Here is a 57,671-nt window from a genome sequence, read left to right on the forward strand (position 1 = left end):
GAGCAGCGGCATGTCCGGATCGGACGTCTCGGCCAGCCGCACATGATAGGCGCGCAGGATGCGCACCGTGTCTTCCGAGCGTTCGATGTAGCGGCCGAGCCAGGTCAGGTTCTCCGCCGCGCGGCTGGGCAAGCTGCCCGGCCTGGTGCGGGTGAAGCTGTCGCCTTCTTGCGGCAGCAGCGTCTCGCGCTCCACCGGCTGGTCGCTGACCACCCAGACGTCAGCCGCCTGGCCGCCGCGCTGCATGGCGATCGCCGTCGGATCGAGCGACAGGCCGACGCGGGCAAAACCGCCCGGCATCACCGTCCAGCCCTCCGGCGTTCGGGCCAGATAGACGCGCAGGCTCGCCGGCCGTGGCTCCAGCCAGCCGCCGACATAGACCGGTGTCGTCGAAAGCGTCACTGCTTCCTGGCCGACGAAGGCGCCACCCTCGCGTTCGATGCGCGCCACCAGCTCCGCCCGTTCCCCGGCGGACAATGCCGAGCCGAGCTTCGTCTGGTCGTCATCTTCAAAGGCGAGTCTTGTCGACAGCGCCGGGCCGATCACCATGCGGTCGATATTGGCCAGCACATGCGCGCGTTCGCTCGCCTGGCCGCACCACCATGTCGCGACGCTCGGCAAAAGCAACTCCTCGCCCCGCAAGGCGCGCGAAATCTTGGGCAGGAAGGCGAGCAGCGCGCGTGTTTCCATCAGGCCGGACCCAAGCGCATTGACGGTCGCAACCGCGCCCTGGCGGATCGCCTCGACCAGGCCCGGCGTGCCGATCTGCGAATCCGAGCGCAGTTCGAGCGGATCGGCGAAGGCGGCGTCGAGCCGCCGCCACAAAACACTGATCGGCATCAAGCCGGAAACCGTGCGCACCATCAGCCTGCCGCCGGAGACGGTCAGATCCTCGCCTTCGAGCAGCATGATGCCGAGATAGCGGGCGATGTAGGCGTGTTCGTAATAGGTTTCGTTGAGCGGCCCCGGCGTCAGGATGGCGACACGGCCGTCGGTCTCCTTGGCCATGCCGATCAGCGCGTCGCGAAAGCGGCGGAAAAAGCCTGCAAGACGGTGCACATGCATCTCGCCATAGATGTCGGACAGCGCGCGCGTGGTGGCGACGCGGTTCTCCAGCGCAAAGCCGGCGCCCGACGGCGCCTGGGTGCGGTCGCCCAGCACCCACCACTGGCCGTCAGGCCCGCGGCCAAGTTCGAAAGCGCAGAAATGCAGGAAATGGCCGCCGGCCGGCCTGGTGCCGACGACAGGTCGCAAATATTCGGTGCTGGCCGCGATCAGCCCGGCCGGCAGGATGCCCTTTTCGACCAGCCGGTTCGGGCCGTAAATATCGGCAATGGTTTCCTCGAACAGCTCGGCGCGCTGCACGAGGCCGGCGCTGATCGCGGCCCACTCGTTGTCTTCGATCAGAACCGGAACATGCGCCAGCGGCCATTCGCGCTCGTTGGCGCCGGCCTTATCGTAGACGCGGTAGTAGACGCCGGCGTCGCGCAGATACTGATCGGCGCGGGCAAAACGCTGGCCGAGTTTTTCGGCACCCAGCTCGTCAAGCGCCTCGATGAAATGCTTCCAGACCGGACGGGGATTGCCAGACGCGTCGACCATCTCGTCGACGACGCCGTCGATCGGCTGGTAGTGCTCCAGCAGGCTGTGGATCTGCGGCTTGCCGCGTACCCTTTTGTGATTCCCCTTTGCCATGTCCGATCACAGTCTTGGTGGACGCCGAAGGTCAAGGGTCATCGGGAAATCTTCCGCCGGTTGTTCCTCGCGCAGCACATAGAAGGACGGCGTATGGCCGCGCGGTTCGAAGCGGGCGAGCCGCCGTGCCTCCGCCTCGTTGCCGTTGACCGGGAAGGTATCGTAATTGCGCCCGCCCGGATGGGCGACATGGTAGACGCAGCCGCCGATCGCGCGGCCCGACCAGCGGTCATAGATATCGAACACCAGCGGCGTGTTGACCGGCAGCGCCGGATGCAGGCCCGAAGCCGGCTGCCAGGCCTTGAAGCGGACGCCCGCCACCGCGACCTCTCTGTTGTCGGTCACCTTCATCGGCACGATGCGGCCGTTGCAGACCACCGCATGGCGCTCGGGGTTCAGCCCCTCCGTCTTGACCTGCAGTCGTTCGACCGAGGAATCGACGAAACGCACGGTACCGCCGATCGCGCCTTGCTCACCCATGACGTGCCAGGGTTCCAGTGCCTGCCGCAACTCCAGCTTGATGCCGGCGTGCTGGACCTCGCCGCAGAACGGAAAGCGGAATTCGAGTTGGGCGTCGAACCATTCGGGACGGAACTCGAAGCCGTTGAGCTTGAGATCGTCGAGCACATCGAGAAAATCCGCCCAGACATGATGCGGCAGCATGAAACGATCATGCAGCGAGGTGCCCCAGCGCACGAAGCGGCCGTCGAGCGGGTTCTTCCACGCGCGGGCAATGATTGCCCTGACAAGCAATTGCTGCGCTAGGCTCATGCGCGCATTGGGCGGCATCTCGAAACCGCGGAACTCGACCAGCCCGAGCCGGCCGGTTGGTCCATCAGGCGAGAACAGCTTGTCGATGCAGATTTCCGAACGGTGCGTATTGCCCGTGACGTCGGTCAGCAGGTTGCGGAACAGCCGGTCGACCAGCCACGGCAAGGGTGCCGCGCCCTGGTCCGGATGCGGCACCTGCGCCATCGCGATCTCGAGTTCGTAGAGCGAGTCGTGGCGCGCCTCGTCGAAGCGCGGCGCCTGGCTGGTCGGGCCAATGAACAGGCCGGAGAACAGGTAGGACAGCGACGGATGCCGCTGCCATTGCAGCACCAGGCTCTTCAACAAATCGGGCCGGCGCAGGAACGGGCTGTCATTGGGCGTCGCGCCGCCGACGACGACGTGATTGCCGCCGCCGGTGCCGGTGTGACGGCCGTCGATCATGAACTTGTCGGCGCCAAGCCGTGTCTGCCGCGCCTCCTCGTAGATCGCCGTCGTCGTCGCCACGCAATCCTGCCAGTTGGCGGCGGGATGGATGTTGACCTCGATGACGCCCGGATCGGGCGCGACGCGAATGACGTTGAGGCGCGGATCGTGCGGCGGGCCATAGCCTTCGATATGCACGGGCAGGCCGATCGCCTTGGCCGCATTCTCGGCGGCGGCGACCAGTTCAAGATAGTCTTCGAGCGCCTCGACCGGCGGCATGAACACGCAGAGCCGCCCGTCGCGCGGCTCGACCGAGAGTGCCGTGCGCACCGCGCCGCCGATCTCGGTGATTTCCTGCTCGACCCGGTCCTGCTGGCCGGTCGCCGCGGTGAACGACGCAGCCTGCTGGCGGCGTGCCATTTCATCGGCGCCTTCAAGCTCGGCTGGAGCCGCGACAGGCAGGATCGCCTCGCGCGCCGGCAGCGGCCCGCGCGGCAGCGACGGATCGACCGGCACGATATAGGGGAACTGCGCCGGCGGCACATAGGGAAGCGTACCGAGCGGCAAGCGATAGCCGACGGGTGAATCGCCCGGCACCAGGAACAGCCGGCCGCGCCGCGTCTTCCACTTTTCCGAGCGCCAGTGTGGTCCCGACGCCTGGCTGTTCCAGCGCTGCACCGGCAGCACGTAGCCGGACGGCTTGGTCAGCCCGCGTTCGAACACTTTCGCCATGCGGCTGCGCTCTTCCGGATCCTCCAGCTTGGAGTTGGACGGGTCGACATTGTCGGGCAGCTTGCCTTCCTTGAGCAGCCACTCGGCCGGATCCTCATAGGCTTCGCTGACCATGGTCTTGTCGATGCCAAGCTCGCCGGCAATCGCCGTCAGCAGGCTTTCGGCCTGTTTCGGCCCGACATCAGCCGCGCTCTTTTCGCGCGCGATCAGCGACGGGTCGCTCCACACCGGCTCGCCATCGGCACGCCAGTAGAGCGAGAAGGTCCAGCGCGGCAGGCTCTCGCCCGGATACCATTTGCCTTGGCCGTAATGCAGGAAGCCGCCGGGAGCAAAGCGCTCGCGCAGTTTCCGGATCAGCGCATCGGCCTTTTCGCGCTTGGTCGGGCCGACGGCGGCGGTGTTCCACTCGGCGGACTCGAAATCGTCGATCGAGACGAAGGTCGGTTCGCCGCCCATGGTCAGCCGCACGTCCCCTTCCGCAAGTGCGGCATCGACCTTGTTGCCGAGTGCGTCGAGCGCCTGCCAGCTTTCATCGGAGAACGGCTTGGTGATGCGCGGATGTTCGGCGATGCGGTCGACCCGCATCTCGAAGCCGAATTCGACATTGGCAAAGCTCGCCATGCCGGAAATCGGCGCGGCATTGCGGAAATGCGGCGTCGCGGCGAGCGGCACATGGCTTTCGCCGGTGAGCAGGCCCGAGGTCGGATCGAAGCCGATCCAGCCGGCGCCGGGAAGATAGACCTCGCACCAGGCATGCAGGTCGGTGAAGTCGACGGCGGTTCCCGGCGGTCCGTCGAGCGCGACGAGATCCGGCTTGAGTTGGATCAGATAGCCGGAGACGAAGCGCGCGGCGATGCCGAGATTGCGCAGGATCTGCACCAGCAGCCAGCTCGAATCCCGGCACGAGCCTTTCTTCGCGGCCAGCGTCTCTTCCGGCGAGAACACGCCGGTCTCCATGCGCACGATATAGGCGATCTCGCGCTGCAGCCGGGCATTGAGGTCGACGAGGAAGTTGACGGTGTTCTTGGCGCTGCGGTCGATGGTCCCGAGCAAGGCCGAAAGCAGCGGGCCGGCCGGCTCCGGCGTGCGGTAGATGGCGAGATCGTCGCGGATCTCTTCCGGGTACTCGAACGGAAACGCCTCGGCCGACGGCTCGACGAAGAAATCGAACGGATTGTAGACCGTCATGTCGGCGACGAGATCGACCTCGATCTTCAATTCCGTCACCGGCTCGGGGAAGACGAAACGGGCGAGGAAGTTGCCGTAGGGATCCTGCTGCAGATTGACGAAGTGGTTCGCCGGCTCGACCTTCAGCGAATGGCTCAGCACCTTGGTGCGGGAATGCGGCGCCGGCTGCAGCCTGATGATCTGCGGACCGAGAACCACGGGCCGGTCATATTTGTAGTGGGTCAGATGGTAGACAGCTGCCAGAATTGCCATGGAGCCCCGGAAGTCAGCGTTTCAAACGAATTTCGCTGAACCCTGACACATCTGCCGGCCATTCTCCAAGCACAGATGTTGCGGTGCACCTAATTTAAGCAGGTGTTGCCGGCTTAGAAAAACGCCTGAATGCCCGTCTGCGCCCTTCCCAGGATCAGTGCGTGCACGTCATGCGTGCCCTCATAGGTGTTGACGGTCTCCAGGTTCTGCGCGTGGCGCATGACGTGGTAGCCGATCTGGATGCCGTTGCCGCCATGCATGTCGCGGGCCTGGCGGGCGATGTCGAGCGCCTTGCCGCAATTGTTGCGCTTGACGATCGAGATCATTTCCGGCGCCATCTTGCCTTCATCGAGCAACCGCCCGACGCGCAGGCTAGCCTGCAGCCCGAGCGCGATCTCGGTCTGCATATCGGCGAGCTTCTTCTGGTACAGCTGCGTGCCAGCCAGCGGCTTGCCGAACTGCTTGCGATCGAGACCATACTGGCGGGCGCGGTGCCAGCAATCTTCGGCCGCACCCATCGAACCCCACGAGATGCCGTAGCGAGCCCGGTTGAGACAGCCGAACGGACCGCCAAGGCCCCTGGCGTTGGGCAGCAGCGCATCCTCGCCGACCTCGACGCCTTCCATCACGACTTCACCGGTGATCGACGCGCGCAGCGACAGCTTGCCGCCGATCTTCGGCGCCGACAGCCCCTTCATGCCTTTTTCCAGCACGAAACCACGGATCTCGTCCTTGCCGTTCTCGCCTTTCAACTTCGCCCAGACGACGAACACGTCGGCGACCGGCGAATTGGAAATCCACATCTTGGAGCCGGAGATCTTGTAGCCATTGGCGGTCTTCTCGGCGCGCGTTTTCATGCCGCCCGGGTCGGAGCCGGCATCCGGCTCGGTCAGGCCGAAACAGCCGATCCACTCGCCGCTGGCGAGCTTGGGCAAATATTTCTTGCGCTGTTCGTCCGAGCCATAGGCGTAGATCGGATACATCACCAGTGACGACTGCACCGACATCATCGAGCGATAGCCGGAATCGACGCGTTCGACTTCCCGCGCGACCAGCCCGTAGGTCACATAGTTGGCGCCGAGCCCGCCGAACTCTTCCGGAATGTTGATGCCGAGCAGGCCGGCATCGCCCATCTCGCGGAAGATCGCGGTGTCGAAGGTCTCGTTGAGATAGGCCTCCTCGATGCGCGGCGCGAGCTTGTCGGCGGCGAAGGCCGCGGCACCGTCGCGCACCATGCGCTCGTCTTCCGAAAGCTGGTCCTCGATCAGGAACGGGTCTTCCCAGACGAAGGCATTCTTGTCGGCGGCCATGGCTCTCTCCCAACTGCTGCAGGTCGCCCAAAAGTGTCAGCGGTTTTGGGATGACGACATGCACGAAGCAAAATCTTGGCTCGGCTTATCGACCTGCGGCCCGAAAAAATCAAACGAAATTGCTTCGCCGATCAATGAGCGTTAGTAATGGATCATGAGTGTCCAGCGCCGCCTTTTGCCCAACATCAGCGCCCTTGCCGCCTTCGAAGCCGTGGCCCGTCTCGGCAGTTTCACCGCCGCCGCCCAGGAACTGGATCTGACGCAAGGCGCGGTCAGCCGGCAGATCCGATTGCTGGAGGATCAGTTCGGCCGCCGGCTGTTCGAACGCGACAGCCGTAATGTCAGGCTGTCGACGGCGGGGGAAATCTACGCCGAAGCGGTGCGTTCAGCACTCGGCCAGTTGCGCGACGCGGCCCTTGGATTGATGAGCAATCGGCATAGTGGCATCCTGAACCTCGCCATCCTGCCGACCTTCGGCACGCGCTGGCTGATGCCGATGATCCCCGATTTCGTCGAAAACAATCCCGATATCACCATCAACTTCGTCACCCGTGTCGGCCGCTTCGATTTCGCCCGCGAACGGCTGGATGCCGCCATCCACTACGGCTTGCCGGACTGGCCCGAGGCCGACTCGACGCTCTTGGTGCGCGAAACGGTGGCGCCGGTCGCGTCGCCGGAATTCCTCGCCGGCCGCGCCATCGCAACGCCGGCCGACATCGGCCGTTTGCCGCTGCTGCACATGGCGACGCGCCCCGGCGCCTGGACCGAATGGTTCGAGCATCAGGGTCTGAGCGCGCCGACCGGACCAGGCATGCAGTTCGAACAGTTCGGCACCGCCGCCCAGGCCTGCATGGCGGGGCTCGGCGTCGCCTTGTTGCCGCTGATCCTGATCGCGGGCGAATTGCAGCGCGGCCAGTTGGTGCCGGCGCCCGGCCAGCCGATGCAAAGCCGCAGCGCTTACTACCTCGTCGTCCCGCACGACAAGCGCGGCCACCCGCCGGTCGCCAGCTTTCGCGACTGGCTGCTGAGGCATCTCGCCCGGCAGGACGCCATTCGCAAAGGCGTGGAAAGCGGCCCGGGCATTCCGGCCGAGCAGGTGTTTGCGCGGCTTGAAGCGAAATACAGCGGCGAAAAGCCGTGAACAATGGCGGTCGCAGGACAGTCGCCTCAGCTTTCGATTTCGCCCATTCCCTTCTCCGCCGTTGGCGCTGCCCCTCACCTGCCTGCCGGCATCCTCTCCCCGTATAGTGACGGGGAGAGGGGCGCTCCCATCGCCGGTTTCGCTAATCGCTAACGTCTCAAGATAGGCGCCGAGGTTGCGGCCAGCCCCCTTCTCCCGTCAATATACGGGGAGAAGCGCCCGGCAGGGCGATGAGGGGCGGCGCCGACTTCGGCCCTGTTTTCGGATCGGGATATCCAAAATGTGAGCGCGTACTTTGGGCTGCCGCAAAACAACTACTTCCGCTTCAGCGCATCGGCCAGTGCAGCGCCGAACGCACCTTGCTGGGCTGGCCGTTCCGGCTGGCGTTGTGGCGCTGGCGAGCGCGGCGCCGGCCTGCCGCCTGTGTCGCGCGGCCCGCTGCGCGATGCACCACCCTCGCCGCCATCCTTGCGCATCGAAAGTGCGATGCGCTTGCGCTTGATGTCGACATCTACGACGCGCACCTTGACCACATCACCCGCCTTGACCACCTCATGCGCGTCCTTGATGAAACGGTCGGCCAGTTGCGAGACATGCACCAGCCCGTCCTGGTGGACGCCGATATCGACGAAGGCGCCGAAGGCGGCGACATTGGTGACGGTGCCTTCCAGCAGCATGCCAGGCTTCAGATCCTTGATGTCGTCGACGCCGTCGGCGAAGGTCGCGGTCTTGAAGCCGGGGCGCGGATCGCGGCCCGGCTTTTCCAGCTCCGTCAGGATGTCGCGCACCGTCGGCAGGCCGAAACGCTCGTCGACGAAGACGCGCGGATCGAGCGCCTTCAGAACGGCACTGTCGCCCATCAGCGCGCGCACGTCGCGGCCGCAGGCGGCGACGATCTTCTTGGCCACGCCATAGGCTTCCGGATGCACCGACGAGGCATCGAGCGGCTCGCTGCCATTGGCGATGCGCAGGAAGCCGGCGCATTGCTCGAACGCGCGAGGGCCAAGGCGGGACACCTTCAGCAGGTCCTTGCGGCTGGCGAAGGGGCCGGTCGCATCGCGATGCGCGACGATGGCGTCGGCCAGCGACGCGCCAAGGCCCGAAACGCGCGCCAGCAGCGGCGCCGAGGCGGTGTTGAGATCGACGCCGACCGCGTTGACCGCGTCCTCGACCACCGCTTCCAGCGAGCGGCCGAGCCGGTACTGGTCGACATCGTGCTGGTACTGGCCGACGCCGATCGACTTGGGCTCGATCTTGACCAGCTCGGCCAACGGATCCTGCAGCCGCCGCGCGATCGACACCGCGCCGCGCAGCGACACGTCGAGGCCGGGAAATTCCGCCGCCGCCGTCGCTGAAGCCGAATAGACCGAGGCGCCCGCCTCGCTGACGATCACCTTGAGCGGCTTCGGCCCACCATCCGCAGGCATGTCAGACAGCATGTCCGCCACCAGCTTTTCGGTCTCGCGGCTGCCGGTGCCATTGCCGATCGAGATCAGCTCGACCTTGTGCAGGCGAATGAGTTTGGCGAGTTCCGCTTGCGTGCCGCGCACATCGTTCCTGGGTGGAAACGGATAGACCGTCGTCGTTGTCAGCAGCTTGCCTGTGTCATCGACCACCGCCACCTTGACGCCGGTGCGGATGCCGGGGTCGAGCCCCATCGTGGCGCGCGAACCGGCAGGGGCGGCCAGCAGCAAATCCTTCAGATTGCGGGCAAAGACATGGATCGCATCTTCCTCGGCGCGCTCGCGCAGATCCCGCATCAGGTCGAGCGTCAGATGCAGCGACAGTTTTATCCGCCAGGTCCAGCCCGCCACCTCCATCAGCCAGCGGTCGCCGGGCAGGCTGCCTCCGATGGCATAGGCGTTGGCGATCATCCGCTCGACCGGCTTCACCGGTGAGGTGTCATCGGCATCGACCTCGATGTCGAGCGACAGCACCTCCTCATTGCGGCCGCGCAGCATCGCCAGCGCGCGATGGCTCGGCACATTTGCCCAGCGCTCGACATGGTCGAAATAGTCGGAGAATTTCGCGCCGGCCTCCTGCTTGCCGTCGACCACCTTGGCGCGCATGAAGGCGCGCTCCTTCATGTAGGCGCGCAATTTGCCGACGAGGTCGGCATTCTCGGCGAACTGTTCCGACAGGATGTCGCGCGCGCCTTCGAGCGCCCCCTTGGCATCGGCCACTTCTTCGCTGACATAGGCCAGCGCCAGCTCGGTCGGCACCAGCGACCGGTCGGCCAGGATGGCCTCCGCCAGCGGCCCCAGCCCGCGCTCCCTGGCGATCTCGGCCTTGGTCCGGCGCTTCGGCTTGTAGGGCAGATAGATGTCTTCCAGCTCCGCCTTTGTGGTGGCGGCGATGATCTTGCCTTCAAGCTCGTCGGTCAGCTTGCCCTGCTCGCGAATGGAACCGAGGATGGTGTCGCGGCGCGCGTCGAGCTCGCGCAGATAGGCGAGACGCTCCGAAAGTAGCCGCAGCTGCGTATCGTCCAGCCCGCCGGTCACCTCCTTGCGGTAGCGCGCCACGAACGGCACCGTCGCCCCCTCGTCGAGCAGCTCTATCGCCGCCGCCGCCTGTTCGGGCCGCGCGGTGATCTCGGCCGCGATGATGGCTGCAATGCGCTTGATGTCGGATGCCATGTCGTTCCTGCTCTTTTCGAAAAGAGCGGCGACCATAGGCGCAGACGTTCAGTCCGCCAACCCGCCGCATTTTCATCAGCCCAGCGGGTCCACAGGAAAGCGCGTGCTCGTCTGACGGCTTAAGGGAAGCTCAGACCATCCGGCTCAGCGCCTCGAAAAAGGCGACGATCTCGATATCGAGCGGATCGTCGACCGGCTCCGGCTGCGACGACATCTTGGCGATCACCACTTCGGTCCTGGGATCGACATAGAGCCACTGGCCGTGGATGCCGATGCCGCAATAGGCGCCGTTTTCGGCACCGGTCTGGTACCATTTATTGCGATAGCGGCCCTTCGGGAACAGCGGCAGCATCGCGCCGCGCTGCCAGGCTTCCGCACTGCCGCCGGTGACGGTCGTGTCGCGCACCCAGGCTTCCGCCACGATGCGCCGGCCATTCGCCGTGCCGCCTTGCCGCATCATCTCGCCGATGCGCGCCAGGTCGCGCGGCGTCACCGAAATGCCGCCGGCGGTGCGCGCCGTTCCTTCCATGTCGACACCGATCGAGGCTTCGCTGACGGCGCCGAGCGGCAGCCACAATTTGTCGCGCATCAGGTCGCAGAAGCGCTGGCCGGAGGCGCGCTCGAGCAGGATGCCGAGCAGGTCGGAATTGGGCGAGCGGTAGCGGAAGGTCTGGCCATGCGGCTCGGCAAGGCGCTGCAAGGTCAGGATGAATTCGCGCAGGCTCTCGGTGCCGCCGCCCGGATTCCACAGCGTCGCCCGGCGATAGCGGGCAAAGGCGCTTTCCGGATCGAGATAGGCCTCCTCGAAATCGAGGCTGACGCTCATGTCGAGCACATGCCTGGCGCTGGCATCTCCATAGGCCGAGCCGGCGGCTTCCGGAATGTAGTGCGTCACCGGGGCTTTCGGGTCGAACATCCCCTCGCCTTCCAATATGCCGGCGACGATGGCGGTCAGCGACTTGCTGATCGAAAAGATGATATGGCGGGCGCCGAAATCCATATGCGGCGCGAACCAGTCGCCGATGACCTTGCCGCCTTTCATCACCGTCAGCGCGTCGGTGCTCGAGCGCGCGAGAAATTCGTCCACTGTCTCTGGCCCATCGGCAACCGAAACCTTTTCGCCGAGCAGCCCGCTGATATCCCGCGCCGGTGTCTCGACACCACCAGGCGCGGCCGCTACCGGCGCCGTCGGCACCAGTTCGCCGAGATTCTGGAACGACCAGCGGTTGAACGGGTTTTCGCGCCAGTTGGCGAGCAGCACCTCGTTGCGGCGGAAGCCGTATCGGGTCTCGAACGCGGTCTTGCCACTCATGGCGTTTCCTTCTGGATTTCTTTGGGTTTCTTGGAGGCTGTTTCGAAAGTCGCTCCGGGGAGTCATATGGCGGTGGTTTCGAGAACCGGAGCGGAGCGGACTTTCGGGTCCGTGAGTACCGGAAGCGCAGAAAACGCCACCAGATGGCCGCTGGAGTGAGTTTCCAAACAGCCTCTTAGTCGAGCGCGGCGGCGATGGCGCGCACGGCCTTCACCGTCGCCACCGAATAGGCGACATTGCTGAAATCCGGATAGGTCGAAAGCTTCACCACGACCGTACGGCTGTTCCAGTCGATGTGGATCATCTGTCCGAACACGCCCCGGCACATCAGCGCGCGCGAGCGCGGATCCTCGATCCAGAACTGGTTGCGGTAGCTGCCTTCGGGCAGGCTGGGATTGAAGTCCGGGCCGTGCCTGCCGTTGCGCGTCGCCTCGATCCAGTCGGCCGGCACCACGCCGCCGCCATTGTCGAGGATCAGCTGGCCGAAGCGGCCATAGTCGCGCAGCGTCGCGTTGAAGCCGCCGTCGGCGACCGCATAGCCGGCGCTGTCGACGGTGAAACAGGCGCTTTCATCAGTGCCGAGCTTTTGCCAGAGCTCTTCCGAAACCAGCTGCGGGAGACGCTTGCCGGTCACCCGCTCCATGATGAAGGCGAGCACATCGGTCTCAATCGAGCGATATTCGAAGGCCGCACCATGCGGGCGGATCGTTTCCTTCAAGCCCAAGATCAGCTCGAACATATGCGAGGGCCAGCGAAAGGCCGGATCGCTGCCCGGCGGCACCGGCTTCCAGCCTGTGGCGACATCGACCTGGCCGATGTCCGAATAGCGGTCGGTATACGCCTCGGAAAAGCGCACCCCGCTCGTCATGTCGAGCACGTGCTGGACGCTGGCGCCCGCCCAGCCGGTGACGCTGAGCTCCGGCAGGTAGTCCGTCACCGGCCTGGCCGGATCGATCAGGCCACGCCCGACCAGTATGCCGAACACCGAGCCGGTGACCGACTTCGCCATCGACTGCGACAGATGCAGCGACCGCTCGCCCATGCCGTTGAAGTAGCGCTCATAGGCGACCTTGCCGTCCTTGAGCACCAGGAAGCCGTCCGTATAGGTCTCGTCGAGCAATCCCGCGAGCGTCGTCGGCTGGCCGCCGCTGTCTTCGACCGGCAACCCGTCGAGATCGACCTCGGCGCGTTCGAGACGGTGACGATGGCCATTGCCGCGCCAGACTTCGGCGGTCGGCAGGAACTCTCTGACATGCTGGAACGCCCAGCGGTTCCATGGCGGCCGGTCCCAGTCGAGCTTTGGCAGCACCATGGCGGGCGGCGAGCCTTGCATGATCGGTGGCCGCGGATCGGAATTGCGATAGGAGTCCATGAAGGCCAAGCCCCGGCAACAGAAAAACGGACCCGGCGGCCTAGAGACGGATGATTTCAGGTCGGTTCGACCTGAAATCTGAATCCGTCTCTAAGTCAGAGAGATAGGGCATGATGTCGTCCGAAAACCGTTTCACACTTTTCGGCATCATGCTCTAGCCGCCGGGTCCGTTGAAACGCAGTTACTTCTGCAGTTCGGTCCAGATCTTGGTGTAGATGTCCTGGATTTCCGGCGCGCACATCTTCTGGAATTCGCCTTTCGGCTTGGCGTCGGCCGGAATGACGACTTCCGGCGCATCCTTCATGTCGGCTGGCATGTATTTGTCCGAGCCGGTGATGGCGTTGGCATAGCGGTGGAAGGCCGAGAGGCCAGCCGCGTTTTCCGGATCCATGATGAAGTTCTGGAACAGCTTGGCGTTCTCGACGTTCTTGGCTTCCTTCAGAACGACGACGTTGTCGCTCCACAGGCCAAAGCCTTCCTTCGGATAGTTGTAATGGATGGCCGGGTTGGCCAGACGCTGGCGCAGCGCCGAGCCGTTCCAGTCGCTGGTTGCCTTGAAGTCGCCGGCGCCCATCTTCTCGATGGTATTGTATTCCATCGCGATCCAGTTCGGCTTGGCCGCGACGAGCGTGTCGCGCACCTTCTTCAGCACCGCCTTGTCGTCGGTGCATTGCTGGCCGCCGACATATTTGATCGCCGCGAAGATGACGTCATTCATCTCGGGAACGACGTTGACCTTGCCCTTCAGCTCGTCGGGCGCATTGAAGACGATGCCCCACGTATCGGCCGGACCCTTGTAGGCATCGGTGTTGACGACGACGCCGATCGTGCCCCAGGCCCACGGCACCGAATATTTGCGGCCCGGATCGAATTCAGGATTGGCCCATTCCGGCGCGACGTTCTTGAAGTTCTCCATCTTGCCCGGATCGGTCTCGAGCAGGAGACCTTCCTTGATCCAGATCTGCACATAGGTCTGCGACGGCACGGCGATGTCGAAGCCGGTGCCGCCCTGGCGAACCTTGGCGAGCGCGGTGTCGTTGGAATCGTAGTCGGTGATCGACACCTTGACGTTGTATTTCTGCTCGAACTTCTTGATCACATCGGGGCTGGTGTAGTTGCCCCAATTGTAGATGTTCAGCACGCCATCTGCGCGGGCCAGGCCCGTCGAAGCGAGCAACGCCAACCCCATGGCGGTCGCTGTTGTCTTCCAGTTCATCATTCTAACTCCCATTTCAGGTTCAGTCTCGTTTCCTGCTGACGAAGAAAAACAACGTGACGATCGCGACCGAAAGCAGCAGGAAAGCGGTCGATATCGCGTTGATCTCGGGTGTCACGCCACGGCGGATCTGGCCGAGCATGTAAGTGGGCAGAGTGTCCTGGCCGCCCGACTTGACGAACTCGGTGATGACGACGTCGTCGAGCGAGATGACGAAGGCCAGCATCAGACCGGCCAGGATACCGGGCCACAAAAGCGGCAGCGTGATGCGGCGGAAGGTCTTCCACGGCGTCGCGTAGAGATCCGCCGCGGCGCGTTCCAGCGTCAGGTCCATATTCTCCAGCCGCGCCCGGATCGGCAGATAGGCGAACGGAATGCAGAATGCCGTGTGCGCCGCGATCAGGTAGCCGAGGCCGGAATAGCCGGTGAAGATCTTGATGCGCGAGAAGAAGATCAGCAGCGCCACGCCGGTGACGATCTCGGGCACCATCAGCGGCTGGTTGATCGCCGCATATTTGAAGGTGAGGCCGGGATAGGCGGCGGTGCGCGTGGTGGCGAGCGCCGCCATGGTCGCGAAGATGGTCGACAGCACCGCCGCGATGGCACCGATCTGGAACGAGCGCAGGGTTGCGTCGATGACCTGCATGTTCTGGTATGCCGACTGGAACCATCGCAGCGAAAAGCCACCCCATTCGGATGTCGAGCTCGCCGCGTTGAAGGCGTAGACGACCAGCACGATGATGGGCAGATAGAGCACGACGAAGCAGGTCGCCGCGATCGTCGTGAAGCCCGGCTGGTGCTTGATGGAGAAGTTGCTAGCCATGACGCACCCCTGACTTGCCGGCGTTGCGCACATAGGCAAGCAGCGCCAGCATGACGATGACCATCACCGTGATCGACAGCGCCGAGCCAAGCGGCCAGTTGCGGCCTTGTCCGAACTGCAATTCGATCAGGTTGGACAGCATCATGTTCTTGCCGCCGCCAAGCACAACCGGCGTCACATAGGCGCCGAGTGCCGGAATGAAGACCAGGATCGAGCCGGCGATGACGCCGGGTTTGACCAGCGGGAAAATGATCTTCCGCAGCACCTTGAAGCGTGTCGCGTAGAGATCGTAGCCCGCCTCGACCAGGCGAAAATCGAGCTTTTCCATGCTGGCGTAGATCGGCAGCACCATCAGCGGCAGGTAGACATAGGCCATGCCGATCAGGATCGCCGTATCGGTGAAGAGAATCTGGATCGGCGCCGAGATGATGCCGAGCTTGAGCAGGACGGTGTTGACGATGCCTTCATTGCGGATGATCTGCAGCACCGCGAAGGTGCGGATCAGAAGGTTGGTCCAGAACGGTATGGTGATCAGGAACAGCCAGAGGTCGCGGGTCTTTTCGCTGCGCGTCGCCATGAAATAGGCGGTCGGGAAGCCAAGCGCCAAAGTGGCCAGCGTCGTCACCACCGCAAGCTTGATCGAGCGCCAGAAGATGGTGACATGCGCTGCCGCGAGCGAAAGCGTGTCGTCGAAAATGTCACGTTCCATGAACACCGACACCCAGGCATCGGGCGAAAACTGCCACTTCACGTCGCCGTAGGCGCCGGGCGTCAGGAACGAGTAGACAAGCACAATCAGCAACGGGCCGGTCGCGGCGAGCAGGATGACCAGCAGCGCCGGCGCCGACAAAAGCCATCGGTCACGGACATCACGCCGTTCCGCTGCCTTGGCGATTTCTTCCGCGGTGGCCATCAGTCCCTCAGCACTTGCGCGGCGTCGTTGCCGATCAGGATGCCGACCTTGTCGCCGCGCTCGAAACCGCAGCCTGCGCTGCGCGTGTTCTGCTGGCGCACGGTGAAGGCCTCGCCGCTGTCGAGCTGGACATGGATATGCGTGTCGGTGCCGAAATAGACGATGTTTTCGACCATGCCCGACAGGTCGCCCTCGTCCTTGGTCAGCTTGGCATGCTCGGGCCGCACCACCACGGTGGCATTATCCTTCGGCTGGAACCCTTCGGCAACTGTCGCCTCGATGGTCGTGCCGGATTTGAGCGTCGCGCGCGCCTTGCCGTTGCCGGTGCCCGATATGGCGGCGGTGAGGAAGTTGGTCTCACCGATGAAGTCGGCGACGAAGCGTTCCGCCGGCTTGTCGTAGATATCCCAGGGCGACCCGACCTGCAGGATCTTGCCCGACGACATCACCGCGATGCGGTCCGACATCGTCAGCGCCTCTTCCTGGTCGTGCGTGACGAAGATGAAGGTGATGCCGGTCTCGTGCTGCAGCCGCTTCAGTTCGATCTGCATCTCCTTGCGCAGCTTGTAGTCGAGCGCCGAGAGCGGCTCATCGAGCAGCAGCACTTTCGGCTGCGGCGCGAGTGCCCGTGCGAGCGCCACACGCTGCTGCTGGCCGCCGGAGATCTGGCTGGTGCGGCGGCTGCTCAGCGCCTCCATCTTGACCAGCTTCAGCATCGCGTCGACACGCGCCTCGATCTCGGCCTTCGGCTTGCCCAGCATCTCCAGGCCAAAGCCGATGTTGTCGGCGACCGTCATATGCGGGAACAGCGCATAGGACTGGAAGACGGTGTTGACCGGCCGCTTGAACGGCGGCAACGGCGCGATGTCCTGGCCATAGAGCAGGATTTCGCCGGCGGTTGGAAAGTCGAAACCCGCAATCAGCCGCAGCAGCGTCGTCTTTCCGCAGCCGGACGGACCGAGCAGCGTGAAGAACTCGTTCTCGCGGATGGATACCGAGACCGTGTCGAGGGCAGCGACTTGCCCCTCTCCTGATCCAAAAATTTTGCTTACTTTGACAACTTCAATCGCATTCCGACCCGGTTTGTCCGGCACGATTACGCCTCACTGTTGACCCCGCTCTTGCTGGCGGAATTTTCCCCTGTTTGATGTGAACACAAGGCCGGTGTGTTGGCAAGCCGGCATTGAATCACAGTTCAATTCGTAACTTGGCTAGCAAGCTCCATGCCATTGTCAGGTCTGATAGGTGACCTTGCCGCCACAGATCGTCGTCACCGGCCGTACCTTATGCAACGCCTCCGGCGCTGTCGCTTCCAGATCGGCCGAGAGCACCACCAGATCGGCCATGTAGCCGGGCTTCAACATGCCTTTGCGATGCTCGGCGAATTCGGCATAGGCTCCTTCGACTGTGTAGCCGGCAAGGGATTCATGCAGCGAGAAGCTTTGGTCCGGGTCGCTTTCTGCCCACGGTTTGCGCAACACCGCCGCCTGAATGCCCAGGATTGGATCGATCGGCGACACCGGCCAGTCCGATGCGAAGACGACATGCGCGCCGGCATCCTTCAAGGTCCGCCAGGCATAGCTCAGCGGCCAGCGGGCCGGGCCGATGCGCGATACCGTCGGCTCCAGCGGAAAATCCATGGCGCCAGGCGGGTGCGGCGGTTGCATGGAGGCGATGACGCCGAGTTCGGCGAAACGCGGAACATCGGCGGTGGTGGTGACCTCGATATGCTCAACCCGGTGGCGGCTGTCGCGCTTGCCATTGGCGTTCCGCGCCGCCTCGTAACCGTCGAGCACTGCACGCACCGCGCCGTCGCCGATCGAGTGCACGGCCATCTGCAGCCCACGTCTGTCGACGGCGACGGCCAGATCGATGAATTGTTGCGGCGTGAACAGCGGCTCGCCCACCCAATCCGGACGGTCGGCATAGGGCTCGACCATGACGGCTGTCCAGGAATCGAGCACGCCGTCGTAGAACACCTTGACCATGCCCGATGACAGCCACTCTCTGTTGTAGCGCTCGGCCATCAGCGAGGCCTTGTCGAGCATGTCGAGCGTCATGAAATTCTTGTAGTGGAACGGTATCTGCACGCGGCAGGGCAGCCCTTCCTCGGCTTCGATCTCGGCCAGCAGCTCAAGCTGATAGAGATTGCCGTCCATGTTGTGGATCGAGGTGATGCCGTGGCGCGCGCACCAGGCCAGCCCGCGCCGCATGATATCGCGGTCGGCGGCCCGCTCGGCCACGGTCGGCATCGGGTCCGGCTCGCCGCCAGTCGCCAGGCCCAGCCGCACCCGGCTTTCGCCGGCAAGGTCGAGCACCGGACCGAACGCTTCGCCCTCGCGCAATTCGCCCGCGGCGAGGCCGTCATCGCCCATGACGATCTCGTTGCCCGGGCCGAGCGTGCGCCCATGCAGGATGCCCGCCATTTCCAGCGCCCTTGTGTTGGCCCACATTGTGTGATGATCGGGCGCGGCCATGCAGAAGGGGCGATCGGGCAAAATGGCGTCGAGATGGTGACGTGTCACCCGCTCGCTGCCGAGCACGGTGTAGTCGACGCCCTGCCCGACCAGCATTTTCGCGTCCGGCTGCGTTGGCGCGTAGTCGCGGATCGCCTTTTGCAGCGCCTCGAACCCGTGAATACCGGTGAGCTGCAGGTGGGCAAGTTCAGCCCCGCCTGAAAACAGATGCATGTGGGCTTCGATGAAGCCCGGGATCACCGAACAGCCCTTGGCGTCGATGACCTTGGTGGCCGGTCCCTTGAGCTCTTCGATGGAGGCGCGGGTGCCAATGGCGACGATGGCGCCGTCCTTGACGGCAACAGCCTCGGTGGCGGGATTGTCATCGTCCATGGTCAGCACACGACCGTTGATGACGATCAGATCAGCACTACGACCCGCACCCGTGACAGACATCGCGACTCCGCGCTTTTGACGACTGACTGAGACCGACAACCCTGCGCCCAGGACCGGCCACTCCACCGGAGCGGCGCCATGGGAAAAAATGATGCCGGCGCGCTGTCCTCGAAATTCCCCTTGTCATCCCCGAAGGCAGCGTGAATAAAGAATGCGACTAATTATTCGCGTTTGTCAACATACGGAATTTGGACTGTATTGTGGACAGCACCCTGCGCGGGCTGGGAACGGGGACATCAGGCAGTGAAGCGCAGTCTCGACCGCAAAACCAGGATAGCGCTCGAACCGCGCAAGCAGCCGCGACAACAACGGTCGAGCAAGGTGGTCGACAGGATTCTCGACGCGGCGCTGATCTTGACGCGGGAGCAAGGAACCAAGACGCCGACGACGCTCGCCATTGCGCAGCGCGCGGGCTTGTCGGTCGGTTCGATCTACCAATACTTTCCCAACAAGGAAGCCATCCTGCTGGACCTCGCCCGGCGCTGGCTGTCATCCTTTCCCGAGGTGATCGCGAAGCGCATCAAGGTCGCCCCGCCCACCAACCGCGAAGAGTTTCGGCGAGAAGTGCGCAAGCTTTTCATCGACACGTCCAAGCTCTATCTCGAAAACGCCAGCCTGATGCCGGTGATCGAGGCCATTTCAGGCAACGCCGACCTCAGGCCGATCCAGAACGAATATGACGACCAGATCATCGCCCTCTACGCCCAATGGTTGCAGCATGTGAACCCGGCTCTTGAAGGCAAGATCGCCAGCCGGCTCGGCGTGGTGATGATGGAGGTCGGGCACGTCTGCCGGCTGGTGGGGCTGAAAAAAGATCGCAGGACCTTCGACCTCATCGAGGACGACGTCGAAACCATGTGGCTCGCTCTGGTGAACCCCTATCTCAATCTTGACTGATTTTCGCACTTCGAGAGGAATTTTATGAAGACTGTCTATTCGCCACTCCACGCCGGCCATGCCGGGCAGATGGAACTGGTCACAAGCGCCATCGTGCCGGGTTTCGAAAAGCCCTCGCGGGCCGAATTCATCAAGGCGCGGGTCGAAAGCGAAAAGCTAGGTCCGATCATCGCGCCGGCCGAGCACGACCTCGCCGCCGCCAGGCGCATCCACAAGGCCGATTACATCGACTTCCTGCCGACAGTCTGGCCGCAATGGGTAGAAGCCGGCTTCACGGGCTCGGCGATGCCCTTCACCTGGCCGACGCGCGGCCTGCGCGGCGACGTGCCGCCAAAGCGCATCGACGCCCTGCTCGGCTACTATTCCTTCGATGCCGGCGCCACCTTCGTCGAAGGCACATGGGCCGCGATCAAGTCGTCCTATGACGTGGCGCTGACCGCCGCCGGCCTGGTCAAGAATGGCGAGGCATCCGCCTTCGCGCTCTGCCGCCCGCCGGGCCATCATGCCGGAGCAGGCTTCATGGGCGGCTATTGCTTCATCAACAACGCCGCCGTCGCCGCGCAATGGTTCCGCGACCAGGGCGCCGGCCGTGTGTCCATCCTCGATATCGACTACCACCATGGCAACGGCACGCAGGAGATCTTCTATGACCGCGCTGACGTGCAGGTCCTCAACCTGCACGGCGATCCGATGGTCGAGTATCCCTTTTTCCTTGGCCATGCCGATGAACGCGGTTCTGGCGCCGGCGAAGGCTTCAACATCAACTATCCGATGCCGTTCGGCACCGACTGGGACGCCTGGAATGCCTCGCTGGAAGATGCCTGCACCAGGCTTACCGCTTACGCGCCGGACGTCGTCATCGTCTCGCTCGGCGTCGACACCTTCGAGAAGGACCCGATCAGCCAGTTCAAGCTCAAGAGCCCCGATTATCCGAAGATCGGCCGCCGCATCGCCAGGCTCGGTCTGCCGACGCTGTTCGTGATGGAAGGCGGCTACGCGGTGGAAGAGATCGGCGTCAACGCCGTCGGCGTGCTGACCGGCTTCGAGGACAGGTAAAAGCCTGTCGCCCAAAAGCGCGCCACGGTTTTGGGACAACAACAGGCATGAGCTAAACCAGGGGACCGGGCGGCAATGCCGCCCGGCTCTCGCGATCAGGTGCCGGTGCTTGGCGCGACCGCTGATGCGGCTGCCTTGCGTGAGCGGCCGAGATAGTAGACCGCCGCCGCGGCGATGACGCCGGCTGCCAGGATGCCTGCCGCCAGCACAGGCCGATACCAGAACCAGGCAATCGCAATCGTCGTCGTGCCGACCAGGATCGCCAGGAAGAAGGCGATGATGCCGGTTCCCATCCGCGCCATGCTGCCGAGGAACGGTATGACGTCGAGGATCACGCCGATCGGGGCGAGGAACAGGGCAAAGCCGATCGTCAGCAGCAGCAGGCCAGCAGCGCGCAGCAGCCAGGTGATCAGCGTGTTTGCGCTGACTGCTTCGGCGAACATCTTGTCGGCCGGCACAGTGCCGGTGTCGACCATCAGCAATTGGTCGCCGGCCACCGTCTGGTAAGGCTCGAACCGGCTGCCGGCCTGACGCGCGACGATGCTGACCACGCCGAGTGGCGCCAGTTCGTAGCCGATGCGGTAGTCGCCCAGCGCCGGCGTTGTCGTGTCGGCACCGAGATAGATCTTGCCGTCGACGATGCTGAGGGGCTTCGCGCCCGTATAGGCAGCCTTGATCGCGGCCGACCGGTCGGGCGACAGCGAATAGTCCTTGTCGCCCTCGATGCGGTCGAGCACGGGTGTGTCGAGCGTGAAAGCGCCAAGCTTGCCTTCCGGAATCTGGAAAGTCCGACCGTGGATCGCCATCGGCGGATTCTGGTGCCCGTCCGGCTTCTTGAAGCCCGACGAGTCGATCTGGCTGTCGTTCCACACCTTCGAATAGCTGTAGGTGGTCACCGTCTCCTCGCCGCCGCCAAGCTTCTTGGTGGTCTCGGATTTGGACTCTTCCTTCCATTGATACATCTCGACGTCACGCGACAGACGCAGCCCTTGCGCCGCAATGCCGAAATCCGGGTCGGACAGGCCGCTATCCGCCGTCGCCGGCCCGCTGAGATGCACCAGTTTGCCGTCATTGGCGGCATCGACGCTGTCGGCGCCGACGGAGACCACGGCGCCGGCCCCTTCGGCCAGCGAGCGTGCCGTCTGCACCGCGCGGCCCTCGTTCCAGAACAGCCCGATCACCATCAGCACGATCAAAAGCAGGCCGAAGATGACCCCACCGACCGCACGCTTGATCCGCCCGAACCACGAGACGGATGTAACTTCCTGAAATGAATCGCTCATCGTTTCCCCCGAAAACAACAGTGCCAATTTGCGCGCGGCCGGCGGCCGCGCATTGAACCGATCAATCGGCGTGGATCTGCGCGCCGCAATCCTTCGCCGAAGCACAGGAATGCACCGCCCGCGTCGTGCCGCCATCGCCGACCCGCCATGGCGAGGCGGACAGCGGTGCCTGCTGCTTGCCGCCGAGAAGATCAAGCGCCCGCGCCGCCGTCTGCTCTCCTTCATCGTCGCGCTTGACGGTCTCGACATCCCTGAGGCCGATCGCGGCAAGCTGCGGCATCACCACATCCGGGTCGCCGGCCACCACGATCAGCGACGGATCGAGCGATGACAGTGCCAGCGCCTGTTTCTGCACCGCGCCGAGCGTCAGCTGGGTGCGCGCCGTCATCCGGCTCTGTTGGTCCTCCAGCGTCGAACCGGAGCCGACGGCGCCGATCAGCGAACCGAACACGCCGGCCGAGGTCTCGGCCGATCCGGCCAGCGCCCGGCGATAGACCGTCACCGTGCGGTCGACCTCGTCCTGCGCCACCGGCAATGTGGTCAGGCCGGCAAAGCCTTTCAGGATCTCGGTGATCGCCGGACCGGTATTCGCCCGCTCGACGGTGGTTGCCACCACCAGTCCCGAGCCGGCCTTCATCGGGCTCAGCAGATAGCTCGACACGCCATAGGAATAGCCCTTTTCCTCGCGGATCACCGAGTTCAACCGGCTGGAAAAATCGTCGCCGAGCAGATTGGCGACCGCGGTCGATTCAGCGCGCTCGCTTTCGTCGGTGCCCGGCGCCGGCCTTGCCACGAACAGGGCCGACTGGCTGGCCCCAGGTTCGGGCACCAGCAGCACCTTCCGGCCGCCATTGAAACGCGCCGCCGGCGATGGCTCGGCGGCATAGCCGGCGGCATCATCCGCCCAAGCGCCGAACGCCTTTTCGAGGCCCGCCGCGACGGTCGCGACCGGCATCGGGCCGACGCTGTAGAACGTCACCGCCTTCGGCGTGAACTCCGTCTTGAAGGCGGCCCTGGCATCGTCGAGCGAGATCGAGGCGAGCGCCTTTGCCGACCAGTCGATCGCCGCCTTGCCAGGCACCTGCGCAATGAGCGCCGCCTTTGCCGCGCGGCCGGCAACGCCCGGCAGGTCGGCCTCACGGCCATTGAGCCAGTCGACCGTTTGCGCCATCAGCACGCTCCAGTCGGCCTTGTCGAAACGCGGCTTCAGCACCGCGTCGGCAAGCAGGCCGAGACCTTGATCCAGTTTTTCCGGCGGCACGCCGAGCGTCATCGCGGTGGTCAGGTATCCGGCCTGGTAGCCGACGCTGGCGCCAATGTCGCTGGTCGCCTTGGCGAAGTCGGCCGAGCCGCGCTCGCCGGCGCCGCGCATCGCCATGCTTGCGGCAAGCTCCAGCAGCCCTTCCTTGCCTTGCGGCACGCTGTTCCAGCCACCTTCGGCGCTGGCCGCCACATAGACCATCGGCGCTTCCGGCATGGTGTAGTGGACGAGCTTGATGCCGTTCGACAGCGTCGCCGTTTCCATGGCCGGCAACACTGCCGAAGGCGCTTCGCCGGCCGCATGTTTCGGAATGTCGATCGCTGCCCGCTCCGGCGCCGTGAACGGCTGCGGCGTGCCGGACGATCCGATCAGCGCATCGGGGTAGCCGCCGCGCGGGCCCGGCTTCAGCACCAGCACGCTGGCGTCTTCCGGTTTCAGAAGCCGCTTCATCGTTGCTTCGACATCGGCGACGCTGGCATTCTTGACACGCGGATCGTCGACCAGCGCGCTTTGTGCGTCACCGAGAATGTCGGCGTTGTAGGAAACGCTGCCGGCGCGGTCCTTCAGCGCCTCGCTGCCGAGCCGTGTGGCCAGCAATATGCCGTTGCGCGCGCGTTCGACATCGGCCGGGTCGAGCGGCGTCTTCTGGAAATCCGCGAACGCGGTTTTCATCGCGCTTTCGAGCGCTTCGGGCGTCACGCCTGCCGCCGCGCCCGCCTCGAAGGTGAAGCGGCCGCCGAGCAAACCGCCCGTCCAGCTCGCACTGGCATAGGTGGCGATACCCTGTTCCGAGACGAGGCGATTGCGCAGGAAACCATATTCGCCATTGCCGAGCAGTTCGGCGGCGATGCTGAGCGCGCCATTGTCGGGCGATTGCGCCGCCGGGCCGCTGAAGCCGACCACGACGACGGGGCTCGGCACACGATCATCGAGCACCAGCTTGAGCCGCGCCGGCGTCGGCTCGGGCACCGCTGGCCGCGCCACATCGGCGCCGCGCGGTATCAGGCCGAACGTGTCGGCGATCAGTGCCTTGGTGTCATCGACCTTGAGGTCGCCGACCAGCACCAGCACCGCATTGTTGGGCAGGTAGTAGGTGTTGAAGAAACCGCGCACGTCGTCCAGCGTCGCCGCGTCGAGGTCGGCGACCGAGCCGATGACCATGCGGCTATAGGGATGCGGCTTCGGGAACAGCCCCGACCAGAAGGCCTCCCAGCCGGATGCGCCGGCCTTGTCGAGCACGTTCTGGCGCATCTCGTTCTTGACCACCGAGCGCTGCAGGTCGAGCTTGGCCTGCGTCACCGAGCGGCCGAGATTGGCCATGCGGTCGGCCTCCAGCGACAGGATCATCGGCAGCGACGACGACAGCCCGTCGACATAGAACACGGTGCCGTCCTCGGTGGTCCAGGCATTGATCTCGTTGCCGAGTGCGGCATGCGCGCCGAACACGTTCGGCCAGGCCGGCGTGCCGGAGAACATCAGGTGCTCGAACAGATGGGCGAAACCCGAGCGGCCGGCGGGTTCATTCATCGAACCGACGCGGTAACGCAGGTTCATCACGACCTTCGGCGCACGATGGTCTGATACCAGCACCACCTGCAGCCCGTTGTCGAGCGCATAGGTGACGACGGGTTCGGCCTGCGCGGGGCCCCACGCAAAGTTCAAGGCCGCAAGCACCACCGTGAACGCCAGGAAAACCCGCTTCATGACCACCCCCCATGCCGATGGCCGCGACCATGCGCGGCCCATCTCGCCCAATCCGACCGAAGGGACGCCCATCCCAGCCGGTCGTCGAAAACCTATCGGAATCGATTGGCCGCCGATACAGCGGGATAGCAACAAGGTCTGGCTTTTTCGTGTCGGCGTCAGCGACCCAGGGCAGCCAAAAGGCCTCGCAGGCCGGCTCCGAGTCGCATGCGAGTCCACCAGATTCGATTTTGTCAAATCGCGTTTGATGTCGGATTCAACTGCGGGTAGATTAGACCCGAATCAGCCGGTCCTTGGGGGGCGCGGCGACCACCCAAAGTCTCAAGTTCCGGAATTTTCCGGCACCAGACGCGGACGGCTTCGCGTTCCCTAAATCGATTCGGATCTGGTTGGCGCAACCCTGCGCCATGCGTGTGTCTTCGTCAAAGTAAAGCGTATTCGGGTTCGGCGGCTGGCCTCCAGCATCCGGACAGCAGAAACGATTCCGGCCAAAAGCAACAAGAATGAGCAGTCCCGCCGCGCTTCTTCAATCCGACACATTGGGCTCGCGTCTGACGTCGCGCGGTGATCTCACCAGCTTTTTCATGCAACTGACCGCCGAGATCGGGGCCGACAGCTACATGCTGGTTGCCATCGTCCACGACCAGGACCGCAACGATGCGCGCATCGTTTCGTCCAACTGGATTTTCGACGCCATCGAGCTGACCGGCAAGCGGCTGATCGCCGGGCTTGCGCAAGGCGCGCTCACCGTCGCGCCCGGCATCCGCCCGAGACCGCTTGTGGCATCTCATGCACCCGAGGCGGACGGTTTGATCACCGGCGAGGAGGCCCGCCTTCTCGACGTGCTCGGCCATGCCGAGATCTATTCGCTCAGGCTGAATGTCGGTCGCCAGCGCCTGTTCGCCCTGTTTTCGGCCGCAACCGCCGGCAAGATCGACCAGCCGGCGCTGATGAGGGCGCAGTTGAAGTGCTGCTACGCGCTCTCGCACATCCCGCAACTGATTGCCGCCGCCGCCATGCAGGATCCGCTGTCGGATCGCGAGCGCGAGTGCCTGTTCTGGGTCTCCGAAGGCAAGACCACCGACGAGGTCGCCGTCATCCTTGGCGTCTCCTCCAACACCGTCAACAGCTACATCACCCACGCCATCCAGAAATTCGCGGCCAGCAACCGCGCGATGGCCATCGCCACGGCGATCAGGAGCGGCATCATTTGAAACACGCCGATATCAAGGAGGCTGCGGAAGCCCTTTTCAACGAGCAGCACAACCCGTTTGGCGCCTTCTCGCTCGGCTCCGAAACCCATCACGCCGTCACCATTCCAGACGCCGTGCGCCGCTGCCGTTGGATCGCCGTCGACATCAACGCTTCGGCCTTCGGCCTGTTCTTCGTCAGCCCGTCGCCGGAGCGGGCGCGGCTCGTTCCGTGCCTTGATTCCGACTATCCCGGCATTGCCGTGGCGACGAAGTTCATTTCAGGCGCCAATGGCGAGGAGATCGTGCGCCACACCCGCAACTCGACGGAGTCGCGCTGGTGGTCGGACGACGGCGTCGCCGCCATGGCGGAGGCGTTCGGCAATCTCGCCTGGACCGAGCGGATGGCGCCGCTGGCGCCGGGCACCAGCGGCATCGCCTTCCCCGTCCATGCCGATCGTGGACAATGCGGCCTTGTCGTGTTCCTGGGGTCCGAGATTACCCTGCCGCAGGACGCACTCTACGAGATCCACGCCCGCTGCTTTTCACTGTTCGCCGCTGTCGCCCGCATGCGCCCGGGCGATGCCGGCCGCATGCGCGCGATCTCCAAGCGCGAGCTCGAATGCCTGAAGCTGACCGCCAATGGCAACACCAGCGAGGAGATCGCGCGGCTTCTGAAGCTTTCGGTGCACACCGCCAACCAGTACCTGACCCAATCCACCCAGAAGCTCAACGCGGTCAACCGCAACCAGGCGGTGGCCAAGGCGTTGCGGCTGGGGCTTATCGAATAGGATAATTCCAATGCATGTCGCCTAAAAGCGGGTCCGGCTTTGGGAAAAGGACATGCATGAAAACAACCGCCGCCGGCGGCTCCGAAGCGGCCGATGGTTCAGCGAAAGGCCATCGGCTCGACCTTGCGGATACGCGCCTGTTCGATCACCGCCTCGAGCAGGGCCGTGTTGTGCTCCGGGTCCTCGCCCGGTTTCTCGAACGACACGTAGTTGACCGCCACCGAAGCGCCGAGCTCGCTCAGCGTCAGCTGGAAATAGACGGTGACGCCGGGCGGCCTCAGCTCCAGATCGAGCACGATGCGCGGGCTGCCGCTCCAGTCGACATGCGCCTCGCCACCATGGCCGAGCCGCAGCGTGCCCGGCATGAAGAACAGCTCCACCGCTGAATCGACCAGATCCGACAGGCAGGCGAAATGCTCCAGCCGGATGAAGGCAATATAGTCGGCGACATCGATCAGCCGGAGTTCCCTCACCACCTGCTCGATGGCGCTGGCGACGATGATCTCGCGGGAATTTGCGTGCGGTTGCCGGTTCATGAAATCTGTCTGCGCTCAGCCTTTTTCGAGTAGACGACCCGCACCAGTTCGGCGACGGCCTGATAGAATTGCGACGGGATCACATTATCGACCGAAACTTGCTTGTACATGGAGCGGGCGAGCGCCACGTCCTCGAAGATCGGGATGTTGTGTTCCCGCGCGATCTCGCGGATTTTCAGCGCCACCAGATCCTGCCCCTTGGCCAGCACGATCGGTGCCGAATCCTCGTCGCGCACATATTTCAGCGCAATCGAGAAGTGCGTCGGGTTGGCGATGATCAGTGTCGCGCGCGGCACCGCCGTCATCATCCGTTTGCGCGCCCGGTCGCGCGCCAGCGAGCGCAGCCGCGACTTGACGATCGGGTCGCCCTCGGACTGTTTGAACTCGTCCTTGACCTCCTGCTTGCTCATACGCAGGTCCTGCTTCCAGTGGAAGCGCGACCAGACGATGTCGATCGCCGCGATCAGCCCCATGACGAAGACGATCGCCACCAGGATGTCGACGGCGATGCCGCGGATAACGAGGCCGAAGGCAACCGGATTGGTGATCATGCCGGCGAGCAGCTTGCGGTGGTCTTCCGACAGCGTGAAGCTCAGCACGACGATGGCAAACCCGACCTTGCCGAGTGCCTTCAGGAACTCGACCCAACCCTGAATGCCGAACAGCCTGCTCCAGCCCTTGGCAATCGAGATGCGCGAGAGTTGCGGCCGCACCCGCTCGCCGACGATTTGCGGCATGTTCTGGAACACCGAGGCGCCGACACCGGCAACGGTCAACAGCACCAGCAGGCTGACGATGGCGCGGCCCACTTCGAGGAGGACGATCTTGTAGAGCGCGATGACGTCGGTCTCGGTGTCCATCGGCCAGGCTTCCGGCTTCTCCAGGAACATCGACAGGAACATGCCGAGATCGATGACGGCGTCCTTGGCATAGAAGACGGTGAACACCAGTATGGCGACGAAGGATGCCAGCAGCGCCGTTTCCCGCGAATGGGGCAGCTTGCCCTGTTCGATGGTGTCGCGGATCTTCTTTTCCGTCGCCTCTTCGGTTTTCGAATCCTTGTCGACCGCGTCAGCCATGTCGCGGCCTTAGGCGGCGTTCTGGGTCGAGGGAAGTTCGAAGGCGCCTTCGCGCGACAGCCGGATCGTCGTCGCCACGATCGTCTTGCGGGCCGCCGTGATGTCGGCAGCCGCGATGCCGTCCGACCCCTGTCCGAGTTCGGCTTCGATCATGCGCCGCGACCGCGCGCCGATCGCCGACAGCACCGCCTCGGCAAGTGCGGCCGAAGTGCCGCGCAAGGCCAGCGTGACCAGTTCGGTCGACAGCCCGTCGAACAGAAGCACCCGCGCCTTCTGGGTCAGCAGCGGCAGATCGTCGAAAGCGAACAGGCGGGCCCGGACGCCGTCGAGATCGGGCGTGCCGGCGGCCTCCAGATCCTGCATGACCTCTTCGAGAAGCGGCTTGTCCAGTTCGTTGAGGACGCTGGCGACGCGCGCCTGCCCGGCCGACGTGTCCTTGGTCGAGGTTTCCGTCAGCACGCTGCTTCGCAACCGGTTTTCGACGATCCTGCTGGCGGCGTCGGGAACATTGGCCATCGTCACCATGCGCTTGATGATCTCGCCGCGCGCCGGCTTGGTCAGCGTCAGCAGCACGCCCGCCGCCGCTTGCGGCGCCAGCTTCGACAGCACCATGGCCGCGGTCTGCGGATGCTCGCTGGCCAGGAAGGCGCCAAGCCGCGCCGGTTCGAGCTTTTCGAGCTCTGGCCAGATCGGCGGCGGGCCTTCCGGCGCGACCTCGAATTTCTTTTCGCCCATGATTGCGCTCATCTCTTCGGGCGAGAGCGATTCATTGAGGATGGTGTCCATCCTGTCGGCGGAATCGAGCAGTCCCGCCCCTTCGGTGAACTCTGCCTCGAACTCGGCGACGATGCGCTCGAGATCGCTTTGCGGGATGGTCCGCAGCAGCCGGGCGCCCTCGATCAGCGCCTTCAATTCTTCCTGCTTGAAGAATTTCAAAAGCCGGCTGGCTGATGGCTTGCCCATCGCCACCAATATGGCGGCCGCCTTCTGCGCGCGGGTCAAGGTCACCGGCGTCGTCATGCCTCTCGCCTCCGCTGCCATCGGCAAGCCCCGCAATCCATGTCTAGGCGCCCTTCGTGCCGGCGATGATTTCGGTCAGCCTGATGCCGAAGCGCGACGGATCGCTTTCCAGCACGGTGATCTCGCCGCGTGCGATCTTGCGGCCGTTGACCACGACGTCGACAGGTTCGCCGATGCGGCGGTTGAGCGCCACCGTCGAACCCTTCTGCAGCGCCATCAGGTCGGAAACCGGCATCTCGGTGCTGCCGAGGATGATCTGGACATCGACGGGGATGTTCATGATGACGCTTGAATTGGCACCGGAAGTGGCCCTGAACGCCGGATCGGGGCGCTGTTCCTCTTCATGCAGCACCCCGCGCAGTTCTTCGATGGCACGGTCGAGCTGCTCGTCCGGCTGGTCGAGGTCGGCTTCCGGCTTGGTCTTGGCCATGCGTCGTCTCCAAATGCTCAGGCGCGTCCGGCGGCAGCCGGCATCAGCCCGTCGATAAAGTCCCGCCCGGCATCGTAGGGATGCTTGATCCGGACGGTGTAATTCTGTCCCAGTTTGCCGAACTCGCATACGAACAGCGTCTTGCCGCGCGCGCTGAGACGCGCCTGCGACTGCGCCGTTTCCTCGAATTCGATGATCTGGCCGATTTCGAAACCGGCGAGGTCGCCGAGCGTCAGCCGCGCCAGCGGCATGGTGGCCTCGAGCGCCACCGTGGAGCGCATCACCTCTTCCGAAAAGCGCGCGCGCCAGCTGGGGCCGTGATCGTCGTCACTGGCAGAGACGGCACCGTCGCGGCTGGCTAGCACGACGCGCTGCGGCATCGTCACGGTGACGGTGCCGCTGTCGGCCGGCGTCGAGATGCCAAGGACGATGCGGATTGCCGCGCCATCGCGCAGCACGTGCCGTTTCGCCTCGGCGCCCGACATCGCCCGCGGCACCGGCAGGCGCAGGTCAAGCGAGCGCCGTCCCGATCCGTTCAGGGCCAGCGCCACCTGCTGGAACACCATGGTCGAGACATCGATTTCGATCTGCGACAGGTCGCGCTCGATCGGCGATACCGGCAGGTCCGGGTCGCCACCGAACAGCGTGCAGACCATGATCGCGATCGCCGAAGCGTCGATCACCAGGGTCATCGCATCTGAGGATGTGGACGAGCCGACGACGGTCAGGGCAAACGTATCGCCGGCGCGCGAGCGCGCCTCCGGAACGCGGCTGACCTCGACGGATTTGAGATCAACAGCCACCGGGACGCCAAGCTCACCGGCCAGGCTCTTCTGCAGCAGCGGCACGGCGCGTTCGGCCATGGCCCGGCCGGCGTCGATGACCTGGGCGGCCTCGCCGCTGTCGCCGACCAGACGCTCGATGATCAGCGAGCGCGCTTCCGCTGGGCTGCCCGGACTGGTCATGACAGTGCTGGGACCGATCTGTCGCGCATCGTTCAAGCGGCCTTCTTCTCGACGCTGCCGGTGTTCATCGTGCTCTGCTCGACGGCGTCGATCGTCGGCCGTTCATAGGACGAGATGGTCTTGCGGCCGAACTCGATCGCCACCTGCGGCAGCGCGCCGTTCATGTAGGCCAGCAGCGTCTGCTTGACGATGATGTAGAGGCGGTTGTTCTTCTCGCGCACCGTCTTGATCTTGGTGGCGACCGGCCCGACCACCGCGTAGGACAGGAAGATGCCGAGGAAGGTGCCGACCAGCGCCGCGCCGATCAGGCCGCCGAGGATTTCCGGCGACTGGTCGAGCGCGCCCATCGCCTTGACGACGCCAAGCACGGCGGCGACGATGCCGAGCGCCGGCAGGCCGTCGCCCACCGCCACCATTGCGTGATAGGCCTTCATCTTGTCGGATCTGATGGTCTGGATTTCCTCGTCCATCAGCGCCTCGATCTCGTGCGAGCGGGCATTCCCGATGATGATGATGCGGCAGTAGTCACAGATGAAATTCATCAAATCGTGGTTCTTGAGCACGGTCGGAAAGGCCTGGAAGATCGCCGACTCCTCGGGATTGTCGATATGCGCCTCGACCTCGCTGCGCGACTTCGAGCGCAGCTCGCGCATCAGGCTGTGCAGCACGCCGAGCGTTTCGAGGTAGTTCTGTTCCTTCGGCACCGCCTGCTTGAATGCTTCGAGGATGGCCTTGCCGGTATCCTTGACCGTCTTCATCGGATTGGCGACCAGAAACGTGCCGAACGCCGCACCGCAGATGACCACGGCTTCCCACGGCTGGACCAGCACATGAAGATGGCCGCCCATGGCCATGAAGCCGCCAAGGACGCAGCCGAGCGTCACCACCAGTCCAATCAGAATGCCCACGACAGGTCCTTCCGCATTTCACATCGCGAGCAAGGGATAGCGCCCGTGCCTTGTGTGAGGCTTGAATCGAAGCCCGTGGATCCGATTCAGTTTCGCGCAAGGAAGTGGGGGTATTGTGCTGGCATAGCTTCGGCCGGAGGCACGTCTTTGCTCAATACCTTTACCAGCTACCAGCTCATTACCAAGGACATTTCAAAGTCGCTCGACAGGATCGAGCAGCAGCCCGTCGTTGATCGCGATACCAAATATTATCTCGCCAACATCACCAAGGTGAAATCGATCGACGATTTCGTCAAAAATGACCGGTTGTTCAAATATGCCATGAAGGCCTACGGGCTCAAGGACATGGACTACGCCAAGGCCTTCATGGTCAAGGCGTTGAAGGAAGGCGTCTCCGATCCCAACAGCTTCGCCAACAAGCTGACCGACAAGCGCTACGCCGAATTTGTCAGCGCCTTCAACTTCGCCGCCAACGGCGCCGATGCGACCGTCTACAACAAGACGCAGCAGATGGTGACCAAGAACTACGCCACGCAGGCGAAGATCGCCGGCCTCGATCCGAACTCCGCCTATGTGAAGGGCGAGACGACGTATTATCTCGCCAACATCACCAAGGTGAAGTCGATCGACGACCTGATGTCGAACAAACGGCTCTACACCTACGCCCTCGCGTCGTTCGGCCTTGATGCAGCGACACAGGACAAGGATCTCATCAAGCGGGTTCTGCAGGGTGGCGTCCGCGACCCCGACAGCGTCGCCAACAAGATGACGGACAAGACCTACGCCGCGCTGGCCTCGGCTTTCAATTTTGAAGCCTATGGCGAGAACGCCACCACCATCGTTTCGGCGCAGCAGCCGACCGTCGACAAATACATGCGCCAGACCCTCGAAGAGGATGCCGGCAACACCAACCAGGGTGTGCGGCTGGCACTCTATTTCGACCGCAAGGCGCCGACCATCACCAGCTGGTACGACGTGCTGGCCGACACTGCCCTTGCCAGCGTCGTGCGCACCGCGCTCGGGCTGCCCGATTCCTTCGCCACCGCCAACATCGACAAGCAGGCGCAGCTGTTCGAGCAGAAACTCGACATCTCGGACTTCTCCGACCCCGAGAAGCTGGGCAAGTTCCTGACCCGCTTCACCAGCATGTACGAGATAAAAAATCCGACCTCATCGGCCGTCACCTCGGCCAGCGTGCTGTTTGCCCAGCCGATCACGGTCGGCATCTCCACCGACCTGATGATGGCCATGCAGAAGTTGAGGTTCTGAGACCATCATGCGGGACAGCCTGTACGTCGCCCTTTCCTCGCAGATCGCGCTCGAGCGCCGCCTCGACACGATCGCCGACAACGTCGCCAACGCCTCGACGATCGGCTTTCGCGCCACCGGCGTGAAGTTCGAGGACGTCGTCTCCGGCATCGGGCCGAAATCGATATCCTTCGCGTCTTCGGGCAAGACCTATCTTTCCGGCGCCCATGGCGCCATGACCGAGACCGGAAATCCGTTCGATTTCTCCATCCAGGGCGATGCCTGGTTCGCCATCGATACGCCGGTCGGCACCGTCATGACCCGCGACGGGCGCTTTTCGATGAACGAGAACGGCGAGCTGATGTCGATCGAGGGCCACCCGGTGCTCGATGCCGGCGGTGCGCCGATCCAGCTCGACCCTCGCAACGGTCCGCCCAAGGCCGGGGCCGACGGTTCGCTGCGTCAGAACGATCAGCTTGTCGGCTCGATCGGCCTCTACAATTTCGATCCGGGTGAGAATTTCGTCCGCTACGGCAATTCAGGCATCGTTCCTGCGCGTACGCCAGAGCCTGTCACCGATCGCTCCGATACCGGGATCGCCCAAGGTTTCCTCGAAGAATCCAACGTCAATCCGGTGCTGGAGATCACCCGGCTGATCCAGGTGCAGCGCGCCTTCGAGAACACCGCCGCGCTGATGCGGCAGACCGACTCCTCCACCGACGAGGCGATCAAGACGCTCGGCTCGAAATAACCCATGTCGCTCGACCAGCCATCCCTGCGCGCACTCGAAAGACAGCTGCAGCCGGCGCCGGAAGACCGGCTTGCCGCGCTGGAACGGATCTGGCGGCGTTTTGCCGGCACCGAGGCGCTGCTCAAGCGCGGCGGCCGCGTCGTCGAAGTCACGCCCACGCACTACAAGGTGCGCGGCCTTTCCGACTTCGCCAGGCTGGGCGACATCGTCGAGCAGCGCGGCCATTCTGGCACGCGCCGCGGCGAGATCGTCAAGATCAGCCGTGACGAGGTTGTCGTGGCACCCTTCGAACGCAGCGCCGATGCCGGCATCGGTGATGCCGTGTTCCGCCGCGGTCCGCTCGCCGTGGCGCCGCATGCCTCGTGGCGCGGCCGCACCATCGACGCGCTCACCAGGGCGATCGACAGCGGCCCGACATTGGTGCGGGGTGACGCCACCTCGAGCGGCACCCAGACGACGCCCGGCGCCATGGCGCGGCAGCGCGTCGGCACCGCCTTCATGACCGGTGTCAAGGTCATCGACATCTTCACGCCGCTTTGCTTCGGCCAGCGCCTTGGCATTTTCGCCGGCTCCGGCGTCGGCAAGTCGACATTGCTCGCCATGCTCGCCGGCGCCGACGCCTTCGACACCGTCGTCGTGGCACTGATCGGCGAACGCGGCCGCGAAGTGCGTGAATTCCTCGAGGACACGATCGGCGACAGCATGGCCAAGACCGTCGCCGTCGTCGCCACCAGCGACGAAAGCGCCATGATGCGCCGGCGTGCGCCGGACACCGCCATGCGCGTCGCCGAGCATTTTCGCGACCAGGGCCACCGCGTGCTTCTGGTGCTGGATTCGATCACCCGCTTCGCCCACGCCTTGCGCGAGGTGGCGACGGGAACCGGCGAGCCGCCGGTCGCCCGCGGCTATCCGGCCTCGGTGTTCACCGAACTGCCCAAGCTGCTGGAGCGCGCCGGGCCGGGCGCCGAAGGCCCCGGGGCTGAAGGCAGGGGATCGATCACCGCCATCATTTCGGTGCTGGTCGACGGCGACGACCACAACGACCCGGTCGCCGACTCCGTGCGCGGCATCCTTGACGGCCATGTCGTGCTCGACCGCACGATCGCCGAACAGGGACGCTATCCGCCGGTCAATCCGCTGTCGTCCATATCGCGTCTTGCCGGCAAGGCCTGGAGCGTCGAACAGCGTGCCCTGGTGACAAGGCTGAAGTCGATGATCGCCCGCTTCGAGGACACGCGCGATATCCGTTTGCTGGGCGCCTATCAGGGCGGTGTCGACGCCGAGCTCGATATCGCCGTGCGTCAGGTGCCGCTGATCTACGAGGCGCTGACGCAATCGCCCAAGGACCGTCCGTCCGCCGAACCGTTCTCCGATCTCGCCCGCCACCTCAAGGGTAAGCTGAATGCCGATGCAGGAGACTGAACGCCAGTACACCGAGCGTATCCTGCGCGAGATGATCGCGGAGGCCAACGCTGCGGAGCAAGCCAGAGCTGAAGAAGCCAGGATTGCCAAGGCAAGGGTTGCCCGCGCCATAGCTGCGAAAGCCGAGGCTGTTCTGGCCAGAGCGGCCAAGCCAATCCTGCCCAGGATTGCCAAAGCCGAGCCTGTTCGGTCCAAGGCCGCTGAGCTCGCCCTGCCCAGGGCTCCCCAGGCAGCGGCTGCCGAGATGACGCAAGCCAGCCGCGACTCGCTGATCGACGGCCTGTTCCCGCGCACCGAATGGCCGCAGCCGCCAAAGGCGCCATTTCCCAGGCTGAAGAAAAGGTCCGACCGGCGCAGCGATGTCGTCGTTGCCGCGCTCGGCATCACGCTCGGGCTGATCTGCGCCCTGTTTCCCTGGTATATCTTCTTCAATCAGGAGCAGTTCGGCGTCCAGGCGATCAAGTTCGGCGGCACCGGCACCAATTCCGGACGGGCGGGCGGTGGCGTCATCGCCCAACGCAGCGCGCCGCTGACGGCAAAAGACGTTCCAGCGGCCAATCTCGATCTGTTTGCAACGGGAACCGTGCAGGATGATGCCACTCCCGCGCCGGTGTCCGATGAGCAGCCCTTTCCGGCCGATGCCGCGAAATTCCGCATGGTTCATGTCGCCAATGGCCGCGCCATGATCGAGGACGATGCCGGACTGTGGATCGTCCAGCGTGGCTCGATACTGCCGGACTCTAGTCAGGTGTCCTCCATCGAGCAGCGCAACGGCAAATGGGTCATGGTGACCAGCACCGACCAGGTGATCGAACTCTCCAGGTAAACGCCCCGTCCCGGGCATCAGGTCATCCGCAAGGTCCGCGCAAGACTGGCGGCCTAGTCTTCGGGAACCCGCCCGGAGATTCCCATGGAGCCCGTTTCCCTTTTCGACCTCGCCGCCAAGCAAGCGCAATGGCTGGCCGTGCGCCAGTCCGCCATCGCCGGCAACATCGCCAACGCCAACACGCCGGGCTACACGGCAAACGATGTCGAGCCGTTCGAGAAGGTGCTCGACCGCACCGCGGTGTCGCTGCAGGCCACCGAGGCCGGCCATCTCGGCAACGCCGCGACCAATGCCGGCTTCACCATCAAGCCGCAGGAAGACGACGGCGTGGTCATGCCGTCAAAGAACTCGGTCGTGCTGGAAGACCAGCTGATGAAGGCCGGCGAGGTGCGCCGCTCCTTCGAGCTCAACACGGCGATCGTCAAGGCGTTCCATTCGATGATGATGATGGCGGTGAAGAGCTGACATGGACGCGCTCACCGCAGCCCTCAAAGTCGCAGCATCTGGCCTCGGCGCTCAATCGGAGCGCCTGCGCGTCGTTTCGGAAAACCTGGCCAACGCGCAGTCGACCGGCACCGCGCCCGGCTCCGACCCGTATCGCCGCAAGACCATCAGCTTTGTCTCCGAGCTCGACCGGACCTCCGGCAGCTCGACGGTCGCGGTGAACTCGATCGATCGTGATCCCAGTGACTTTCCCGTTGAATTCCAGCCCGGCAACGAGGCCGCCGACGACAAGGGCTACGTCAAGATGCCCAACGTCAACGTGCTGATCGAAATGGCCGACATGACCGAGGCCAACCGCTCCTACGAAGCCAATCTTCAGGTCGTCAAGCAGGCGCGCGACCTCATTTCTATGACCATCGACCTGATGAGGAACCAGTAATGATCAGCGGTATCGGAGCCCTTCAGTTCAAGTCCTCGATCGGCGGCGACGACGCCGTGACAAGCCTGCTCCAGGGCGACGCGACACCCTCGGCCGGCGGCAATATCGGCACCTCCTTCGCCGAAGCGCTGAGCCAGGCGGCCTCCAAGACCGTCAACACCCTGCAGAATGCCGAGCAGGTATCGGTGCAGGCGCTCAAGGGCGACGCTGATACCCGTCAGGTGGTCGATGCCGTGATGAGCGCGCAGCAGGCGCTTCAGACCGCCGTCGCCATCCGCGACAAGGTGGTTTCCGCCTATCTCGAAGTCAGCCGAATGGGCATCTGAGGAATTCCGCCATGAAAGCACTCGCCATCGCCGCCACCGGCATGAATGCCCAGCAGACAAATCTGGAAGTCATCGCCAACAACATCGCCAACATCAACACCACCGGCTACAAGCGCGCCCGCGCCGAATTTTCCGACCTGCTCTACCAGGTCGACCGCACGCAGGGCGTGCCCAACCGCTCCAACACCTCGCTGGTGCCGGAGGGCGTCTCGATCGGCCTCGGCGTCAAGACGACGGCCGTGCGCAACGTCCACACTCAGGGCGAACTGACCAGCACCGGCAACAGTTTCGACCTGGCGCTGACCGGCAGGGGCTGGTTCCAGATCGAAGGCGCCGACGGCGGCACCCTCTACAGCCGCGCCGGCGCCCTCAACACCAACGCCACCGGCCAGCTGGTGACGGTCGATGGCGCCAGTGTCATTCCGGCCATCACCGTTCCCACCGACGCCGTCGAGGTCATCGTCAACAAGACCGGCCAGGTCTTCGCCCGCATCGACGGCCAGACCGACCTGCAGAACCTCGGCCAGATTCAGATCGCCAATTTCGCCAACGAGGCGGGGCTGGCGCCGCTCGGCGACAATCTGTTCCAGGAAACCACGGCGTCCGGCCCGGCGAATGTCGGCGTGCCGGGCGACCCCGGCTTTGCCACCATCCAGCAGGGCTATCTCGAGGCCTCGAACGTCGACCCGGTCAAGGAAATCACCGAGCTGATCTCGGCGCAGCGCGCCTATGAGATGAATTCCAAGGTCATCCAGGCCGCCGACGACATGGCTTCCGTCGTCTCCAAGAACATCAGGTAACGGATGATGGCCATGCCGGTCTCCTGCTCCGCATTCCGCCGCACCGCGCTCGTCCTTGCGCTGGTGACCGGCGGCATGCCGGCTTTCGCCCAGGAATCGGCGGACCAATCGGCAGACCAATCGGCCACTCAGATCGCCAGCAACCAACCTGCCGGCGAAGTTGTGTTGATCCCCAACCGCGTCATCTATCCCGGCGAGACCATCGAGCTTGGCGCGCTGAAGCGCGTGACGCTTGTCGCCGGCAAGCACAAGCCGGACGCGGTCGCCACGCGGGCCGAGGAACTCGACGGTAAGGTCGCCAAGCGCACGCTGCTGCCCGGCCGCTACATCCCCTCCGCCGCCATCCGCGAGGCCTGGCTTGTCGAACAGGGCGCGTCCGTGCAGGTCTTCTTCATCGCCGGCGGACTGACCATCTCGGCCACCGCGGTGACATTGCAGCCGGGTGCCGCCGGCGATCTCGTCAAGGTCCGCAACATCGACAGCGGCAAGATCCTGTCCGGCACGGTGATGACGGATGGAACCATTCAGGTCGGCGCTTCATGATGCGCGGACTTGCCCTGATATTGGCAGCCGTGCTCGGCCTGCAGCCGGCGCTGGCCGACGGCCTGACGCCCAAGGCCAAGCGCGAGCTCGCCGCCAAGAATGGCGGCGTCTACGACGATCCCGAATACAACCCGGCCACCACCAGCCGCATGTTCCGGGTTTCGTCCGGGCCGAGTTCGCTGCCGCCGGGCCAGGTCGCCTCGCGCATCAAGGACATCGCCCAGCTGCAGAGTTCGCGCGACAACCAGTTGGTCGGCTACGGCCTGGTCATCGGACTTGCCGGATCGGGCGACAGCCTGCGCAACTCGCCGTTCACCGAACAGTCGATCCGCGCCATGCTCGAAAATCTCGGCATCGCCACTGAAGGCGGCAGCGCGCGCGCCAAGAATGTCGCCGCCGTCATCGTCACCGCCAACATGCCGCCCTACGTGCAGTCGGGCGGCCGCATCGACATCGACGTCTCCTCGATGGGCGACGCCACCTCGCTCGCCGGCGGCACACTGATCATGACGCCGTTGAAGGCGGCGGACGGCGAGATTTATGCCGTCGGCCAGGGCTCGGTGATCGTTTCCGGCTTCACCGCCAAGGGGCAGGCCGAGCAGCTGACGCAAGGCGTGCCGACTTCCGGCCGGGTGCCGAACGGCGCCATCGTCGAGCGCGCGGTCCAGGCCGAGTTCGACGATCAGGCGACGCTGACGCTACAATTGCGCAATCCCGATTTCTCGACCGCCATTCGCATCGCCGATGCCATCAACGACTATACCAGCCAGCGCTTCGGCGCGCGGGTAGCGGCCGAGCGCGATTCCCGCACCGTGCAGATCAGAAGGCCGAAGGGCGTTTCGGCGGCCCGCTTCTACGCCGAGATCGAAAACCTGGTGGTCGAATCCGACACGCCGGCCCGTGTCGTCATCGACGAGCGCACCGGCACCATCGTCATTGGCAACGACGTCAAGATCTCGCGGGTCGCCATCAGCCACGGCACGCTGACGGTGCGCATCACCGAAGCGCCGCGCGTCGTCCAGCCCGAGCCTTTCTCCAAGGGCGAGACGGCCGTCGAGCCGTTCACCGCCATCGAAGCCAGCCGGCCCGACGCCCGCGTCGCCGTGCTTGACGGACCCGATCTCGAGACCCTCGTTTCCGGCCTCAACCGTCTCGGCGTCAAGCCGGACGGCATCATTGCCATTCTGCAGGGCATCAAGTCGGCCGGCGCCCTGCAGGCCGACCTGGTTCTGCAATAGGCGATGCCGATGACCCGCTCCCTCGCTTGCAACGAAAGACGCCGCCCCGCAGCACTCCTGCTCGCGGCCGCTGTTGTCGCCATGTCCTTTGCCGGCGGCACCGCGCGCGGCGAGGAGACGGTTCGCCAGGTTCTGCCGGGCGCACCGGTTGCTGAACCGCCGCAGCAATTGACGCGGGAAAAGGCGCCCGATCAAAGCGAGATCGAGCGCTTCTGCTCCAACATCGCCGACGCGGCCCGCGACCGCCGCTATGCCTTGCAGGCGCAGGAGATGAAGCAGCTCCAGGCCGGCATCGACCAGCGCATGAAGGCGCTGGATGAGAAGCGGGCCGAATACGAGACCTGGCTGAAGCGGCGCGAGGTTTTCCTGGCCCGGGCCGAGGACGGCGTCGTCCAGATCTATGCCGGCATGAAGCCCGACGCCGCCGCAGAGCGGCTGGCCATCGTCAACGCCGATCTGGCTGCGGCCATCTTGATGAAGCTCGATTCTCGCAAGGCGAGCGTCATCCTCAATGAAATGGACCAGAAGGCGGCAGCGACGCTCACCGGCATCATGGCCAGCGCAGCCCGAAGGGTAGATCCGTCATGATCCGCAGAATGCTCGTCCTGTGCGCGGTTGCCGTGCTGTCCGGCTGCGGAACCAACCTCAAGGAGGTCGGCAAGGAGCCGGCCCTGTCCCCGGTCGGCTCGGGCATCGACGGCGGCAACACCTCGTCCCTCTATCGCTATCCGGAAACGCCGCCCGCGCCGGTCAGGAAATTCTCGTTGTGGGATGACCGCCAGAGCCGGCTGTTCACCGACCCGCGGGCGCTGTCGCAAGGCGACATCCTGACCGTCAAGATCAAGATCAACGACAGGGCCAACTTCAAGAACCAGAACGACAGGAGCCGCACCGCCAATCGCAAGCTCGGGTACGACCTCAGCGCGCAGTGGGACAAGTGGAGCACCGCCGGCAAGGGCACCGGCGCTCTCAGCTCCACCACGGACACGACGGCCGACGGCGAGATCAAGCGCTCGGAAACGCTTGAACTCAACGTCGCGGCGATCGTCACCGATGTCTTGCCAAACGGCAATCTGATGATAACGGGATCGCAGGAAGTGCGCGTCAACGCCGAACTCAGGGTGCTGACACTCGCCGGCATCGTGCGGCCGGCCGACATCGGCGCCGAGAACACCATCCCCTACGAACGCATCGCCGAAGCGCGCATCTCCTACGGCGGACGCGGCCGCATCACCGAGGTCCAGCAACCTCCCTACGGCCAGCAGATTCTCGACCAGGTTCTTCCGTTCTAGGATTGGGAAACACGACACCGTGGCAAACGTCGAACAGGTTCAGCCGCGCAAGGGTCCTTCCCTTGCCATCCAGGCGGGCATGCTGCTGGTTGTGACGGCGGCCGCCATCGGCATGGGCTGGATGTCAGGCGGCTATCTCAAGGGCGTCGGGGCACCGGCGTCGGTGCCGGTGGCGCCCGAGAACGAAGGCAAGTCCACGGAGCACGCCGCGGCTGAGCAGCCAGGCGTGGGGCCGACGCTCGTCGTGCTGGCGCCGATCACCACCAACATCGCCTCGCCTGCCGAAACCTGGATCAGGATGGAGGTGGCCGTCGTCTATGACGGGCCGCAGCAGCAGGCAATGTCGGACGACATCCACCAGGACCTTGTGGCCCTGGTGCGCACCTTGAAGATGCATCAGATCGAGGGCGCTAGCGGCTACCAGCACCTGAAGGCCGATCTCGAGGAACGAGCCTCGATCCGCAGCCAGGGTCATGCCAAGCAGATTCTTATCAGGACATTGCTGCTCGAATGAGAAAGTTCCTTCTCGCCACGGCGATGATCGCCGCGGCCACCTCCGTCGCGGCGGCGCAGCAACTCGATCTCGGCGGCATCGGCAAGGCCGATGGCACCACCGTCGGCTACATCATCCAGATGTTCGGCCTGCTGACCGTGCTGTCGGTGGCGCCGGGCCTGCTGATCATGGTGACCAGCTTCACCCGCTTCGTCATCGCCTTCTCGATCCTGCGTGCCGGCATCGGCCTGCAGTCGACGCCGGCCAACCTCATTCTCATTTCGCTGTCGCTGTTCATGACCTTCTATGTCATGGCGCCGACTTTCGACCAGGCCTGGAACACCGGCGTCAAGCCGCTGATGGACAACCAGATCACCCAGACCGAAGCCTTCGACAAGATTTCGGATCCATTCCGCACCTTCATGCTGCGCAATGTGCGCGACAAGGACTTCGACCTTTTCGCCGACCTCGCCCGCGAGCGCGGCCAGACCGTTTCGCGCGAGACCGTCGACTTGCGCGTCCTGATGCCAGCCTTCATGATCTCGGAGATCCGGCGCGGCTTCGAGATCGGCTTCCTGATCGTGCTGCCATTCCTGGTCATCGACCTGATCGTCGCCACCATCACCATGGCGATGGGCATGATGATGCTGCCGCCGACGGTGGTGTCGCTGCCGTTCAAGATCCTGTTCTTCGTCCTGATCGACGGCTGGAACCTGCTTGTCGGCAGCCTAGTGCGCTCCTTCAACTGACCCCGGCAACTGATCCGGGCAGCCGGTCGCCCTGGCGCGGAATTTCACGCAAAATATTTTCGATTAACCGTCCGGTTTAGTCCTTTGGTAGGGACTAGCCCGCATATTCGCTCGCAGATGGCGGGTGATCGATTTCGAGATCATTGGCATGATGCCGCACCGTCATACCGGGAAGCCCGGTATGTCAAAAAAACACCTGTAAAATCAAGGTACGAGTACCATGTCCAGCATCATGACGAACTCCGCCGCGTTGACGGCCCTGCAGAGCCTTAACGCCACCAGCAAATCCCTCCAGGACACCCAGGCCCGCATCTCGACCGGCTACCGCGTCTCGCAGGCCTCGGACAACGCCGCCTACTGGTCGATCGCCACCACGATGCGCTCCGACAACTCGGCAATGTCCACCGTTTCGGACGCGCTCGGCCTCGGCGCTTCGAAGGTCGACACCGCCTACACCGGCATGAACAGCGCGATCTCGACCATCAACCAGATCAAGGCCAAGCTGCTGGCATCCTACGGCCAGACGGATGCCTCGAAGGAAAAGACCCAGACCGAAATCACCGCTCTTCAGGCGCAGATGAAGTCCTACGCCGACGGCGCCACCTTCTCCGGCACCAACATGCTGTCCGTAAACAGCGGCGCGACGGCCACGACGGCGGCCGATGTGAAGATCCTTTCGGCGTTCAACCGTGACGCGGCCGGCGCGGCTTCGATCTCGACCATCGACGTCAAGGTGGAAAGCATCAAGCTGTATGAAGCTGGCACCACCGTGGGTCTCGCGAAGGGCATCCTCGACACGCAACGCCTCGGTACCACCGGTGTGGCCACCGCCACGGCCTCGGCCCCGACCCTGGGCGCTGCTGCAGCGGCCACCGACACCTACTCGGCCGCCAGCCTGAAGATCTTCGACACTGCAACGGGCAAAGCTGCCAGCGATACGCAGATCCAGCAGATGTTGACCGTCATCGACTCCGCGCTCGCCGACATGACCAATTCCGCCACCACGCTCGGCGCCGCCAAGAGCAGTATCGACCTGCAGAAGACCTTCACCTCGGACCTGATGGACTCCATCGATCGCGGTGTCGGCCAGCTCGTCGATGCCGACATGAACAAGGAATCGACCCGTCTGCAGGCCCTGCAGGTCCAGCAGCAGCTCGGCGTCCAGGCGCTGTCGATCGCCAACGGTTCGTCGCAGTCGATCCTGTCGCTCTTCCGCGGCTGATCGCCTTCGCCTGATCGCAGTTCGCACCAAACATCGGGCCGCGCCAAAAGCGCGGCCCGATTTGCGTTTGCTCGACTTGCCCTTGCAAGCCTCGCACAATGCTCGTTCCTTAACTCTCAAAGGCCAGCTTTTAACAGGCTGTTAACCATGCCGCGCTAGTTATGGTTAACCAATAGCTTACGACCGTTGGCGAATCGGTCCGACCGGCACGATGCCACCCGTTGAACAGGCCTAACCGGCATGTCTGGACATGTCGGTTTTTGAGAAGGAGCGACTTTCTTGGCGAGCATTATGACAAACGCTGCAGCGTTAACCGCACTTCAAAGCCTCAGCGCCACCAACAAGTCACTCGAACAGACGCAGGCTCGCATCTCGACGGGCTACCGGGTCTCGCAGGCCTCGGACAACGCCGCCTACTGGTCGATCGCCACCACGATGCGCTCGGACAACTCGGCCCTGTCGACGGTGCAGGATGCACTCGGCCTCGGCGCCTCCAAAGTCGATACCGCCTACACCGGCATGAACAATGTGCTGTCCACGATCGGCCAGATCAAGACCAAGCTGCTTTCGACCGTCGGCCAGACGGCTGCCGCCAAGGCAAAGACCCAGACCGAGATCCAGGCGCTACAGGCGCAGATGAAGTCCTTTGCCGACGCGGCCACCTTCTCCGGCTCGAATTTCCTTGCGGTGACCTCCAAGCAGACCGCTGTCCCCAATGATGGCGTCCAGGCAGACTCCCAGATCGTGTCCTCCTTCAATCGTTCCTCGTCGGGCGCCGTCTCGATCGGAACGATCGACATCAATGTCGAGGGCACCAAGCTTTTCGATTACGGCCTTGCCGCCGAGGTCAAGAACTACGGCACCCTCGATCGCAAGACCTCCATCTATTCCACGGCGGCCGCCCAGACCCAGTATGACACCGCCTATGCGGCCGCGATCGCGGGCGGGGGAACGGACATCGCTGCGAACACCGCCGGTCAGGCCGCTGCCACCGGCACCTTCACCAAGGTCGACAACGTCTCGGCCTACAACCTCGACATCACCGCGGCCGGCGTAACCGACGACATCATCACGCAGATGGTCACCAAGATCGATAAGGTCATGGCGCAGTTGACCGATTCCGCCACCATCCTCGGTTCGGCCAAGAGCAGCATCGACCTGCAGAAGACCTTCACCCAGAGCCTGATGGACTCCATCGACCGCGGCGTCGGCCAGCTCGTCGATGCCGACATGAACAAGGAATCGACCCGCCTCCAGGCGCTGCAGGTCCAGCAGCAGCTCGGCATCCAGGCGCTGTCGATCGCCAACAGCTCTTCGCAGTCGATCCTGGCTCTGTTCAAGAGCTAATCGCGGGCGCCACCGGCGCGATCCCTGCTCATCCCGATTGACGGGCCGCGCCGCAAGCGCGGCCCGATTTCATTTTCGCACAAGCTTCGGGGACTACTGTTCCGGCGGACAATCATGCTGGGAGTCGTTGAACCGTGCCGGAACAGATCCAGAGCATCATCTCGAATCTCCGCGGGTTTGGCGTGAAGCGCCTCGCAATGCTGGCGGGCATCGCCGTTCTGGTGATGGGCGTCATCGGCATCGCCTCGGTCTATCTCAACCGCCCCGCCTACGAGACGCTATATGTCGGGCTCGATCGTTCCGACGTGAACCAGATCGGCCTGGTGCTGGGCGAAGCCGGCATCGGCTTCGATGTCGGCGCCGACGGAACCTCCGTGCTGGTGCCGGCCGGCACCACCGCGCAGGCCCGCATGCTGCTTGCCGAAAAGGGCCTGCCGACCAGCGCCAATGCCGGCTACGAACTGTTCGACAATGTCGGCTCGCTCGGCCTCACCTCCTTCATGCAGCAGATCACCCGCGTGCGCGCGCTGGAAGGCGAGATCGCCCGCACCATCCAGTCGATATCAGGCATCAAGGCGGCGCGCGTCCACATCGTCATGTCCGAACGTGCCAATTTCCGCCGCGACGAACAGCAGCCTTCCGCCTCGGTGGTCATCCGCTACGCCGGCATCGATGCCGAAAAGAGCGCCATGTCGATCCGCCATCTCGTCGCCGCCGCCGTCCCCGGCCTGTCGGCCGACAAGGTGACGGTGCTCGATTCCAGCGGCAATCTGCTGGCCGCCGGCGATGATCCTTCCAACACCAGCGCCGCCCGCACGCTCGGCGTCGAGCAGACCGTCGAGGCGCAGATCGGCGACAACATCCGCCGCGCGCTGACGGCCTATCTCGGCCCCGACAACTTCCGCGCCAGCGTCAAGGCCGAGGTCAACACCGACACCCGCCAGACGGAAGAAACCATTTTCGATCCGAATTCCCGCGTCGAGCGTTCGGTGCAGTCGGTGCGCGCCAACGAAAACAACAACCAGAAGCAGGCCTCCACCCCGGCCAGCGTCGAGCAGAACCTGCCCGAGGCCCAGGCAACCACCACCGACGGTCCGCAATCCTCCTCGCAGAACGACCGCAAGGAAGAGATCACCAACTACGAGATCAATTCGAAGAAGATCGCCACGGTCTCCAACGGCTACACCGTCACCAAGATGTCGATTGCCGTCGTCGTCAACCAGCAACGGCTGATGACCATCCTCGGCAAGGACGCCACGCCGGACCAGATTGCCAAGCGCGTTGCCGATATCCAGAAGATGGTGACCTCGGCCACCGGCTTTGACGACAAGCGCGGCGACGTCATCGACGTCTCGGCGGTCGAGTTCATCGACGGGCTGGACGGCGAGGCGATCCCGCAGGCTGGAATGCTCGATTCCATCGGCCAGCATGCCGGCACCTTGATCAACGCCAGCGCCTTCATTGTGGTGGTGTTCCTGGTCGCCTTCTTCGGCCTGAGGCCGATGGCGACCGCGCTGACGGCAAAGGCGACGCCGGCCCTGTCAGGCCCCAACTTCGATGAAGTCCAGCGCTCGTTGCCGACGCCGGAAGCAACCGCAAACGCCGAAAGCGCCGCCGTCGGCGCTTTGCCCGGCTCACGCCCAAGTCCCACACCGCTCGACGATCTTCGCCAGAAGATCAGGCCGGCGCCGCAGGATCGGCTTGCCCGAATGGTCGATCTCAACGAGGAGCGCACCGCGCAGATCCTGCGCAAATGGGCCGCCCAGGAAGTCGCGGTGTAAACCATGCCCTCAGCAGCCCTTTTCGACCTTCTGCCCGATTTCGGAACCCGCGCGCAACGTGCCGCCCAGCCCCGGGCAACCGCCGATTCCGACCACAAGCCCGAGGCGTCGACACCGCAAGCCGATATCGGCAGGCTGATCGCGGAAGCGGTCGCCCAGGCTGAAGCGGCGCTCGAGGCACGCCTGTCGGTTGCCCATGAAGCCGCACTCGAGGCCGAACGCCAGGCCAATGCCGAGGAAGCCAGGGTATTTCTCGAAAGCCTTGGCGACGATGTCGGCAAGGCGGTCTCGTCACGCATCGATGCCATGGAGGCCCGCGTGACCGGGCTGGTCGCGGCCACCGTCGCCCGCATCATCGGCGGCATCGTCAGCGACGACTTGCAGAAACGCTCGATCGAGGCGCTTGCCGGCGTGATACGCGAAGCGGTCGGCGATGCCGAAGCGGTGCGCATCGCCGTGCGCGGGCCGCTCTCGCTGTTCGAGACACTGAAAGCATCGCTCGGGCCCCGCGCAGCCAATCTCGACTTCGTCGAGACAGCAGGCTTCGATCTCACGGTCGCCATCGACGAGGCAGTGTTCGAGACGCGCATGGCCGAATGGTCGACGACCCTTTCCGAGGTTCTGGTATGAGCGTCGCCAACGACGGTCAGGTTCACCAGGAGATCATCATCGTTCGTCGTGGTCACGACGACCACGACGACGCCCACCATGGCGGCGTCTGGAAGATCGCCTTCGCCGACTTCATGACGGCGATGATGTGCTTCTTCCTGGTCATGTGGCTGATCAATGCCGCCAACGAGCAGACCAAGGCAGCCGTCGCCAGCTATTTCAACCCGGTCAAGCTTGTCGACCGCAATTCGAGCCGCAAGGGTCTGGAAGACCTCGGCGATGGTCCACGCGCTATGGGGCTGACGGCCGACGATCCGCAAGAGGCGACCAGCAAGGCTGGGCAGAACGGCAATGGCGGCCCGGGCTCGTCGGACCGCAAACAGGACAAGCAGGAGCCGCAGCAATCGGAGCGCTCAGACGAGCATCTTTTCGCCGACCCTTACGCGGTGCTTTCGGAAATCGCCACCGATACCGGCGTCATGCAGAACGTCAGCCAGAAGGGCGATGGCGGCGCGCAGGCCGCCGGCCCAGCGACGGGCGCCTCCGGCGGCGCCTCCTATCGCGATCCCTTCGAGCCTGATTTCTGGTCGCAGCAGGTGGCAGCGCCTGGCGCCGAGGCCAGTGCCCAGCGTGCCAAGATCGAGGGCGATCCGGTCAAGCCTGGTGACAAGGCCGCCGAGATGCAAGTGCCCAAGGTCAAGGCCCTGCCACCCGTCGCGGCACCGCTCGAGCCTCTGGCCAAGGACGCGACCGGCAAGCAAGCCGCGAAGGCCGGCGACACCGAGCCGAGTAACGCGAAACCGGGCGAGGCCAAACCGGGCGACACCAAGGCCGCGGACGCAGCCAAGGCCGAGGCTGTCGCGCAAGAGGCCGCCAAGCCCGACACCAACGAGAAGGCGCCGACCGCCGCCGCTCTCAAGGCCGCGGCCGACGTCAAGCGGCAGCTGGCCGATGCCTTCAAGCCCGGCGACAAGCTGCACGACGGTGTCTCCGTGGAAGCCACCGACAAGGGCGTCGTCATCTCGATCACCGACCAGCTCGAGTTCGGCATGTTCGAGGTCGGCTCGGCGCTGCCGCGCCGCGAACTGGTGCTGGCGATGGAGAAGATCGGCCGCATCGTCAACAGCCAGAAGGGCACCATCAGCATCAACGGCCACACCGATGCACGGCCGTTCCGCAGCGACAGCTACGACAATTGGCGGCTGTCGACGGCGCGCGCGCATTCCGCCTACTACATGCTCGTGCGCGGTGGCGTTGACGAACGCCGCATCACCGAGGTCGCTGGCTTCGCCGACCGCCAGCCGAAGGACCCGGCAGATCCGTTGGCGGCCGCGAACCGCCGCATCGAAATCCTGATGGCGACCGGCGGATGAGGCGGGCGGCCGTCACCAGCCGGTTGATCGGCCTGTTGCTGCTGGCCGGCGGACATCCGTCGGCCTGCTTCGCCCAGGACGCGCTGCAGCCGTATCAGCTGGTGCGCTCGCTGCAGCTCATTCAGGATCGCATCGCCGCCGGCGATCATGCCGCCCTGCCGATGCAGGCCAAGCTGCTCGAGATGGCGGATGCGCGCCTGCGCACGGCGGACGCCGAGGATTTCAAGGATCCCAAGAACTTTCGCGCCCTGCTTGTTTACGGCATGAGCGGCGGCAATCCGGTGACTGTCGAGGCCGCCACGTCGCGCGCCACGACGGACCCGCAAAGCCTTGCCATTGCCAAGGGCGTGATCGACTACCTCAGTGGCCGGCCCGGCAAGGCGATCGAGGCGCTGAAGCCGATCGATCCGATGACGCTGCCTCCCGATCTCGGCGCTTTCCTTGCCCTGGTCAAAGGCTCGTTGCTTGCCGGCGACCAGCCGGCGACGGCGCTCGGTTTGCTCGACGAGGCAAGATTGCTCAGCCCCGGCACGCTGGTCGAGGAAGCAGCGCTCCGCCGTTCCGTCGGCATTGCCGCCGCGCAGGGCGACGCGGCACGCTTCGCGCGTGCCTCCACCCAGTATGTCGAGCGCTACCTCTATTCGCCCTATGCCAGCCAGTTCGCCGACTCCTTCGTCTCCGGCGTCATCGCGCTGCATATGTCGATCAGCCAGGACAAGCTGGCCGACGTCACCTCGATGATGGATCCCGAACGCGAGAAGGTGATCTACCTGCGCATCGCCCGCCGCGCCGCGATCGACGGCCTGAACGACCTGTCAGCCTTCGCTTCGGCTCGGGCCGAGCAGGGTCGCGACGGCAACTCCAACCAGGACGATCCGCGCGCCCTGCTCTACGCCAGCCTGTCCACCGTCACCTCGGGCACTATCGAGGACGTGCGCGCCAAGCTCGGCAAGATTGACCGCAGCAGGCTGTCGGAAGGCGACCGCGCCTTGCTCGACGCCGCTCAAACGATCGCCGGCGAAGTCGTGGCGCCGCCCGCCGCCCTTCCCGAGGAAAAGCCTGTCCCGGTTGCGGCCGAGCAACCTCCGGTGCCCCAGACCGCCACGGCGCAAGGCGCCGACGCGAGCGGGCTGCCGCCGGTCGAAGGCGCCGTCTCGGAGCAGCCTGTCGTCACCACCGTATCCGGCGGACCGGCCGCCAGTGCTCCGGAAACGCCGGCGGTCGCGGCTGCGCCAGCCGATGCGGCGGCTGTCGTGCCGGCGTCGGCGCCATCGCCCGCGGCCGCCCCCGAGCCCACCGACTTGACCGACGCCGCCATGACCAGAACACGTCGACAGCTCGACCTGATCGACCAGATGCTTGGAGCCGCCCCCAAATGACCACCAGCCTAGGCTCCGCCTTGTCAGGATTTGCCGCCGCGCGCGCGACGCCGGAGCAACCGGCTGCGAAAGGCAAGAACGATCACGCCGGCTTCGGCAAGATGCTGCGCGGCGACACGGGTCCTGCCCGAACGGAACAGCAGCCGGCGACCGAGGCGGGATCGCGCGAGCAGCGTTGGGGCAAGCTCGCTGCCGGCCTAGCCGGGCATGACGGCAAGGCCGGGCCGCCAGCAGCCGGTCCCGGAAAGATCGTCTCGGCCAAAGTGCCGACCGTGAAAATCAGCAAGGACGACCTGGAGGCAAAATCGCACAAGGACGATGCCGACGCCGAGGAGACGGCGCCGGACGCCCAAGCCGTGCCGCTTCAGGACCATCTGCCGCTGCTGATCGCGTTTCATGACCTGCGCCATTTCTCGACATCGGCCAAGGCAGCCGGGCGCGACGCGGCCAACGGGGAGAGCCCGCCGGACCCGGCGCTCGACGCGCAGGCTCCGCTGCCAAAGACCTATCGGACAAAGTCCACGGCCGGAAACGACGTCCTCGAAACAATGTCGAAACCGGAGCAGGCGTCGATCGTCGACGGGCCTTTGACGGAGATTGACGGCCAGCCGCCGAGCGCTGCCGGCGTTGCCTCCGGCGCGCCGAGGCGCGACACCATCGTGGCGGCCCCGAAACTGCCGGACGCCACAACCTCCGATGTGCCCGGCGTGCAGTCGAAGGACGCCGCACCGACGCTGAAAAGCATCGCGGATGTGCAGACCTCGTTACGGCCCGAAGCGGGAAAACAGTCCCTGTCCGCCGACCGCATCGACGTGGTGTCGCAACAGAGCTTCCCGGCGCCGCCGCAAAGCCCCATCAGCCAGGCAGCCCTCAATGTGGTCAACGCCATAGCCGCCGATGGCGGCCCGCAAAAGGCGCTTTCAGCCTCATCCGCGGCCACCCAGCTGGCCAGCCCTGTTGCCGTTCCGACACATGTGTTGAAGATCGAACTTCACCCCGCCGAACTCGGCATGGTGACGGCCAACCTTCGCCTCTCCGGAGAACAACTTTCGATTGAACTGAAGCCCGAAACACACGACGCCTATCGTCGGCTGTCCGGCGACAGCGAGGCGATCGTCAAGTCGCTGCGCGGGCTCGGTTTCGAGGTTGACAAGGTCACCATCCTGCAACCTTCGGTAGTGATCCCCGCTGCGACCCGCACCGATGCAACCGCCCCCTTGTCGGCGGCATCAGACCGCGACCCGTCATCCTTCCAACCTGGAAACCCGAGCGGCGGCAATGGTGGAGCGGGTGGCCAGCAACCGGGTCAGCAATCCGCAGGAAACCGCAATGACGACGCGCAGGACTACGGCCGCAGCACTTCGCCTTCTCGCGAGCGCGCTGGCGGCGATATGTTTATCTAGCGCAGCAGGCACCGCCGCTGCCGCCACCAACCCTTGCGAGCCGGAGATCCTGCGCGCCGCCGACCGCTATGGCGTGCCCGCCGGCATCCTCTATGCCGTGGGCTTGACGGAAACCGGCAACAAGGGCAGCCTTCAGCCCAACGCATTGAATATAGAAGGAAAAGCGGTCTTTCCGAAGAGCCGGACCGAGGCCCTTGCCGCGTTCGCCGATGCCCGGCGCGAGGGCAAGACGCTGATCGATCTGGGCTGCATGCAGATCAACCATCACTACCACGCGTCGCATTTCCGCAGCGTCGAGGAGATGCTCGATCCGCGTCAGAACGTCGACTATGCGGCGCGCTTCCTGGCCAGTCTCCATGCCCGTCACGAGACCTGGTCGATGGCCGTCGCCCGCTATCACGCCGGTCCCGACAACGATCCGGCGCAGAAGATCTATGTCTGCCGTGTCATTGCCAACATGGTCGCCACCGGCTTCGGAAAATGGACCGCGAACGCTCGCGGCTTCTGCAACCCCTAAGCGTATCCTCCGCCTCCAATGCGCCAATCGCGCAGCCCCGGCCTGTCGCTTCGATTAGGTCAAAACTTGCCGCCGAAGCATCTCTGGTTGCTCGCTAATGCAACCGGCGCGATTCCAGACTCCCAATAAACTAGCTACAAGAAATGACGGTTGTTCAGGATTCCCGCCAGCGGATACCCCTTTTCTCACGGGGCAAATGGATTTGATTCGGAGGCGGGCCGATGATTGTGATCGTTGACGAGCGCGAGCTCGTAACAGAGGGATACAATTCACTTTTTGACCGTGAGGGTGTCGCCTGTGCAGGCTTCGCGCCGGGCGAGTTCGGCGAGTGGGTAAGCTCTGCCGCCGACACCGACCTGAGGTCGGTCCGGGCCTTCCTCATCGGCGACTGCCGCGAAGGCTCGGTCTCTCCCCGCCAGATCCGCGACCGCACCGGCGCACCCGTCATCGCCTTGAGCGAACAGCATTCGCTGGAGAACACGCTGCGGTTGTTCGAGAGCGGCGTCGACGACGTCATTCGCAAGCCCGTCCACATCCGCGAGATCCTAGCCCGCATCACCGCCATCCGCCGCCGTGCCCAGGAAGATGTCGCCTACACCGAGATCGGCGCCATGCGCATCTTCATGGATGGCCGCGACCCAGAGATCGACGGCCAGCCGTTGCCCTTGCCGCGCCGCGAGCGCCGCATCCTCGAATATCTGGCGAGCAATCGCGGGCGCCGCGTCACCAAGACCCAGGTTTTCAACGCCATCTACGGCATCTTCGACGAAGAGGTCGAGGAGAACGTGGTGGAAAGCCACATCAGCAAACTGCGCAAGAAGCTGCGCGAGAAGCTGGGCACCGACCCGATCGATTCCAAGCGCTTCCTTGGCTACCGGCTCGTCTTCTGATGCAGCCCCGCGCCAGCCTCGCGCAAGACAACATGCGTAGCCTCGCAGCCAGTGGCATCCACATTGGAGCCAGCGGCATCCACATTGGGGAGACGTTTCGATGAGCCTCTACGGAATGATGCGGACCGGCGTTTCCGGCATGAATGCACAGGCAAACCGGCTGTCCACGGTGGCCGACAACATCGCCAATTCCGACACCACCGGCTACAAGCGATCCTCCGCCGAATTTTCGACATTGGTCATGCCAAGCACGGGCGGTGCCTACAATTCCGGCGGCGTCACCACGACGATCCGGCAGGCGGTCAGCGATCCGGGCGTGCTTCAATATACGACCTCGGTCTCCGATCTTGCCGTCAACGGCGATGGTTTCTTCGTCGTTCAGGATCCGAGCGGAACACCTTTCCTGACACGAGCCGGCGCCTTCGTTCCGGATGCGGAGGGCAGGCTGGTCAACGCGGCCGGCTTCCAGCTGATGGCCTACAGCTACGCCAACGGCGTGCCGGCGGCGACGGTCAACGGCTTCGAGGGACTGACCCCAGTGGTCATCTCCGACCAGGGGATGACGGCAACGCCGAGCACCCAGGGTACTTACACCGGCAACCTGCCGGCAGGCGCGACGCCGGTCGCCGCCGGCAATCTGCCCACCACCAACGGTGCGGGCGCGCAGTACACCTCGAAATCCTCGATGGTCGCCTACGACAATCTCGGCAACAAGAAGCTGCTTGACGTCTATTTCACCAACACCGGCGCCGGCACCTGGCAGGTCTCGGTCTTCGATCAATCGAAGGCCACTCCCGGCACGTCGTTCCCTTACACCGGCGGCGCATTGGGCTCGGCCAACCTCACCTTCGACACCACCACCGGCAAGCTGACCGGCGCCGTCACCAGCGTCAGCCTGACAGTGCCCAATGGCGCCAGCTTTTCGCTGGACCTGTCGAAACTGACCCAGCTCGGCGCCGGCTTCACCGTTTCCGATGCCCAGGTCAACGGCAACGCGCCGAGCACCATTGACAAGATCCAGATCAGCAAGGACGGCACCATCTCGGCGCAGTACAAGGACGGCTCGACCAAGGCGCTCTACAAGATTCCGCTGGCCGATGTGCAGAGCCCGGACGAACTCACCGCGCTGCCCGGCAACGTCTACGCACAGGGCACCGAATCCGGCGCGGTCCGTATCGGCTTTGCCAATGAAGGCAAGGCCGGCTCCATCATCTCCGGCGCGCTCGAGAATTCCAACGTCGATATCGCCGAAGAACTGACCAACATGATCGCGGCGCAGCGCAGCTACACCGCCAATTCGAAAGTCTTCCAGACCGGTTCCGATCTGATGGACGTCCTTGTCAACCTGAAGAGATAAAACGGGCACCGCCCGTGAAAGACCCGCATGTCGCTGTCCACTGCACTGAGCATTGCCCAATCGGCGCTTATGAACACCGCGCGGCAGACCAGCGTCGTCTCGCGCAATGTCGCGGACGCCTCCAACCCGGACTATTCGCGCCGCCAGGCCGTCGTCACCAGCACGGCGCCGGGCGCGCGTTCGGTTGATATCCAGCGCGCCGCCAATGACCTGCTGTTCCGCCAGAACCTCGGCGCGCTGTCGGCCTGGAGCGGCCAGAACGCGCTGTATAGCGGCATGGATCAGCTAGGCGTTTCGGTCAATGGCGTCGACAATGCGTCATCGCCCTCAACCGCGATCGGCAATCTGCAGCAGGCGCTGCAGCTCTACGCCACCTCGCCGTCCAACCAGAACCTCGGCGCCAGCGTCATCGACGCGGCCAAACAGGTGGTGCGCTCGCTGAATGAAGGCGCCAAGGCGGTCCAGGATTTCCGCACCCAGACCGACGGCCAGATCGCCACGGCGGTCGACGACCTCAACTCGCTGCTCAGCCAGTTCCAGGATGCCAACGCCGCGGTCATCTCTGGAACCCGTTCCGGCACTGATGTTTCCGATGCGCTCGACCAGCGCGACGCGCTTTTGAAGAAGATTTCGGATTATGTCCCGATCTCGACCTTCACGCGCGGCGACAATGACATGGTCATCACCACCGGTGACGGCACGACGCTGTTCGAAACCATACCGCGCACGGTCAGCTTCGTAGCGTCGTCCGGTTACACCGCCGGTGCCGCAGGCAATGCGGTCTATATCGATAATGTGCCGATCTCGGCGGGCGCGGGCGGCAACACCAGCGCCAGCGGCAAGCTAGCCGGCCTGCTGCAACTGCGCGACGGCGTCGCCTCGACCATGCAGAGCCAGCTCGACGAGACCGCACGCGGCCTGATCACGGCCTTTGCCGAGACTGCGCCTGCGATGCCCAATGCCGCCGGCCTGTTCACCTGGTCGGGCGCGCCGGCCGTGCCGGCAGCGGGCACGCTGGTCAACGGCCTTGCCGCTTCCATAAGCGTCAATACGGCGATGGACCTGAGCACTGGCGGCAATCCGACGCTGCTGCGCGATGGCGGCGCCAATGGTGCTGCCTATGTCGCCAACACCGGCGGCGGCGCGTCCTATTCAGACCTTCTGGTTGCCTATGGCGACCGGCTCGACAAGCCGATGGCCTTCGACCCTGCCGCCGGGGTTTCGGCAACGTCCAGCGTTTCCGACTACGCGGCCAATTCGATCGGCTGGTTCGAGGGCGTGCGCCAGCAGGCGTCGACCGCCTCCGACGCCAAAGAAGCGCTGGCATCGCGCAGCGCCGAGGCGCTGTCCAACGCGACCGGCGTCAATGTCGACCAGGAAATGTCGCTGCTGCTCGACCTCGAACACACCTATCAGGCATCGGCCCGGATGATGAAAACCGTCGACGATATGATGACGGCATTGCTCAACGCGGTGGGATAATCCATGACTTCAGTTTCGTCAGCCGCCATATCGAACGCCATGCGCTACCAGCAGATGCGCATGCAGGCCGAGCTTGTCAAAGCCACGAAAGAATCCTCGACCGGCAGGGTCGCCGATGTCGGCCTCGCCCTCGGAGGGCGCACCGCCCAGTCCGTCACCTTCTCGCGTGATCTCGACCGACTGAATGTCATCATCGATTCGAACGGACTGGTCGGCGCCCGGCTGTCCTCGACACAGACATCGCTTGGCCAGCTCGCCAGCGCCGCGCAGAGCTTTCTGTCCGCCCTGACCACCGCGTCATCTAGCGATTCTTCCAACAGTCTCACCCAATCCTCCGGCAACACGACCATCCAGCAGCTGACCTCGATCCTCAACACCAGCGTCAATGGCGAGTACCTGTTCGCTGGCACCAACACCGACGTCAAGCCGATCAACGACTTCAACGCCGCCGGCTCTCCCGCCAAAGCGGCATTCGATGCCGCCTTCCTCGCGAATTTCGGTTTCACCCAGAATGACCCGGCAGCGGCCAACATCACCGCTGCCCAGATCGACGACTTCATCACCAATGACGTCGTGCCGCAGTTCATGGGCGCGGGCTGGCAAGGCAACTGGTCGAACGCCACCGACCAGCAGATCGTCAGCCGCATCGCCCTCAACGAAACCACACCGACCTCGACCAGCGCCAACAGCGACGGCATCCAAAAGCTCGCCATGGCGGCAGCTATGGTCTCCAGCCTGATGTCCAGCAACATCAGCCAAGCCGCGAAGAACAAGGTCGTCAGCCGCTCCACGGCAATCGTCGGCGAAGCGTTGAGCGGCATTGGCCAGCTTCAGTCCGAGACCGGCATCGTCCAGAAGCGGGTTTCCGATGCGAACGACCGCATGAAAACGCAGGTCGACCTTTTCGAACGGCACATTGTCGATCTGGAAGGCGTCGATCCGGCCGAGGCCGCGACCCGCGTCGCCGACCTGACGCAGCACATCGAAACATCCTTTGCGCTGACCGCACGCCTACAGCAGCTCAGTCTGTTGAATTACCTGACCTGACAACGCTTAACGGAACGGTAGAGCCCCAACGATGTACCAATTCTCCTACGCCGACATCCAGAGCACCTCCGTTGCCGACGCCAAGGACCGCGAGCGGGAACTCCTGACCCGCTCGATCGACATGCTGTCGGCGGCGGCCGCCGCCGGCCACCACTCGATGGAGGCGGTCGAGGCGCTGCATTTCACCAACCGCGTCTGGACCACCTTCGTCGAGGATCTCGGCTCCAGCGACAACGCCCTGCCCAAGGAACTGCGCGCCAACCTCATTTCCATCGGCCTGTGGCTGCTGCGCGAGGCAGAGGACATTCGCCAGGGCCGCACCAACAATTTCGAAGGGCTGATCGAGGTGTCCCAGATCATCAGGGACGGCATTCAATGACCAACACGCTGAAGATATCGCTGAAGCCGAACGAGAAGATCTACATCAACGGCGCCGTCATCCGCGTCGACCGCAAGGTCACCGTCGAATTGATGAACGACATGCAGTTCCTGCTCGAAAGCCATGTGCTCCAGGCCGACGACGCCTCGACGCCGCTCAAGCAGCTGTATTTCATCCTGCAGGTCATGCTGATAAACCCGGCCGGCGCGGCCGAGGCGCGCGATATGTTCCGGCGTTCGCTGCCGCTGCTGCTGGCAAGCTTCGAGGACACCCAGATCTGCGCCGCGCTGAAGCAGATCGACCGCATGGTCGGCGAGGATCATATCTACGAGGCGCTGAAGGCGATCCGTGCGCTCTATCCGCTCGAACGCCGCGCGCTTGGCGGCAATGACGATGTTCCGGGTGCCACGCGCCCGCTGGCTGTGGGAGCACGATACTGATGAACGTGGACATGACGACGACGATACCGACTGGCGCCAACCAGGCCAGCCAGAAGAC

General features: G+C 64.3%; 53 protein-coding genes (1 of these 53 running past the window's edge). 34 read left to right on the forward strand and 19 right to left on the reverse strand.

Annotated features, from left to right (window positions below; genetic code table 11):
- From ACFSQT_RS35130 to ACFSQT_RS35140, 3 genes are all read right to left on the reverse strand, one after another.
- Positions 1-1,695, reverse strand: a 1,695-nt coding sequence (locus ACFSQT_RS35130) for a circularly permuted type 2 ATP-grasp protein (protein ID WP_379026629.1), incomplete at its 3' end; no start/stop codon positions are given.
- 6 nt (positions 1,696-1,701) lie between these two features.
- Positions 1,702-5,061: a transglutaminase family protein gene (locus tag ACFSQT_RS35135; RefSeq protein ID WP_379026630.1), complete on the reverse strand. Its 3,360-nt coding sequence runs from the start codon at positions 5,059-5,061 to the stop codon at positions 1,702-1,704.
- A 113-nt stretch (positions 5,062-5,174) separates the two neighbouring features.
- Positions 5,175-6,371 carry an acyl-CoA dehydrogenase gene (locus ACFSQT_RS35140; protein ID WP_379026631.1) on the reverse strand — a complete coding sequence of 399 codons (1,197 nt, stop codon included), beginning with the start codon at positions 6,369-6,371 and terminating at the stop codon, positions 5,175-5,177.
- 154 nt (positions 6,372-6,525) lie between these two features.
- Here ACFSQT_RS35140 and ACFSQT_RS35145 point away from each other — a divergent pair, with 154 nt between their 5' ends.
- Complete coding sequence (locus tag ACFSQT_RS35145; RefSeq protein ID WP_379026632.1) at positions 6,526-7,512, forward strand: LysR family transcriptional regulator; 987 nt, start codon at positions 6,526-6,528, stop codon at positions 7,510-7,512.
- Positions 7,513-7,826: 314 nt separating this feature from the next.
- On the opposite strand, the gene ACFSQT_RS35150 is transcribed toward ACFSQT_RS35145, so the two are convergent.
- From ACFSQT_RS35150 to ACFSQT_RS35185, 8 genes are all read right to left on the reverse strand, one after another.
- The gene (locus tag ACFSQT_RS35150) at positions 7,827-10,148 is read right to left on the reverse strand and encodes a Tex family protein (RefSeq protein ID WP_379026633.1); all 2,322 of its coding nucleotides are present in this window, start codon (positions 10,146-10,148) and stop codon (positions 7,827-7,829) included.
- A 130-nt stretch (positions 10,149-10,278) separates the two neighbouring features.
- Complete coding sequence (locus tag ACFSQT_RS35155) at positions 10,279-11,460, reverse strand: serine hydrolase domain-containing protein (RefSeq protein WP_379026634.1); 1,182 nt, start codon at positions 11,458-11,460, stop codon at positions 10,279-10,281.
- A 175-nt stretch (positions 11,461-11,635) separates the two neighbouring features.
- Positions 11,636-12,832, reverse strand: a complete 1,197-nt coding sequence (locus ACFSQT_RS35160) for a serine hydrolase domain-containing protein (RefSeq protein WP_379026635.1) — start codon at positions 12,830-12,832, stop codon at positions 11,636-11,638.
- A gap of 181 nt (positions 12,833-13,013) precedes the next feature.
- Positions 13,014-14,048 (reverse strand): ABC transporter substrate-binding protein, encoded by a 1,035-nt coding sequence (locus ACFSQT_RS35165; RefSeq protein WP_379026636.1) that lies wholly within the window; start codon positions 14,046-14,048, stop codon positions 13,014-13,016.
- Between the two features lie 22 nt (positions 14,049-14,070).
- Positions 14,071-14,871 (reverse strand): ABC transporter permease, encoded by an 801-nt coding sequence (locus ACFSQT_RS35170; protein WP_379026637.1) that lies wholly within the window; start codon positions 14,869-14,871, stop codon positions 14,071-14,073.
- Positions 14,864-15,784: an ABC transporter permease gene (locus ACFSQT_RS35175; protein ID WP_379026638.1), complete on the reverse strand. Its 921-nt coding sequence runs from the start codon at positions 15,782-15,784 to the stop codon at positions 14,864-14,866. The genes ACFSQT_RS35170 and ACFSQT_RS35175 overlap by 8 nt, the downstream gene beginning before the upstream one ends.
- Positions 15,784-16,878 (reverse strand): ABC transporter ATP-binding protein, encoded by a 1,095-nt coding sequence (locus ACFSQT_RS35180; RefSeq protein ID WP_379026639.1) that lies wholly within the window; start codon positions 16,876-16,878, stop codon positions 15,784-15,786. The genes ACFSQT_RS35175 and ACFSQT_RS35180 overlap by 1 nt, the downstream gene beginning before the upstream one ends.
- Positions 16,879-17,016: 138 nt before the next feature.
- Entirely contained in the window at positions 17,017-18,696 is a 1,680-nt protein-coding gene (locus tag ACFSQT_RS35185; RefSeq protein WP_379026640.1) for an amidohydrolase, read from the reverse strand.
- Between the two features lie 243 nt (positions 18,697-18,939).
- On the opposite strand from ACFSQT_RS35185, the gene ACFSQT_RS35190 reads away from it, so the two are divergent.
- Positions 18,940-19,593: a TetR/AcrR family transcriptional regulator gene (locus tag ACFSQT_RS35190; RefSeq protein WP_379026641.1), complete on the forward strand. Its 654-nt coding sequence runs from the start codon at positions 18,940-18,942 to the stop codon at positions 19,591-19,593.
- Between the two features lie 24 nt (positions 19,594-19,617).
- Positions 19,618-20,649: a histone deacetylase family protein gene (locus tag ACFSQT_RS35195; protein ID WP_379026642.1), complete on the forward strand. Its 1,032-nt coding sequence runs from the start codon at positions 19,618-19,620 to the stop codon at positions 20,647-20,649.
- Positions 20,650-20,744: 95 nt separating this feature from the next.
- Here ACFSQT_RS35195 and ACFSQT_RS35200 read toward each other — a convergent pair whose 3' ends face one another.
- Both ACFSQT_RS35200 and ACFSQT_RS35205 read right to left on the reverse strand, forming a co-directional pair.
- The gene (locus ACFSQT_RS35200) at positions 20,745-21,932 is read right to left on the reverse strand and encodes a TMEM43 family protein (protein WP_379026643.1); all 1,188 of its coding nucleotides are present in this window, start codon (positions 21,930-21,932) and stop codon (positions 20,745-20,747) included.
- A gap of 61 nt (positions 21,933-21,993) precedes the next feature.
- The gene (locus ACFSQT_RS35205; protein ID WP_379026644.1) at positions 21,994-24,897 is read right to left on the reverse strand and encodes a M16 family metallopeptidase; all 2,904 of its coding nucleotides are present in this window, start codon (positions 24,895-24,897) and stop codon (positions 21,994-21,996) included.
- Between the two features lie 503 nt (positions 24,898-25,400).
- Between ACFSQT_RS35205 and ACFSQT_RS35210 the strand changes: the two genes are divergently transcribed.
- Together ACFSQT_RS35210 and ACFSQT_RS35215 are read left to right on the forward strand one after the other, a co-directional pair.
- Positions 25,401-26,111: a helix-turn-helix transcriptional regulator gene (locus ACFSQT_RS35210; RefSeq protein ID WP_379026645.1), complete on the forward strand. Its 711-nt coding sequence runs from the start codon at positions 25,401-25,403 to the stop codon at positions 26,109-26,111.
- Positions 26,108-26,878: a helix-turn-helix transcriptional regulator gene (locus tag ACFSQT_RS35215; protein WP_379026646.1), complete on the forward strand. Its 771-nt coding sequence runs from the start codon at positions 26,108-26,110 to the stop codon at positions 26,876-26,878. The genes ACFSQT_RS35210 and ACFSQT_RS35215 overlap by 4 nt, the downstream gene beginning before the upstream one ends.
- Positions 26,879-26,976: 98 nt before the next feature.
- Here ACFSQT_RS35215 and ACFSQT_RS35220 read toward each other — a convergent pair whose 3' ends face one another.
- The 6 genes from ACFSQT_RS35220 to motA are packed head-to-tail and all read right to left on the reverse strand — an operon-like array spanning position 26,977 to position 31,816.
- Positions 26,977-27,414: a hypothetical protein gene (locus ACFSQT_RS35220; RefSeq protein WP_379026647.1), complete on the reverse strand. Its 438-nt coding sequence runs from the start codon at positions 27,412-27,414 to the stop codon at positions 26,977-26,979.
- Entirely contained in the window at positions 27,411-28,493 is a 1,083-nt protein-coding gene (flhB, locus tag ACFSQT_RS35225) for a flagellar biosynthesis protein FlhB (RefSeq protein WP_379026648.1), read from the reverse strand. Before flhB ends, ACFSQT_RS35220 begins: the two co-directional genes overlap by 4 nt.
- A 9-nt stretch (positions 28,494-28,502) precedes the next feature.
- Positions 28,503-29,513, reverse strand: a complete 1,011-nt coding sequence (locus ACFSQT_RS35230) for a flagellar motor switch protein FliG (protein WP_379026649.1) — start codon at positions 29,511-29,513, stop codon at positions 28,503-28,505.
- A 43-nt stretch (positions 29,514-29,556) separates the two neighbouring features.
- Complete coding sequence (gene fliN / locus ACFSQT_RS35235) at positions 29,557-29,943, reverse strand: flagellar motor switch protein FliN (RefSeq protein ID WP_379026650.1); 387 nt, start codon at positions 29,941-29,943, stop codon at positions 29,557-29,559.
- Between the two features lie 17 nt (positions 29,944-29,960).
- The gene (locus tag ACFSQT_RS35240) at positions 29,961-30,908 is read right to left on the reverse strand and encodes a FliM/FliN family flagellar motor switch protein (RefSeq protein WP_379026738.1); all 948 of its coding nucleotides are present in this window, start codon (positions 30,906-30,908) and stop codon (positions 29,961-29,963) included.
- Between the two features lie 32 nt (positions 30,909-30,940).
- Positions 30,941-31,816, reverse strand: coding sequence for a flagellar motor stator protein MotA (gene motA, locus ACFSQT_RS35245; protein WP_111547819.1), 876 nt, complete (start codon positions 31,814-31,816; stop codon positions 30,941-30,943).
- Between the two features lie 147 nt (positions 31,817-31,963).
- On the opposite strand from motA, the gene ACFSQT_RS35250 reads away from it, so the two are divergent.
- The 29 genes from ACFSQT_RS35250 to flgD form a co-directional block, all read left to right on the forward strand.
- Entirely contained in the window at positions 31,964-33,085 is a 1,122-nt protein-coding gene (locus ACFSQT_RS35250) for a DUF1217 domain-containing protein (RefSeq protein ID WP_379026651.1), read from the forward strand.
- 7 nt (positions 33,086-33,092) lie between these two features.
- Positions 33,093-33,815 carry a flagellar basal-body rod protein FlgF gene (flgF, locus tag ACFSQT_RS35255; protein WP_379026652.1) on the forward strand — a complete coding sequence of 241 codons (723 nt, stop codon included), beginning with the start codon at positions 33,093-33,095 and terminating at the stop codon, positions 33,813-33,815.
- 3 nt (positions 33,816-33,818) lie between these two features.
- Positions 33,819-35,237 (forward strand): flagellar protein export ATPase FliI, encoded by a 1,419-nt coding sequence (fliI, locus tag ACFSQT_RS35260; RefSeq protein WP_379026653.1) that lies wholly within the window; start codon positions 33,819-33,821, stop codon positions 35,235-35,237.
- Positions 35,218-36,063 (forward strand): hypothetical protein, encoded by an 846-nt coding sequence (locus ACFSQT_RS35265; protein ID WP_379026654.1) that lies wholly within the window; start codon positions 35,218-35,220, stop codon positions 36,061-36,063. Before fliI ends, ACFSQT_RS35265 begins: the two co-directional genes overlap by 20 nt.
- Before the next feature lie 84 nt (positions 36,064-36,147).
- Positions 36,148-36,528, forward strand: coding sequence for a flagellar basal body rod protein FlgB (flgB, locus tag ACFSQT_RS35270; RefSeq protein ID WP_379026655.1), 381 nt, complete (start codon positions 36,148-36,150; stop codon positions 36,526-36,528).
- A gap of 1 nt (position 36,529) precedes the next feature.
- Positions 36,530-36,946, forward strand: a complete 417-nt coding sequence (gene flgC, locus ACFSQT_RS35275) for a flagellar basal body rod protein FlgC (RefSeq protein ID WP_111547815.1) — start codon at positions 36,530-36,532, stop codon at positions 36,944-36,946.
- On the forward strand, positions 36,946-37,272 hold the full coding sequence (gene fliE / locus ACFSQT_RS35280) for a flagellar hook-basal body complex protein FliE (RefSeq protein WP_379026656.1): 327 nt from the start codon (positions 36,946-36,948) through the stop codon (positions 37,270-37,272). Before flgC ends, fliE begins: the two co-directional genes overlap by 1 nt.
- Before the next feature lie 11 nt (positions 37,273-37,283).
- Entirely contained in the window at positions 37,284-38,072 is a 789-nt protein-coding gene (gene flgG, locus ACFSQT_RS35285) for a flagellar basal-body rod protein FlgG (RefSeq protein ID WP_379026657.1), read from the forward strand.
- A gap of 6 nt (positions 38,073-38,078) precedes the next feature.
- Positions 38,079-38,615, forward strand: coding sequence for a flagellar basal body P-ring formation chaperone FlgA (flgA, locus tag ACFSQT_RS35290; RefSeq protein WP_379026658.1), 537 nt, complete (start codon positions 38,079-38,081; stop codon positions 38,613-38,615).
- On the forward strand, positions 38,612-39,853 hold the full coding sequence (locus ACFSQT_RS35295; protein WP_379026659.1) for a flagellar basal body P-ring protein FlgI: 1,242 nt from the start codon (positions 38,612-38,614) through the stop codon (positions 39,851-39,853). The genes flgA and ACFSQT_RS35295 overlap by 4 nt, the downstream gene beginning before the upstream one ends.
- 3 nt (positions 39,854-39,856) lie before the next feature.
- Entirely contained in the window at positions 39,857-40,441 is a 585-nt protein-coding gene (locus tag ACFSQT_RS35300) for a MotE family protein (protein ID WP_379026660.1), read from the forward strand.
- Positions 40,438-41,145: a flagellar basal body L-ring protein FlgH gene (gene flgH, locus ACFSQT_RS35305; protein WP_379026661.1), complete on the forward strand. Its 708-nt coding sequence runs from the start codon at positions 40,438-40,440 to the stop codon at positions 41,143-41,145. Before ACFSQT_RS35300 ends, flgH begins: the two co-directional genes overlap by 4 nt.
- A gap of 19 nt (positions 41,146-41,164) precedes the next feature.
- A complete protein-coding gene (locus ACFSQT_RS35310) occupies positions 41,165-41,659 on the forward strand; it encodes a flagellar basal body-associated FliL family protein (protein ID WP_379026662.1) in 495 nt (164 codons plus the stop codon).
- Entirely contained in the window at positions 41,656-42,387 is a 732-nt protein-coding gene (gene fliP / locus ACFSQT_RS35315) for a flagellar type III secretion system pore protein FliP (protein WP_379026663.1), read from the forward strand. Before ACFSQT_RS35310 ends, fliP begins: the two co-directional genes overlap by 4 nt.
- A 220-nt stretch (positions 42,388-42,607) precedes the next feature.
- The gene (locus tag ACFSQT_RS35320) at positions 42,608-43,609 is read left to right on the forward strand and encodes a flagellin N-terminal helical domain-containing protein (protein ID WP_379026664.1); all 1,002 of its coding nucleotides are present in this window, start codon (positions 42,608-42,610) and stop codon (positions 43,607-43,609) included.
- A gap of 279 nt (positions 43,610-43,888) precedes the next feature.
- Positions 43,889-44,956, forward strand: a complete 1,068-nt coding sequence (locus tag ACFSQT_RS35325) for a flagellin N-terminal helical domain-containing protein (RefSeq protein ID WP_379026665.1) — start codon at positions 43,889-43,891, stop codon at positions 44,954-44,956.
- Positions 44,957-45,090: 134 nt separating this feature from the next.
- On the forward strand, positions 45,091-46,737 hold the full coding sequence (gene fliF / locus ACFSQT_RS35330; RefSeq protein ID WP_379026666.1) for a flagellar basal-body MS-ring/collar protein FliF: 1,647 nt from the start codon (positions 45,091-45,093) through the stop codon (positions 46,735-46,737).
- Positions 46,738-46,740: 3 nt separating this feature from the next.
- Positions 46,741-47,367, forward strand: a complete 627-nt coding sequence (locus ACFSQT_RS35335; protein ID WP_379026667.1) for a hypothetical protein — start codon at positions 46,741-46,743, stop codon at positions 47,365-47,367.
- Positions 47,364-48,719 (forward strand): MotB family protein, encoded by a 1,356-nt coding sequence (locus tag ACFSQT_RS35340; protein ID WP_379026668.1) that lies wholly within the window; start codon positions 47,364-47,366, stop codon positions 48,717-48,719. The genes ACFSQT_RS35335 and ACFSQT_RS35340 overlap by 4 nt, the downstream gene beginning before the upstream one ends.
- Positions 48,716-50,098 (forward strand): chemotaxis protein MotC, encoded by a 1,383-nt coding sequence (locus ACFSQT_RS35345; RefSeq protein ID WP_379026669.1) that lies wholly within the window; start codon positions 48,716-48,718, stop codon positions 50,096-50,098. Before ACFSQT_RS35340 ends, ACFSQT_RS35345 begins: the two co-directional genes overlap by 4 nt.
- Positions 50,095-51,501 carry a flagellar hook-length control protein FliK gene (fliK, locus tag ACFSQT_RS35350; RefSeq protein ID WP_379026670.1) on the forward strand — a complete coding sequence of 469 codons (1,407 nt, stop codon included), beginning with the start codon at positions 50,095-50,097 and terminating at the stop codon, positions 51,499-51,501. Before ACFSQT_RS35345 ends, fliK begins: the two co-directional genes overlap by 4 nt.
- Positions 51,428-52,018, forward strand: coding sequence for a transglycosylase SLT domain-containing protein (locus ACFSQT_RS35355; protein WP_379026671.1), 591 nt, complete (start codon positions 51,428-51,430; stop codon positions 52,016-52,018). The genes fliK and ACFSQT_RS35355 overlap by 74 nt, the downstream gene beginning before the upstream one ends.
- 221 nt (positions 52,019-52,239) lie before the next feature.
- Positions 52,240-52,908, forward strand: a complete 669-nt coding sequence (locus tag ACFSQT_RS35360; protein ID WP_379026672.1) for a response regulator transcription factor — start codon at positions 52,240-52,242, stop codon at positions 52,906-52,908.
- Between the two features lie 100 nt (positions 52,909-53,008).
- A complete protein-coding gene (locus tag ACFSQT_RS35365) occupies positions 53,009-54,265 on the forward strand; it encodes a flagellar hook protein FlgE (RefSeq protein WP_379026673.1) in 1,257 nt (418 codons plus the stop codon).
- A 27-nt stretch (positions 54,266-54,292) separates the two neighbouring features.
- Positions 54,293-55,747 (forward strand): flagellar hook-associated protein FlgK, encoded by a 1,455-nt coding sequence (gene flgK, locus ACFSQT_RS35370; protein ID WP_379026674.1) that lies wholly within the window; start codon positions 54,293-54,295, stop codon positions 55,745-55,747.
- A 3-nt stretch (positions 55,748-55,750) separates the two neighbouring features.
- Positions 55,751-56,794 (forward strand): flagellar hook-associated family protein, encoded by a 1,044-nt coding sequence (locus ACFSQT_RS35375; protein WP_379026675.1) that lies wholly within the window; start codon positions 55,751-55,753, stop codon positions 56,792-56,794.
- Positions 56,795-56,825: 31 nt separating this feature from the next.
- Complete coding sequence (gene flaF / locus ACFSQT_RS35380; protein WP_379026676.1) at positions 56,826-57,173, forward strand: flagellar biosynthesis regulator FlaF; 348 nt, start codon at positions 56,826-56,828, stop codon at positions 57,171-57,173.
- On the forward strand, positions 57,170-57,613 hold the full coding sequence (flbT, locus tag ACFSQT_RS35385; RefSeq protein WP_379026677.1) for a flagellar biosynthesis repressor FlbT: 444 nt from the start codon (positions 57,170-57,172) through the stop codon (positions 57,611-57,613). Before flaF ends, flbT begins: the two co-directional genes overlap by 4 nt.
- Positions 57,613-57,671: the beginning of a flagellar hook assembly protein FlgD gene (flgD, locus tag ACFSQT_RS35390; protein ID WP_379026678.1), read on the forward strand. The gene runs 349 nt beyond the window's last position; 59 of the gene's 408 nt are visible here — the first part of the coding sequence; the start codon lies at positions 57,613-57,615; its stop codon lies off the right edge, out of view. Before flbT ends, flgD begins: the two co-directional genes overlap by 1 nt.

This window comes from Mesorhizobium calcicola (genome assembly GCF_042682105.1).
Classification (GTDB): Bacteria; Pseudomonadota; Alphaproteobacteria; order Rhizobiales; family Rhizobiaceae; genus Mesorhizobium; species Mesorhizobium calcicola.

Coding starts and splice junctions, on each gene's coding strand:
- flaF (WP_379026676.1), top strand. CDS start 56,826: ATGTACCAATTCTCCTACGCCGACATCCAGAGCACCTCCGTTGCCGAC.
- flbT (WP_379026677.1), top strand. CDS start 57,170: ATGACCAACACGCTGAAGATATCGCTGAAGCCGAACGAGAAGATCTAC.
- ACFSQT_RS35320 (WP_379026664.1), top strand. CDS start 42,608: ATGTCCAGCATCATGACGAACTCCGCCGCGTTGACGGCCCTGCAGAGC.
- ACFSQT_RS35335 (WP_379026667.1), top strand. CDS start 46,741: ATGCCCTCAGCAGCCCTTTTCGACCTTCTGCCCGATTTCGGAACCCGC.
- ACFSQT_RS35230 (WP_379026649.1), bottom strand. CDS start 29,513: ATGACGACGCCGGTGACCTTGACCCGCGCGCAGAAGGCGGCCGCCATA.
- ACFSQT_RS35365 (WP_379026673.1), top strand. CDS start 53,009: ATGAGCCTCTACGGAATGATGCGGACCGGCGTTTCCGGCATGAATGCA.
- flgB (WP_379026655.1), top strand. CDS start 36,148: ATGGAGCCCGTTTCCCTTTTCGACCTCGCCGCCAAGCAAGCGCAATGG.
- ACFSQT_RS35355 (WP_379026671.1), top strand. CDS start 51,428: ATGACGACGCGCAGGACTACGGCCGCAGCACTTCGCCTTCTCGCGAGC.
- ACFSQT_RS35170 (WP_379026637.1), bottom strand. CDS start 14,871: ATGGCTAGCAACTTCTCCATCAAGCACCAGCCGGGCTTCACGACGATC.
- flhB (WP_379026648.1), bottom strand. CDS start 28,493: ATGGCTGACGCGGTCGACAAGGATTCGAAAACCGAAGAGGCGACGGAA.
- ACFSQT_RS35145 (WP_379026632.1), top strand. CDS start 6,526: ATGAGTGTCCAGCGCCGCCTTTTGCCCAACATCAGCGCCCTTGCCGCC.
- ACFSQT_RS35140 (WP_379026631.1), bottom strand. CDS start 6,371: ATGGCCGCCGACAAGAATGCCTTCGTCTGGGAAGACCCGTTCCTGATC.
- ACFSQT_RS35160 (WP_379026635.1), bottom strand. CDS start 12,832: ATGGACTCCTATCGCAATTCCGATCCGCGGCCACCGATCATGCAAGGC.
- ACFSQT_RS35135 (WP_379026630.1), bottom strand. CDS start 5,061: ATGGCAATTCTGGCAGCTGTCTACCATCTGACCCACTACAAATATGAC.
- flgA (WP_379026658.1), top strand. CDS start 38,079: ATGGCCATGCCGGTCTCCTGCTCCGCATTCCGCCGCACCGCGCTCGTC.
- ACFSQT_RS35150 (WP_379026633.1), bottom strand. CDS start 10,148: ATGGCATCCGACATCAAGCGCATTGCAGCCATCATCGCGGCCGAGATC.
- ACFSQT_RS35295 (WP_379026659.1), top strand. CDS start 38,612: ATGATGCGCGGACTTGCCCTGATATTGGCAGCCGTGCTCGGCCTGCAG.
- flgK (WP_379026674.1), top strand. CDS start 54,293: ATGTCGCTGTCCACTGCACTGAGCATTGCCCAATCGGCGCTTATGAAC.
- ACFSQT_RS35220 (WP_379026647.1), bottom strand. CDS start 27,414: ATGAACCGGCAACCGCACGCAAATTCCCGCGAGATCATCGTCGCCAGC.
- fliN (WP_379026650.1), bottom strand. CDS start 29,943: ATGGCCAAGACCAAGCCGGAAGCCGACCTCGACCAGCCGGACGAGCAG.
- ACFSQT_RS35360 (WP_379026672.1), top strand. CDS start 52,240: ATGATTGTGATCGTTGACGAGCGCGAGCTCGTAACAGAGGGATACAAT.
- ACFSQT_RS35265 (WP_379026654.1), top strand. CDS start 35,218: ATGCCGATGCAGGAGACTGAACGCCAGTACACCGAGCGTATCCTGCGC.
- fliI (WP_379026653.1), top strand. CDS start 33,819: ATGTCGCTCGACCAGCCATCCCTGCGCGCACTCGAAAGACAGCTGCAG.
- ACFSQT_RS35375 (WP_379026675.1), top strand. CDS start 55,751: ATGACTTCAGTTTCGTCAGCCGCCATATCGAACGCCATGCGCTACCAG.
- flgH (WP_379026661.1), top strand. CDS start 40,438: ATGATCCGCAGAATGCTCGTCCTGTGCGCGGTTGCCGTGCTGTCCGGC.
- fliE (WP_379026656.1), top strand. CDS start 36,946: ATGATCAGCGGTATCGGAGCCCTTCAGTTCAAGTCCTCGATCGGCGGC.
- ACFSQT_RS35340 (WP_379026668.1), top strand. CDS start 47,364: ATGAGCGTCGCCAACGACGGTCAGGTTCACCAGGAGATCATCATCGTT.
- ACFSQT_RS35300 (WP_379026660.1), top strand. CDS start 39,857: ATGCCGATGACCCGCTCCCTCGCTTGCAACGAAAGACGCCGCCCCGCA.
- ACFSQT_RS35155 (WP_379026634.1), bottom strand. CDS start 11,460: ATGAGTGGCAAGACCGCGTTCGAGACCCGATACGGCTTCCGCCGCAAC.
- ACFSQT_RS35175 (WP_379026638.1), bottom strand. CDS start 15,784: ATGGCCACCGCGGAAGAAATCGCCAAGGCAGCGGAACGGCGTGATGTC.
- ACFSQT_RS35205 (WP_379026644.1), bottom strand. CDS start 24,897: ATGAAGCGGGTTTTCCTGGCGTTCACGGTGGTGCTTGCGGCCTTGAAC.
- flgC (WP_111547815.1), top strand. CDS start 36,530: ATGGACGCGCTCACCGCAGCCCTCAAAGTCGCAGCATCTGGCCTCGGC.
- ACFSQT_RS35240 (WP_379026738.1), bottom strand. CDS start 30,908: ATGACCAGTCCGGGCAGCCCAGCGGAAGCGCGCTCGCTGATCATCGAG.
- ACFSQT_RS35345 (WP_379026669.1), top strand. CDS start 48,716: ATGAGGCGGGCGGCCGTCACCAGCCGGTTGATCGGCCTGTTGCTGCTG.
- fliP (WP_379026663.1), top strand. CDS start 41,656: ATGAGAAAGTTCCTTCTCGCCACGGCGATGATCGCCGCGGCCACCTCC.
- fliK (WP_379026670.1), top strand. CDS start 50,095: ATGACCACCAGCCTAGGCTCCGCCTTGTCAGGATTTGCCGCCGCGCGC.
- ACFSQT_RS35185 (WP_379026640.1), bottom strand. CDS start 18,696: ATGTCTGTCACGGGTGCGGGTCGTAGTGCTGATCTGATCGTCATCAAC.
- ACFSQT_RS35210 (WP_379026645.1), top strand. CDS start 25,401: ATGAGCAGTCCCGCCGCGCTTCTTCAATCCGACACATTGGGCTCGCGT.
- flgG (WP_379026657.1), top strand. CDS start 37,284: ATGAAAGCACTCGCCATCGCCGCCACCGGCATGAATGCCCAGCAGACA.
- ACFSQT_RS35195 (WP_379026642.1), top strand. CDS start 19,618: ATGAAGACTGTCTATTCGCCACTCCACGCCGGCCATGCCGGGCAGATG.
- ACFSQT_RS35200 (WP_379026643.1), bottom strand. CDS start 21,932: ATGAGCGATTCATTTCAGGAAGTTACATCCGTCTCGTGGTTCGGGCGG.
- flgF (WP_379026652.1), top strand. CDS start 33,093: ATGCGGGACAGCCTGTACGTCGCCCTTTCCTCGCAGATCGCGCTCGAG.
- ACFSQT_RS35165 (WP_379026636.1), bottom strand. CDS start 14,048: ATGAACTGGAAGACAACAGCGACCGCCATGGGGTTGGCGTTGCTCGCT.